Genomic DNA, 54,483 nt, shown 5'->3' with positions numbered 1-54,483 from the left:
CACTTTGGCTCCCCACTGCACCAGCTGTTCGGCGAAGCGCAGGCTCGCCGGTCCGGTGTAGATGCAGCCGTCGATGTGCGCCTGGGTGACATCCACCAGGCTGCGCGCGCCTTGCAGTTGCGCCATGCGCAAGACGATCTGCATGGCGACCTGGGCGGCCTTGCCATGCTGGCCGTCGAGCAGCGCCTGATCCTGTTCGCTGAGTTCGATCAAATCGCCTGTTTCGGCGGTTTGCAAGGGTTCGTCGACTGCCTGCCAGGCATCGTCCGGCAGAGCGTCGAAGCTTGTCACCAAAGGGCCTTCGACCCGAGCGAAGGCCTGGCCGCGCAAGGCGGCGAAGGCCTCCCGGCCGATGCACAACACCGGCAGGGAACGCTCGAAAATGGTCTGTGCTACGAGCACGCCCAGGGTCAGGATCTCATCGGGTTCCGCCAGTACCAGTGCGGCGGGCGCGTGACCGTTGCTGATCAGTTCCATCAGCACACTGCTGCCGGTACACGAACCGCGGCCACTGGGAATCGCCAGCACCCGGCCCGCCAGGTGTTCGCCGCTGAGCGGGTGGTGGCGGTCGATGACTTCTCCGCTGTACGGATCGACCCCGCCCCAGAAACTCAAGCCGACATCGGCAAACAGCAGGGCACCTTGGGCGGCCCCCGCGACCAGACTGCGACCGGTAAGAGAAGTGAGCCTAGGCATGCCCGACACCTCAGTAGTAGACCTTGGGTACGGTCAGGTCGGTGGGTGAAATCTCGGTGCCGACCCATTTGGTGAACAGCTCATTGTAGCGCCCGCTGCGCACCTGCTGATTGACGAACAGGTTGAGGTAATTGAGCAAGCCATACTCGTTACGCTTGGCACCCAGGGACACGTAGTCGATGGTGTACGGCGCGTTACCGGCGATTTTCAGGTTCTTGTATTTCCCCGACTTGATGGTGGCGGCGGCCACGGTATTGGTGACCACGGTGGCGTCGATGTGGCCTTGGGCGACCGCCAGCAGCGTGTCGTTCTGCGACTGGTAGGCGCGGAAGGTGCCGCTGCCCCAGTTCTTCACGTCTTTTTCCAGGGCGATGGCTTCATAGGTGCCGCTGGTGTTGCCCAGGGCTTTGCCCTTGATGTCGGCGAAGCTGTTGATGCCGGTGTTGTCGCGGGTCAGCACCACCATCTGGAAGGCAAAGTACGGCACGGTGAGGCCGACGGTCTTGGCCCGTTCGAGGGTGTCGGACGTGGAGGCGACGATCACGTCGGCACGCCCGGAGACCAGCGCCGGAATGCGGTCGGGGAACGGCGTTTCAACCACTTCGGCTTCAACCCCGAGGATTTTTGCCAGGTCGCGGCAGTAGTCCACGTCGAAACCGGCCGGGTTGTTACCTTCATCGCGGAAACCCATCGGCGGGAAGTCCAGGGTCACGGCACACCGCAGCTTGCCCGAACCGATGATGTCGTCGAGCTTGTCGGCCTGGGCGGTGGCGATAAAGGAGGTACTGAGAACAGCGCTGAGGGCTACGGCAAATGCGGGGTTTTTCATAGAGGCCTCGGGGTCGGTGAAGTGCTGTTAGATATCGTATCGTGGATTTCGTATACGATATTAATGGTAGCAATCAACGTGCCCATTTCCAGTCCCGGGTGTGAATTTGTTGTCCGATGTTGAAGTAGAGGTGTTGCAGCGGCGCGACCCTATCCAGGGTGGCACCGGCGGCAGTTTGCAGGTGTTACATAAGGGAGCAATGGTTGCGCTATCGCCCCTTTAAGGAACACGTTTCCTAACGCTGATTGTCGCGATACTGGCTGGGCGCCAGGCTGGTCAACGCACGGAACTGTCGGCTGAAGGCACTGTGGTCGGTGTAACCACAGCGCAGGGCGATCTCGGTGATGGGCAGGTCGGTGTCCAGCAGCAGGCGCGAGGATTCTTCCAGGCGGGCCTTGTGAATCATTTGTCGCGGGGTGAGCTGGAACACGCGTTTGCAGTGACGTTCCAGTTGCGCCACGGAATACCCGGCGATGTCCGTCAGCTCGGCGAGACTGATTGGACGGGCGAAATGCGTGCGGATATGCGCATCCACCGCCGCCAGTTTCTGGAAGGCCGGGTGGTTGGACTGTGGCAATTGCAGGTCGCGCGAGATGCCGGCCAGGCCGACGATTTGACCTTGCTCGTCATGCAGGGCGAGTTTGTGGGTCAGACACCAGATCGGCTGGTTGCCGTAATAGAGGTGCAGTTCGAGTTGGTCTGACAGCTCGCGACCGCTGGCCAGCACCCGCCGATCCTGCTCGGTGTACAGCGGGCCGTAACGCTCCGGAAAGACCCTGTCGGCGGTGAGCCCGAGCAGTTCGGCGCTGTGTTTGAAGCCACAGCGCCGGGCCAGGGTCTGGTTGACGAAGGCGTAGCGGGCCTCGCTGTCCTTGATGAAAAACACCACGTCCGACAGGGTGTCGAGCAGTGGCGCGATCGGCTGCAGACTGCTCAACAGCGTCGGCAGGTCGCACGGTTTGAAGGTAGTGAGCGAGGCATACATGGCGCTGGGCGTCTGGAGGCAATCTGCCGAATCATAAAGACTCGGCAACAGACCCGAAAGCCCCGGACCGGCATTCAGGCCGGCGGGGTGTCGTCCAGGCACAACAAGGTTTCGATTCGCGCCGGGCTGAACGGCGGTCGTGGCGCCGAGGGTTGCCAGCCGAACAGGTGCTGCAACGCGCCGCCACACACTCGGCCCTGACAGGCACCCATGCCGCAACGACTGGCCAGCTTGGCCTCGCGCCAGTTGGTGTGCCCGGCCAGAGCGGAGTAGGGCACGTCTTCGCAGCGACACACCAGGGTGTCGGCCTGCGCCAGCGACTTGAGTTGCGGGTCGAGGGTGAAGGCGTGATTCAGCGCCCTGGCAAAACCTTGCCAGCGCGCCCGTCGAGCAAACAGCGCTCGGGCGGCATGCGTGTTACCGACGGCCGCGTGACCGGCGATGGCGCCTTCGACCAGCGCCAGTTCACTGCCACCGAAACCCGTGCATTCACCTGCGGCGTAGTGATCGGCGCGGCTCGTGGTCTGCCAGGCATCGACGGCGAGCGCTTGATCCGCGAGTTCACAACCGAGGGCCTGGCCGAGCTGGGTGTTGGGAATCAGGCCGAAGCCACAGGCCAGGCGATCGCATTCCAGCTCGACGATTTTCCCCTGTTGTTTCAGGCGCACACCTTCCAGGCGCGTGCTGCCCAACGCAGCCAGTACGTGAGTGCCGGTGCGGTAATGACGGTCGAACAAAGTGAACGACTGCATCAACTTGTGCGGCCAACGCGGCAGTTGCGCGGCGAAACCGGCGACGGCAGTCGTCGAAGCCTGCTCGGCGATGCGCAGTACCTGGGCGCCGTTGTGTTTGGCGGTGGCGGCGCTGGCCAGCAACAACGGTCCGCTGCCGGCGATCACCAAGCGCTCGTCGTGCACCGGCAGGCCGCCCTTGATCAATGCTTGAAGGCCACCCGCGCCCGTCACACCGGGCAGCGTCCAGCCGGGGAACGGCAGCAGCAACTCGCGGGCACCCGTGCACAGAATCAGTAAGTCGTAACCGATCAGCCAGCCGCGATCGGCGTCTTCGACCAGCAGTTCTTTCGGGCCGGCGCAGGCGATTACCCGCGTGCCGGCGTGGCGGCGGATGTTGCTGCACGCCTGCAATTGCTCGCGCATCTGACGCGCCTGATTCGGCAGGCTGGCCTGGGGGCCGTCGCGCCAGATTTGCCCGCCCGGCAGCGGATTATCATCGAGTAATACAATGCGAGCGCCGCTGGGTGCAGCGGCAAGCGCGGCGGCCATCCCTGCGGGACCGGCACCGATGATCAGCAGGTCGGCATATTCACTCATGCTCGGGTCTCCACCTGCATGCCGTCACGGCACAGGGTTTGGCAGGCCAGGCGTCGTCGGCCGTCGATGGTCACCCGGCATTCCTGGCAAATGCCCATGCCGCACAGCGGCGCGCGTCGCTGGCCGCTGACCGACGTGCGGTTGCAACCATCGCCGCCCAGCGCCAGTGCCGCCGCGACGCTGGTGCCTTCGGCGACCCTCAGCGCACGGCCGTCCAGCATCAATTCAAGCATACACATGCTCCTTGAGAAAACGTTGCGGCAGGTAAGGTTGCGCGGCCAGGGGCGGCGTTTCATCGAACAACTGCGCGACCAGCAAATCAGCGGTGCCCGGCGCGGTGGTGACACCCAGGCCTTCGTGGCCGACCGCCAGCCATAGGCCTTTGCGGTGCGGGTGTTGACCCACCAGCGGCAGGCCGTCGGGGCTCGCCGCACGAAAACCGGTCCACGCGCGGATGCCGTTGAGCTGTGCCAAACCGGGCATGTAGTCGACCGCACGCCTGAGCATTTTCGCCAGCATCCAGCCTTCGACTTGTGGGTCGGTGGTGCCGAATTGCCGAGACGCGCCGATGAACAATTGCCCGGTCGGCCGCGGCTGGATGTTGCAGGCCGTCGAAGGGCCTGTGGCGTTGTGCGCGCTGGTGACGTAACCGAGTTCCACCAGGGTGTGGGTGATTTTGCCGGGATAGCGGTCGGTGATCAGCAAGTGGCCTTTCTTCGGCTCGATCGGCAACTCCGGGCAGAGTTCGTTGGCCTGGATGCCGTTGGCCAGCACCACCGCGTCGGCGCTGAGCCAGTGGCCGTCGTCGAGTCGCACGCGGTTGCCATCGACTTCGCTGACGCGTGCCCGACGCTGGCTGATGGTGGGGGCGTCGAGCATCCAGCGGGCGGTCGCCGGGGCGTAGAGGATGCCGTCGCCATTGATCAACAAACCGCCTTCGAGACTCGCGCGCAGTTCAGGTTCACGCTCATGCAAGGCATGGGCGCCCACCAATTCGCACGCCACGCCGTGTTCCTGCAAGGTCTGGTACTTGGTTTGCGCGACGGCCATTTCTTCGGCATTGGCCGCCAGCCACAGCGTGCCGTTGCTGCGATAGGCGCAGCCGTCGGGCAGGGCCGGTGCCCGTTCGCGCCAGCGTTGCAAGGAATATTGACTGAGGGCCAGTTCGGCGGGGTTGTCGTCGAGCACCAGCAAGTGGCCCATGCCCGCCGCCGTCGCGCCGGGCAGGCCGGCGTCCAGCACCAGCACGCGCAAACCGCGCTCGGCCAACGCCTGGGCGCACGCAGCACCGATGATGCCGGCGCCGATCACGATCACATCGGCCACTTGGCCCTCGTTCACGGGCGGATGCCCCAGGCGAACGGGTCGTCCTGTTCGATGATCAGGCTGGCTTCGGCGCTGATGTAGGCGCGTCCGCGAATGGTCGGCACGATGCGCTCGCCGTGGATTTCGTAGGAACCTTCGAACTCGCTACCGATCACGCTGGCCTGACGCCAGAGCTGTCCCGGTTGCAATTTGTCGTCCGCCGCCAGGCACGCCAGTTTGGCGCTGGTGCCGGTGCCGCAGGGCGAACGGTCGTAGGCCTTGCCGGGGCAGAGGACAAAGTTGCGGCTGTCGGCATGCTCGTCATCGGCGAACAGCTCGACATGGTCGATCAAGCCGCCGTCTTCACCGCGAATGCCTTGAGCCTCCAATGCTTGTTGTACGGCGAAGGTGTAGGCAGTCAGGGCGTCAAGGTTATCGCCGGCAATGTGCAGGCCATGCTCGGCGATCAAGAAGAACCAGTTGCCGCCCCAGGCCACATCGCCGGTCACTTGGCCGATCCCCGGCACCTGCAACGACAGCGCTTTTCGATAACGATAGGCCGGCACGTTGCGTACGCTGACGGAGCCGTCTTCGTGCAGGGTCGCCTGCACCGTGCCCACCGGCGTCTCGATGCTGTGGATGCCAGGGCCGATCTTGCCCAAATGCGCCAGCGACGCCACGAGGCCGATGGTGCCGTGGCCGCACATCCCGAGGTAACCGCTGTTGTTGAAGAAAATCACCCCGGCGCAGGCGCTCGGATCGACCGGCTCACAGAGCAGGGCGCCGACCAGCACGTCGCTGCCCCGAGGCTCCAGCACGCAAGCGGCGCGCCATTGATCATGCTGTGCGGCCAGCCGCTGTCGACGTTCGGCCATGCTGCCGGTGCCCAGGTCAGGAAAACCGGCGGTCACCAGGCGGGTCGGTTCGCCGCCGGTGTGGGAGTCGATCACGGTGATGCGTTTCATGGGAGGGCCACTTCCGTTCAGATGAGTGAACCAAAGAGTGGCCTGTAGGGAGGTGCGCCGGCTTGAGGGTTTTACCCTGTGCCGGTGACGAAATCAGCACAGTGTGGCGAGCGGTCAGTGGCTGTGGGGCAGGTGCTCGAACAGGGTCTTGCAGACCCCGGCAATGTGCTCGTCGAGCAGCTTCACCGCCAGGTCGACGTCACCGGCGCGACAGGCGGCCAGGATTTCCCGGTGTTCGTGATCGGCGCGATCCTTGCCGGCCGAGAGGCTCATCTGCATGCGCAGGTAGCGTTCCAGCTTGTCGTTGACCGAGCGAATCAGGCCAACCAGAAACGGCCGTTGCGCCGGTTCGTAGAGGCAAGCGTGCAATTCCCAATTGAGCTCGGCCCAGCGTCCGACGTCATCTTCGCCAATGAACTCCTGGCAGATGCGTTCGGCGCGGGCGAAGGTTTCTTCGGTCATGTTCGGAATCGCCAGGCGCAGCACCTTGTCTTCGAGCAGCATGCGCACTTCAAACATCTGCGCCAGTTCGGCATCCGACACCCGCGTGACCATCGCCCCGCGATTGCGCTGGAACATCACCAGGCCTTCGGCCTCCAGGCGCTTGAGGGCTTCGCGCACCGGAATCTTGCTGACGTTGAACTGACGGGCGATGTCGTCCTGGCGAATCGGCTCGTCCTCGGCAAAATGCCCGGCGACGATGGCATCACGCAGATGCCGGGTGATGATTTCCGACGTCGACGGCGCATTGCCAAGGTCTGGGGCATTGAATTTGGGTAGGGTCACGGCGGCGGTTCGTTCGAAATAAGTTGGAGATATGGTATACGAATTTTCTTCGGTGTTCCTTCGGCTATGGTTAGACAGGCGCTTAATCAAGGCGACGGACAATACCCAAGTGACTGGCGAGCAGAACCCTCATGAAGAAGGAAAAGACCGGGGCAACGGAAGAAGAGAACGCCAACTCGGCCTCTCGGTTGATCGACGCGAGAATCAAGGAACTCAGTGATTGGCGCGGTGAAACGCTGGCCCGCGTCCGAGCGCTGATCAAGCAGGCCGACCCGACGTGATCGAAGAATGGAAGTGGCGGGGCGTTCCGGTGTGGTCGCACGGCGGAATTATCTGCACCGGCGAAACTTACAAGAGCGTCGTGAAACTGACTTTCGCCAAGGGCGCTTCGCTGGATGGCCCTTCTGGCCTTTTCAACGCTAGTCTCGAAGGCAACACCCGACGTGCCATCGATATCCACGAGGGCGAGAAGATTGATGAAAAAGCCTTGCAGAGGCTGATTCGCGCCGCCGTGGATCTCAATACAACGGCCCGCATCAAACCCACCCGACATCGGTAGTGGCGAACAATTGGGCGTCGATATCTGACACGTGTGGATGATCCCAGGCGCCGAAACTCGCAGCATTGACCAATGGGAGGGCGGGACATGCTGCAACTGACCGAAGATGGCCGGCCACAACCGCCGGCGCTGCGTATTGGTTTCTGGCTGATGGACGCCTTCGATTTGTATGCCCTGGCCAATGCGCTGGAGCCGTTGCGCCTGGCCAATCAGCTGGCGGGGCGCACGGTTTGCCAGTGGCAAATGCTCAGTCTGGACGGCCAGCAATTGATCGCCAGCAATGGCATCGCGACCGCCACTGCGCGACTGGATCAGGCACAACCGCTCGATGTGTTGATCCTCTGTGGTGGTGACAACCTGCATCATCCAGACCTGGACCAGCAGCTGCGTCATTGGGCTGCGCAGCCGATCAGTCTGGGGGCATTGGGCAAGGCCGGTTGGCTGCTGGCGCAGATTGGCGCTTTGAATGGGTTCCGCTGCAGCCTGCCGGAACCGGCCCCGTCACTGGCGTTTGCGGCCTTCAGCGCGTTGGCGCCGGTGGCCGTGCCGTTCTGCGTCGACCGCCAACGCCTGACCTGCGTCGGCCCGCAAGCGGTTCAAGGGTTGATGCACGAACTGCTCGCCCGGACGCTCGGTCGTGGGCTGATCCTGCGGATGGAAAAACATGCCGCACGCCAGGCCAGGCCTCTGTTACCGATGCAACATGCCCCGAAAAAACTTCAGGCGACGCTGGCATTGATGAACCAGCACTTGAGCCGGACGCTGGGCATCGACGAATTGGCCGAAACCCTGGGCATTTCCCGCAGGCATCTGGAGCGGTTGTTCAAACGCAGCCTGGGGTGTTCGCCGTCCAGGCACTATCTGGATTTGCGGTTGCAACAGGCGCGACAGTTGTTGCGGACCGGTGAACAGCCTCTGCCTGCGGTCGCTCGCGAGTGTGGATTTGTCTCGTTGCAGCATTTCTTTCGCTGTTATCGCCAGTACTTCGGCGCGCACCCTCGCGAGCATGTGGGCGCACTCGCGATGACGGGGTGCCAGCCGACATCCATGCTGAAAGCACCGGCCTCTTCGCGAGCAAGCCCGCTCCCACATTGACCGCGTCACCTTTTGCCAATGCCCCCGCCCAGCGGGGGCATTTTGGTTTCTGTAGCCGTCTCGCAGTCGACAGCGGATATGACCAACTACAGGTCGGATTCGCGCAAAAAACCGTGCTTTGCATCTGTTCGAATGATCTTCAGCGGCCCGCCAGATTGGCGCCATCTGAAGCTCAACCCACGACAAGGATAAATGACATGCAAATGCCGAAAACCATCCAGATCAAGAACGGCGAAAAAACAAGCCCGACGTTCTCGGCTCAGGAATATGCCAACCGCCAGGCCAAGCTGCGGGCTTATCTGGCGCAGAACAATATCGATGCGGCAGTCTTCACTTCCTATCACAACATCAATTACTACAGCGATTTCCTGTACTGCTCATTCGGTCGCCAGTACGCGCTGGTCGTGACCCAGGATAGCGCCGTGACCATCAGCGCCAACATCGATGGCGGCCAGCCTTGGCGCCGGACCGTCGGCACTGAAAACATCGTCTATACCGACTGGCAGCGCGACAACTACTTCGTCGCCATCCAGCAAGCCTTGCCGAAGGCCGGACGTATCGGCATCGAGTTCGACCATCTGAACCTGCTCAACCGCGACAAGCTGGCCAGCCGCTACCCACAAGCCGAGCTGGTGGACATCGCCGCACCGTGCATGCGCATGCGCATGATCAAGTCCGCCGAAGAGCACGCGATCATCCGTCACGGCGCCCGCGTGGCGGACATCGGTGGTGCCGCCATCGTCGAAGCCTTGCGTGATCAGGTGCCGGAATACGAAGTGGCCCTGCACGCCACCCAGGCCATGGTGCGCGAGATTGCCCGCACGTTCCCGGACTCCGAACTGATGGACACCTGGACCTGGTTCCAGTCCGGCATCAACACCGATGGCGCGCATAACCCGGTGACGTCGCGCAAGGTCAACAAGGGCGACATCCTCAGCCTCAATTGCTTCCCGATGATCGCCGGTTACTACACCGCGCTGGAACGTACCTTGTTCCTCGACCACTGCTCCGACGAGCACCTGCGCTTGTGGGAAGTCAACGTCAAAGTGCACGAGGCCGGTCTGAAACTGATCAAGCCGGGCATGCGCTGCTGCGACATCGCCCTGCAATTGAACGAGATCTTCCTGGAACACGACCTGCTGCAATACCGCACCTTCGGCTACGGCCACTCCTTCGGTACGCTGAGCCATTACTACGGCCGCGAAGCCGGGTTGGAACTGCGCGAAGACATCGACACGGTACTGGAACCGGGGATGGTGGTGTCCATCGAGCCGATGATCATGCTGCCCGAAGGCCTGCCGGGCGCCGGCGGATATCGTGAACACGACATCCTGATCGTCAATGAACAGGGCGGGGAAAACATCACCAAATTCCCCTATGGCCCTGAACACAACATCATCAAAAAGTAAGGCCCGGCGCCGTACAGTGAACCTGTGCGGCGTTTCTTTTTGACCAGTGGCCGCGTTCTACCGAGAAAAACAACGCATGCACGCACCAAAGCGCGCAGCATTTACTGACCCTTGACCCTGCCAAGTAAAACAATAGAGGGGTTTTGTCATGCTCTACGTCCCGACGCTTTATCTCGATCACCGCACCTCTACCATCGGAGGTGCCCAATGAGCACCCGAAGCGCAAGCCTGACGCCGACCCTGGCGCAGAACATTGAACAGACCGCCGTGCGCAAGGCGTTGCGGCGCGCCGCCAGTGCCAGCTTCATGGGCAACTTCGTCGAGTGGTTCGACTATGCGGCCTACGGCTACCTGGCAACCGTCATCGCGCTGACGTTTTTTCCGCAGACCGACAAGGCCACCGCGCTGCTGGCGACATTCGCGGTGTTCGCGCTGTCGTTCATCGTTCGCCCGCTGGGCGGGCTGGTCTGGGGGCACTTCGGTGACAAATACGGGCGGCGCAGTGCGTTGTCCTGGTCGATTCTGATCATGTCGGTCTCGACCTTCTGCATCGGCATTCTGCCGACCTACAACCATATCGGCCTGTGGGCGCCGGCATTGCTGTTGCTGATTCGCTTGTTCCAGGGCTTCTCGGCTTCCGGCGAGTACGCCGGCGCATCGGCCTTTCTCGCCGAGTACGCGCCCGAGGGTAAACGCGGGTTGTACACCAGCATTGTCCCGGCGAGTACGGCGGCTGGTTTGCTGTTCGGCGCGGTGTTTGTCGCCGGGCTGCATGCGTGGATGAGTGTCGAGGACTTGCACAGTTGGGGCTGGCGCTTGCCGTTTCTGCTGGCGGCGCCGTTCGGTCTGGTGGGGCGCTACATCCGCATGAGTTTGCAGGACACGCCGAAATTCCTGGAGATGGAAAAACGCCTCGAAGCGAAGGAGTGCGCGAACCACGCTCCGGTTCGTGAACTGCTGACCGTACACCGGCGCAGCGTGATGATCGGCATTGGTGTGACCTGCTTGAATGCGGTGGCGTTTTACCTGTTGCTCAGCTACATGCCGACGTACCTGTCGACCGAAATGGGCATGAGCGAGAGTGATTCGTTCCTGGCGTCGACGGTGTCGTTGGCGACCTACATCGGGCTGATTTTTCTGATGGGCAAGCTGTCGGACCGGTTCGGGCGCAAGACCATGTTGCTGACGGCTTCGGTGTTGTTCCTGGCGCTGACCTTTCCGCTGTTCGGGATGTTGGAGAATCAGCCGCTGATGGTGATTCTGATGATCCAGATCGCCTTCGGCGCGATCCTGGCGATGAACGACGGCACCCTGCCGTGCTTCCTCGCCGAAATCTTTCCCACTCGCGTGCGCTTCAGTGGGTTTGCCTTCAGCTTCAACATCGCCAATGCGGTGTTCGGCGGCACCGCACCGTTTATCGCCACCTGGCTGATCCAACTGACCGGCAACAAAATGGCCCCGGCCTGGTACCTGCTGGCGGCAGCGGCGGTGGCATTGATTGCCATGCTGGCGAGCCGGGAAACGGCGCATAAAGCGTTGCAGGACTGAAGGGTTGGGGTGTCCTTATGGACGCCTTCGCGAGCAAGCCCGCTCCCACATTTGATCTCAGTCGTACACACAATCTGTGGTCACTGAACATCTAATGTGGGAGCGGGCTTGCTCGCGAAGGGGCCAGCCCGGCCAACATCAATACTGACAAGCAATCAATGCACCGCAGCCACTTGCTTACGCTCACCAATAGGCGATACGCCGAAGAAACGGCTGTAGCATTTGGAGAAGTGCGCCGGGGACACGAAGCCGCAGGCGAGGGCGATGTCGCGGACTTGCGACTCGCTGCGCAGCAGCAATTGCCGCGCCCGTGACAGGCGCAATTCCAGGTAATACTGACTCGGCGTGCGTTGCAGGTGTTTGTGAAACAGCCGCTCCAGTTGCCGCACCGACACCTCGTTCAACCGCGCGAGTTCCTCAAGGCCCACCGGCTCTTCCAAATTGGCTTCCATGATCGCCACCATCTGGCTGAGCTTGGGTTGCGAAGTGCCCAACTTCTGCCGCAAGGGCACACGCTGTTGCTCCCTCGCGCCCCGTACCCGATCACACAACAACAACTCGGCCGCATGCGCCGCAATGTCCCGTCCGCCGGGTTCGCGGGCAATCAACTGCAGGGTCATGTCCATGGACGCGACACCACCGGAGCAGGTGTAGCGATCACGATCGAGCTCAAACAGCTGGTTGGAAATGATGATCCCCGGGAAACGCTCCTTCAGTGCTTCGATGTCTTCCCAGTGAATCGTGCAGCGATAACCCTTGAGCAAATCGGCGCGTGCCAACAAGTGGCTGCCGGTGCAAATGCCGCCGAGTGGCACCTGATCATGCGCCAGCTTGCGCAGCCAATTGAGCAGCGGCCGGCTGCTGTGATTGGAGACGATCGGGTTGGAGCCGACGACAAACAGCATGTCGAGCTTGGGCGCATCGGTAATGGTGTGGTCGGGCAAGATGCGCATGCCGTTGCTGGCCGTGACCGGGTCCAGGCTGGCGGCGATGATGACCGTGCGGAACAGCGGTTTGCGCGCGGCCATGTTGGCCATTCGCAGGGTTTCCACGGCGGAAGCGAAGCCAATGGTGGTGAAGTTGGGAATGACCAGAAAGCCTACGGTTTTCACCGGCCCTTGTTCATTAGCCGAACGTCCTGCAGCGGGTTTCGCCGACTGGAGTTTCGCCATCATTACTGCTCCTCAACTGTAACAGTGACGCGCTCTGCGGCTAGCCGCCGGCAGTGGCAACGTCCTCTCGTTTTTAGGGTTATCAAGCCCGCTTTCGGGTTTCTGGATCTTACACCGAGTGCCCGATCAATAGGCATTTCGCGGCGGAAGCAGGGAAGGCGGGGCAAAAAAAACCGGCCCGCTCGTGGTGGAGAGCGGACCGGAAAGAGGTGACCGGTGAATCGTTGGCGCGAGTAGCTTTGGGGCTTTAAGGGTTCACGCCAGTCCTGCTTTCTGCACGGTGCTCTTCCTGGCGTTGAAAATCGCCCCCATGCAGACGATGGACAGTGTGAGTGCACCTGTCGCAATCACTTCCATGCGGTGCTCGGGCAATATCAGCATGACCACCAGAATGCTCAGGATGCAGAAAATAACCAGGTAGCTCAGCCAAGGGAAAAACCACATCTTGAAAGCGATCGGCTGCCGCGAAGCATTCATCTTTTTGCGAAGGACCAGCTGTGAAACCGCAATGGCCAGATAGACCAACAGCGCAACGGCGCCAGAGCTGGCCAGGAGGAACGAGAACACTTCGTTGGGCGCGAAATAATTCAATGCGGTGGTCAGGAAACCCACGGCGGTACTGGCCAGCACTGCAATGTAGGGCACGCCTGAAGACGATGTTTTCTGCAGCACTTGCGGGCCATCTCCGCGCTTGCTGAGCGAGTAGACCATGCGTGACGCCGTATAGATCGCTGAGTTAAGGCAACTGGCGACAGCAATCAACACGACGATATCGACAATCATTTTCGCGTGGGGAATGTTCATCAACTCAAGGGCTCGCTGATAAGAGCCGACTTGCATCAGCATCGGGTCGTTCCAGGGCACGATGGAGATGATCAGGAACACCGAGACAATGTAGAAAATCCCCATGCGCCAGACGACCGAGTTGGTCGCACGGGTGATTTGTTTGGAGGGGTTCTGCGACTCGGCTGCGGCGATGGTGACGATTTCCGTGCCCATGAAGCTGAACACGGTGGTGAGCATCGCACCGATCACGGCGGTCATGCCATTGGGCATGAAACCACCGAATTCTTTGCTCAATTGCACCACGCCACTCACTGTCGTCTCCGGCAATCCACCCGCCAGGGCCAGCGCGCCCAGGGCGATAAAGCCCACCACCGCAATGACTTTGAGCATGGCGAACCAGAACTCGAATTCTCCGTAACGAGCGACACTGAACAGGTTGGTCAACGTCAGCAATCCAGTGACGGCGATCGCAAACTCCCACGTTGCAATGGACGGAAACCAGGCGTGCAAAATCGCGGCGGCGGCGATGGCTTCAATCGGAATGACCAGCACCCAGAACCACCAGTAGAGCCAGCCAATGGTGAAACCGGCGCTGCGTCCCATCGCCCGCTCGGCGTAGGTCGAGAATGACCCGGTATCCGGCGAGGCAACGGCCATTTCGCCGAGCATGCGCATGACCAGCACCACCAGGGTGCCGGAAAAAATATACGCCAGGATCGCGGCGGGGCCCGCCGAAGCGATGGCGTGCCCTGAACCGATGAACAGGCCGGCGCCGATGGCGCCGGCAATCGAGAGCATGGTGACGTGACGCTGCTTGAGGCCTGGGGCCAGAGTTGAGCTGGACATGAGACTTACCCTTTTTATTATGTTTGGAGGGTTAACAACGGCTCTCTGTAGGAGCGAGCTCGCTCGCGATGGATTTGAGAACGACGCGTTTATCCAGCAAACACGCGTAATCGTTAACGTCCATCGCGAGCAAGCTCGCTCCTACAGGTTTAATTTTCTAACTCGAACGCCTCGCGCACAGCTGCGCTGATGCCCGAGACACACACTTCAAGAATCAGCTCGCCTTTTTCGCGACTCGAACCTTTAGGCGACGACAATGTTCCGCACGCCGGGGTGCGCTCCGGGATGATGGGGAACACGTCATACGGCGGGAAGGTTGCAGGAGGATGGTCAACCGCACGACTGAGATCGACCTTGTCGGGGTGCAGGGCCAGCATCAACGAGGTTTCGAAAATGCCGCCATGTTCGATGTCCCAACCGAGGAAGCCATCGGGATAAAGCTTTTCGATGACGCCCGGGTCGTTGACGAAGTCCCAATAGGACAGCACGACGACTTTGAAGTCATTGATGCCACCGTAGCGAAGTTCTCGCAGGGCCAGGTCGATGCCCTCGACAATGAACATCGAGTTTTCGTAGTGACCGTTCATCATCACCAGTTTGCGGGCGCCGTGGCGTGCCAGTTCGCGGATGATGTCCTGCACGGTATGGGTCAGCGTGGCGCCATCGAGGCTGGTCGTGCCGGGGAAGTGGTTGCCGCCGCCTGACTTCTGTTGGGACTTGTAGCCATAGGCCAACGCCGGCAACACCAGGCCGCTGACGTTTTGCGCGACCGCCTTGCAGATCGCGGTGGGCAGCAGAACGTCGACCTCCATGCACATGTGATGGCCGTGCTGTTCCAGTGCGCCGACGGGCAGAAAGATCGGGCAGCCCGTCGCCACCTTCTGCGCATAGTCGGGCCAGGTGAGTTCTCCAATAACGACGCTGTTGTTCATCGACGTGCCTTCTGCAAGTGATTGATCTGCCAGCCTTTGGATTGCAGGAATCGAAGGTGGCGCATAGAACGATTCGATCAGATCGAGAGGGCGCCGACTTGTCCAAATCCGACCCGTAATTGACAGAACACCCTCTGGTTTGGCTTTTATGGCACGAAGAGGGGCGATGGGTCGGATCTGACAAACTTAGAGTCGGGCGTGCACAAAAACGGGTGATGGCGACCTGCTGCAATGCATCCAGCCGGCTAATGATGCGTGGGGCTGGCCGCGGCAGCAGGAGGCAAGAGCACAGGGATGAAACGGACAGAGGCACTTTCCATCACCCGGGAGAGACAATAATGAACAATCGCATCGACCTTTCGCGCCGTACCTTCCTCAAGACCACCGGCATCCTGGCGGGCACCGCAGCGCTGTCCGGGTTACTGCCCATGAGAAGCTTTGCCGCAGCGGAAAAAGAACTGGTCATCCTCGCCTGGGCCGGGCACGCCGAGCCGGACATCGTCGCCGATTTCGAGCGCAAGTACGGGGTCAGGGTCCGCGCCAAGTACTACACCGGCGGCGACAACATGCTGGGGCTGATCTCACAATCGCCGCCCGGCACCTTCGATCTGATCTTGTCCGACGCCGAGTATGTCCAGCAGCTCAACGCCGCCGAATACATCGAGCAGCTCGACCCCGCTGACTACCCCTTCGATGATTTCTACCCGGAGTTCCAGCATTTTCCCGGTCACTGGCAGGGCGACAAGCTCTACTCCGTGCTGATTCGCTTCGGCTTTCTCGGCATCGCCTACAACACGCAACTCGTACCCGAAGCCAAGGTGCGCAGCTACGACGTGTTCTGGGACGAAAGCCTGAAGGGCAAGGTCGGGCACTTCGACTGGCACCTGCCGAACCTTGGGCAGATCAGCTTGCTCAATGGCAATGCGCGACCTTACGACATCGATGCCGCGCACTGGCAAACGGTCCAGCAAAAGATGATGAGCATGCGTCCGCAGATCGGTGGCTTCTTCGATTATGGCGGCACCTTTTCGTCGCTGAAGAACGGTCAGATTCATGCCATGTGCGGCATCGGCGACTGGATCACCGGTGTCTTGCAGCGTGCCGGCGCACCGGTGAAAACCGTGTTGCCGAAGGAGGGCGGTTTGCAATGGACCGAGTCCTACTGCATCGCCAGAAAGGCCCACAGCCCGGACCTGGCGAAGAAATTCATCCAATACATCACCTCGCCGGAAGGCCAGGTCAAGTCGGCGAAGATGGCCGCCTACCCGGCGCTCATCCCGAGCAAAAAAGGCTGGGAGCTGCTGAACCAGACCGATCCTGCCGAAGCCAGGCGCCAAGGCATGCTGCTCGGTCAGCGCAACGTCATGGATGACATCCGCGACGGTCGCATCAAGTACCGCGAACTGCCGATCCAGCAGAGCCTGGATGAGTGGAACGACTTCTGGTCGCAATACAAGGGTGCTTGACGAGACAGGTGGAGGTGGTCGCAATGATTTCAGACAAGTTAAAGACGTCGCCGGCGGTGCTCTCCGATAACACCGGTGCCGCGACGCCGCGCGGCACCAAAAGGGTGTGGCGCTTGCCCTGGTACGGCCTCGGCTTCTCGATGCCGATCCTGATCTGGCAACTGATCTTCTTCTTGTTCCCGCTGGTGTTTCTGCTGGCGATCAGTTTCTGGCGGGTGCGCAACTTCCGCATGGTGCCGACGTTCGAGGGGCTGAACTGGAGCTACATGCTCAGCCGCAGTTTTTTTTGGGATGCCTACGTGCATACCCTGGCCATGGCGGCGGGCGCGACCGTGCTGGTGAGCCTGGTGGCGTTCCCCTGTGCTTATACGATCGCCTTCAAGTTTCGCGAGTCGGCAAAGCAATTGCTGGTGTTGCTGCTGGTCACGCCGTTCTTCACCAGCTACCTGGTGCGTACGTATTCATGGCAGGTGTTCCTCAGCGATAACGGCATTGTCAACGCGGCGCTCGGCCTGCTTGGACTGGAGCCGTTGGCGATGCTCAACACAACGTTCGGCACCTACGTCGGCTACTTCACGTTGTGCCTGCCGCTGGTGATCCTGCTGCAACTGTTCAGCCTGATGTACATCGATCGTTCGTTGATCGAAGCGGCGCACAACCTTGGCTGCGGACGCCTGCGTACGGTGTTCCTGGTGGTGGTGCCGTCTGCGCGGATCGGCATTGTCGTCGCGGCGCTGTTCTGTTTCATCCTGACCTTCGGCGACTTCGTCAGTCCGCTCTACCTGGGCGGTGGCCAGCCGCCGACCTTGAGTACGCTGATCACCGACACCACCAAGTCCGGCCAGCAATGGCCACGCGCGGCGGTGATCGCAACGATGATGATTGTGACGCTACTGGTCGCGGCGTTTGGCGCGGTTCGATTCGCTTACCGGAGGCGCGCATGAATGAGCATCGGCTGATCAACTTCTTGCTGCGCGGCTTTGTCGTACTGGTGTTCGTTTTCATCTTTACGCCTATTGCCGGCAGCTTCGTGTTCTCGTTCAACATCGACCGTTTCCCATCCTTGCCGTTGGGCGGCTTCAGCGTGCACTGGTACCAGACGATTGCCGCCGACCCGGCGGTCTGGCAGGCCTTCAAGCACAGCCTCACGGTGGGCGTGGTGGTGTCGCTGGTATCGACGCTGCTCGGATTCACCGCGGCCTACACAGACTTCCGCTACCAGTTTTTCGGCAAGTCGATGTACATGGCGCTGGCGATGCTGCCACCGACCATTCCGGTGGTGATCATGGGGCTGGCGATGCTGGCGTTCCTGTCGCGGGTCGGGCTGTCCGGCGAACTCTACGCGGTGATGATCAGCCACATCGTAATGTGCGCACCGTTCGCGATGGCGGTCATCCGGATGCGCCTGGCGCAGATGGATCCGAACATCGAGGCGGCAGCGTGGAACCTCGGGGCCAATCAGTGGAAGGCGATGCGTTTTGTGATTCTGCCCTTCACCGCGCCGAGTATCTTCGCCGCGCTGTTTGTGACCATGGCCGTGTCCTTCGATGAGTTCGCCGTCGCCTGGTTCGTCTCGGGGCTCAACGAGACCGTCCCGGTGCGCATCCTCAACACCTTGCAAGGGCAAGTGAGCCCGACCATCAACGCGATCGGCACCATCGTTTTCATCACCACCATGACCCTGGTGATTCTCGCTCAACTGCTGTTGATGCGCCGGCGCAAGCCCGCGAGTGCCTGATACCACCCTGACAATCATCCGAACACGAAGGATTCAGCCATGACTCAACCGCTGGTGGTATTCGACAACGTGGTCAAGCATTTCGGCAGTTACCAGGCCGTCGAGCGCATGAACCTGGAAATTTACAAAGGCGAGTTCGTCGCGATCATGGGCTCGAGCGGCTGTGGCAAGACCACGACGCTGCGCATGCTCGCCGGCCTCGACAAGCCGAGTGAAGGCGAAATCCGCCTGAACGGTGAGCGCATCAACGACCTTTATTCCTGGGAACGGGAGACGCCGTTGGTCTGGCAAAACCTGGCGCTGTTCCCGTTTCTCAACGTCCTGGAGAACGTCGAATTCGGGCTGCGCATGCGCGGCATGGCCAAGGCTGAGCGACGCAAGAAGGCACTGGTGTGGCTTGAACGACTGGGACTGGAGGAGTTCGCCACGCGCGATATCAGCCTGCTCTCCGGTGGCCAGCGCCAACGCGTGGCGCTGGCACGTTCGCTGGTCACCGAGCCGCCGATCCTGCTGCTCGATGAGCCATTAAGCGCGCTCGATGCGCATCTGAGCGTGCGCATGCAAGGCGTGCTGACCGGGCTGCAAAAAGACTTGGGCATCACCTTCGTCTACGTCACCCACAGTCAATCCGAGGCCTTTGCAATGGCCGATCGAGTGGTGATCATGAGTCGCGGGCGGGTGGAACAGATCGGCTCGCCACGGGAGGTTTTCCTTGAGCCTCACAACCGTTTCGTTGCCGAGTTCGTGGGCGGCAAAAACATTCTTTGCGGCACGGTCGTGGGCTTTGATGACAGCGGGTTGATTCGCATCGATTCGGAACACGGCGGGTTCCTCGCGCGACTACCGGAAGGCAAATCGGTGGTCCCCGCAGAGCGAGTGACTGTCTGCGTCAGCGCCGAGCATATCGACCTGACCACACAGCCTGTGCAACGTAACCGCCTGGCCTGCACGGTGGTCGGTGAAGAGTTCATCGGTTCGATGGTGAACATCTATCTCGAAGCCAGCGGTGGGCTCGAATTGCAGGTGCAAAAACCGCACGCCGATTACAACCTGCTGGGCGTGCACTGCGGGCAAGACATCTTCGCCGAGTGGGACGGTGCGCACGCATTGATCCTGCGTGGCGACTGAAGAGCCGATTGCCTGCCATCAGGAACGCCTGGAGACCCCGCAAGGAGGTCTCCCGGCTGGTATGACCCGAGAGCTAACGTCGCAATCGGAATGTTTGCCAGCTCCGACCGCTTGTGAAAACGCCCGTGTCACCGCGAAGGGAAAAAAGACTTGCCCGGTAGAAAGCCGTCATGGGTGAGCATCCAAAGCTCCTTACCTTTTTATACGCCCATCCCCATCCCCGGGATTTGGCGTTTTTGGCTTTTTCAGTGAGTGTCACTTCGCAGCCCCCTATTTCAAATGTTGGCGGCGCACGATAGCAAGTTGCCCAAATCAGGAATGCGTCAAATAATAACCTTTTACATGTCATGGTTAATACAAGGTTGACACCTTGCGCTACACAGGCGCCGTGGCCCTTTATTCATGCGAAAACCAGCAACAGTGTTTGTCCAGCGGGTCGCTGTTTGGGGGAAGGAGAAACACTTAGCATCGTGTCTACCGAGTGAGCAAATGAACGAAGTGGCAACCAGCTCACACGGTAAAAAAACTCGAAAGAGCTAACCCCAGAACGATACGGTGAACATAATGAAAATTCTTAAAATTGCGCTGATTCTTGCGCTTGGCGGCATAGGTTCGCAGGCACTTGCAGATGACAGTCATTCAACTGCCGCGACCAGTAACCCACCGGTTGAAAACTACGCATACGGAACCAAACTCGACATCAAGAAAGTGATTGCCGTATCAGATATTCCCGACCAGTGCGGACCGGTTCCAGCCCAAATGACCTATGAGGATTCTAATGGCCAACGCCATATCCTTCAGTATCAAGTGATGGGCACCGGGTGTTCAAACGGTTGAGTACGGTAGGCACCGTGGAGGGTCGACACTCCATGCCTGCAGCACTACGGATTCAGAAGCGATGAGCTTTTTTTGAGGCACGGACGATTTTTTCATCGGATGCCAACGAGACGGGAATGGTGCTTTTGAGGAACTCCACCCAGGTCTTTATCTTTGCATCGACGAATTTTCGTGACGGGTAGATGGCAAACAGATTCAACTCTTCAAAATGATACTCAGGCAGTACGCGCACTAACGTACCCGCCTTGAGGCCTTCGACTGCCGAACCAATAGGTTGAATGCCGATACCCATCCCGCTTTTTATCGCGACGGTCATCGCATCGGCGGTATTGACGTGAAACGGCGACAGCGCAATGTTTACAGTCTCCGCACCTTCCGGCCCTTCAAATGCCCAGTTTTCAACCGGCATTACCGTATTCACTATTCTCAAACAATCATGTAACCCCAGCGCGCCCGGCGAATCGGGGACTCCGCGTTTCTTCACGTAGGCCGGCGAAGCGCAGAGAATGCTGTAGGTCACGCCGAGCCGCTGAGCGACAAAACCTGAATCGGGAAGATCGCGCGCCAGGACAATCGACATGTCATAGCCTTCCTCCAGCAAGTCAGGCAGCCGGTTGGTCAGGGTCAGATCAAACATCACCGACGGATGCGTCTCTCTGTATTTGGCCATGGCATCGATCACGTAATGATTGCCAATGGCCGACATCGCGTGAATTTTCAGCCTGCCGACGGGCCTGACCTGCGCGGTGCCCGCTTCCTCTTCAGCTTCACGTAGCTCTTCAAGAATCTTCTCGCAGCGCTGCAAATAACGCAGACCGGCTTCCGTCAATGCCAGGCGTCGGGTCGTGCGGTTGATCAGACGCGTCTGCAGCCGGGCCTCCAGGCTGGACACCGCTTTGGAAACGCTCGTGGTGGTGGAGTCCAGTAACTGGGCGGCCGCGGTAAAACTGCCACTCTGGGCGACAGCCGTGAAAAAACGCATGGTTTGGAAAACGTCCATCGTTTTCACCTCAGGTGGGAAGGCAAAAATTATAGGGGCTGGCCAGAAGAAAGATTCTTATGACCCAAAAAAAGAGCGGCTCTGTTAAAGCCGCTCCTTTGTTGTGCCTTACTTTTTCCTGGGGATGAAACCCGGTACACCGGTTTCCACCACCGAGTTGAAGCGTATCCGAGTGGTGATTTCCTCGCGGATTTCATGCATGGCCCGATGCGGCAGGGTCGCAATATCGAAGTTTTCGCGGATATGGCTCAGCGTTGCAGAAGTGGTCAAAAACGCGACGCCGCGTTGGACGGCCCAGGCCAATGCCACTTGTGCTGGCGTCTTCTGTACACGGCGGGCGATCCCGGTCAGCACTTCGTTTTCCAGCACATTCGGCTCCATGCCATGGCCCAGTGGTGCAAAGGCCAGGACGACGATGCCCTGTTGCTGACAGAACTCAAGCAGCTCCCATTCCGGCAAGTAAGGGTGGGATTCAACCTGCACCACGGCAGGTTTGATTCGGGCCACTGCGACAATTTCCTTTAACGCTTCCAGGGTGATATCCGACAAGCCGATGGACCTGCAGCGGCCTTCATCCACCAGGCGTTCAAGCGCTCTCCAGGTTTCGATCAGCGTGACGCCCGAGTCGTAAATGACATGGCCGAACGCATCTCGTGGGTCCTGGTTATCGCCGGGCTCAAAGGCGAACGGCGTATGGATGAGGTAGCAATCGATGTAATCAACCTGCAGGCGTCGGCAACTGGCCTCGAACGCTGGCAGAACCCGCTCTGGACGATGGTTGGTGTTCCACAGCTTGGTGGTAATGAACAGGTCCTCGCGCCGGGCCTTGCCCGTTTCCAGGAACGCTTTGAACGCTACGCCGACCATTTCTTCATTGCGATAGCGCTCTGCACAATCGAAATGGCGAAAGCCGGTTTCCAGTGCATGTTTGATCGCTTGAGTGGTCACGCTCAGGTCTTTGAACAGTGTGCCGAAGCCGACCGCCGGCATCTCACCGGAGCCATGCGCAAGGGTGAATCTGGTTTCGCGAAGTGCATCGAAAATCGGTTCGTAAGACATCTCTTTACTCCATTGCCTGGGGCCGCCACCGCAACGGCGGAGGTGGCTGCTCGTAAAAGTGTGGATGACCGCGCGGGTGCGCTATTGATAGGTAGGTGCGTGCGTTTCGCGACTGGCCACTTTTTGCTCAAACACACCGACGGAGTTCCCGCCGAGTGCCACGAACAGACGCACCGTGTCGAGGTACTGCGCAGTCTTCACTCGGATTTGACCGAGCAGTGCCTGCTCATAAGCGCGTTCCGCCTCCAGCACCTGGAGAATGCTGTTTGCCCCTTGGGCAAAGGCTTGCTGGTTCAAGCGAAAGCTGGTTTCGGCGGCCCGCAACGCGTCTTCCTGGGCGAGGTTTTCCTCGGCGTCATGATTGATCGCCTGCAACGTGTCGGCGACCTGACCGAACGAACTGATCACGGTCTGCTGGTAGCCGGCGAGCGTTGCGTTGTAGCCCTCGACGGCGGCCTGGCGTTCAGCCTTGAGCGTTCCACCATTGAAGATCGGACCCGCCACTCCAGCGGCGAAGCCCCAGAGTGCGGCGCCGCCATTGCCGGAAGCGGCCTGTGCAAGCGATGCGGACAGCGTTACGCGGGGATAGAGATTTGCTGTCGCGACACCCACGGCGGCGCTGGCCATGTGCAGTTCGGCTTCCGCTTGCAACACGTCCGGCCGACCGTGGGCCATTTCCGAGGGCAGGCTGACGGGCACGTTGGACGGCAAGGCAAACTCGGCAAGCTCGAAGTCCGGCGCGATCCAGTCACCAGGGCCTTTGCCGGTCAGGATCGACAGCGCATGCCGTGCCGAATCACGTTGCTGGGCGAGGGGCGGCAACAACGTGCGGTCCTGAGCGAGCCGTGTCTCGGCCAGCGAAACATCGATCTGCGTGGTGGTGCCGCTGGCGTGTGCCATGCGCACCAGTTCGAGGTTCTTCGCATCATTGGCCAACAGCTTTTCGACGGCCTGCATCTGCGCGGTGGCGGAAGCCAGCAACAATGCCTGGCTCGCAACATCGCCGGTCAGGGTCAGGTAGGCCGCCTCGTATCGATGTTTCTGCAGATCAGTAAAGGCTTCCTGTTGTTCGACCTGCCGCTTGTTACCGCCAAACACATCAAGGTCGAAGCCGACCCGTGGCCCAATCGCATAGAAATTGGAGATGGAAGGCTCTTTCGCAGTGTGTACCCGCTGGCGGCCAGCCGTCGCGCCAAAATCGACCTGCGGATACAGCGCACCTTCAGCGGCGGCGACGGAAGAGGCCGCTTGCCGGATGGTTGCGTCGGCAGCCACCAGCTCGAGATTGCCGTCTATTGCCCGACGCACCAGTTTGTCGAGCTTCGGTGAGCGGAACGCAGTCCACCAGTCACCGTTGACCTTTTTACCAAGGTTGATGCGTTGCTCACCGGGCGTGTTGCGGCCCTGGCCAAGACGCTGTTCAGCCTGTTGATCATAGTGTTGCGACATACTTGCCGCGGGGGTTTCAAAGTCCGGGCCGACGGTACAGGCGGACAGGAACACAAGCGTCGACAACACACCGACCTTCATTTGGAGCAAGTATCTGTTGATGACCAGCGCTAAAGATTTCATTGGGCAGACTCCACGATAACTAGTTGGTCGGAGCGGGTTTGCGAAGAAAGACCACCAGCGGACTCACCACCAGCATCGCCACCATCAGAATCTTGAACTGGTCGACAACGGCGATAAACGCGGCCTGGTGGGTGATCAGGTGGTTAAGCCCTTCAAGTGCTGGCAAGGACATCGAAGCCGTCGCCGAATGAGCGGCGACGCTATAGGGCGTCACATGGCTGGCCAGTGCCATGTGCATCGCTTGCGTGTTGTTGAAGAAGTAAATCTGCACAATCGCAACGCCAATGGTGCTGCCGTAGACGCGTGACAGGTTGAACAGGCCGGTGCCTTCCGGGCGCAGCGTGGGGTCGAGGGTGCTGAACGCCACCTTGGTCAGCGACGGCATCAACATGCCGATGCCGATCCCCTGGATGGCGCCTGCCAGCGCGACGGGCCACCAGTCCATCAATGGCGAGTAGCCGAGCATCAACCAGTTGGCGTAAATCACCACCGCAACGCCTGCCGCAACGAACAGCCGACGGTCGAAGCGTTCCGGAACACGGTTCATCAACAGGAACGCACCGACCAGCCCAATACCGCGCGGGATCGTCAGGGAACCGGTGGTGTCAGGCGGGTAGCCGAGAATCTCATCGAGCATCGGCGACGTCAGGGCCATGGTCGACAACAGCACGAAACCGACGGCGAAGAAGATGATCGTTGACAACACGAAGTTGCGATCCTTGAACAGGCGCTTGTTGACGAAGTGCACGTTGCGGGTCGCCATGTGCACCGCGAACAGGTAGAGCCCCAACGCACAGCCGATGGCTTCCAGGCAGATCTCGGTCGAGGCAAACCAGTCCATGCGTTCGCCGCGGTCGAGCAACATTTGCAGGCTGATCAACCCCAGCGTGAAGGTGCCGAAGCCGAAGAAGTCAAACGTCGGCGGTTTCTCGGCCTTTTTCTCGCCCAGCAACAGCGCCACGACCAGGAAGATGTACGCCGACAGCGGCAGGCTGATATAGAAGATCGGACGCCAGTCGAAATGCTCGCCGACCCAGCCACCGATACTCGGGCCGCTGACGATGCCGAACAGCACGATGGCGGTCCAGGTCGCGCCAAATTTCATCTTCTTTTCAGCGGGCAGTGTCTCCATGGCAATCGCCATCGAAAGCGGCGCCAATACGCCACTGGCGAGGCCTTGAATGATGCGTGCGCCGATGAACTCCAGCGAGGTGGTTGACACTGTCGCGAGCAGCAAACCGAGGACGAAACAGGCCAGCGCGGTTTGATACACCCGCTTCACGCCATAGCGCCCGGCGAGCCACTGGGCAATGGGCATGGTGATGGCGCTTGCCGCGAGGTAGGCCGTGAAAATCCAGCCAGCCTCGTCGTCAGTCATCGACAGGGTGCCCTGGATCAACCGGAGCACGGCGTTCGGAAGTGGCAGGTTCGCTGACTGCATATAGGTCGCCAGTAAAACGGCGAACCTGAGCGAGCCCGCAGCACCTGCACCTGGGGTCCCTCCAGCGTTGGCGTTCATCAGAAGTTACCTGCGGTCAGCAACGCCTTGAGCGGGTGCCACCAAGGTGAGCGAAAACCGGTATCGACCTTGACTGTGGCGCTGGTGCCCGAGAACAGCGGCAGGGCAGGATCGGTCTCATCGAGTTCGAGACGAACCGGTACCCGCTGGACCACCTTGACCCAGTTGCCGGTGGCATTTTCCGGTGGCAGCAGGGAGAAGTCCGACCCGGCACCCGGGCTCATGCTGGTGACGTGGGCTTTGAACACGCGATCAGGGTAGGTATCGATACTGACGGTCGCTTCCTGGCCCGGGCGCATGTGGGTCACTTCCGTTTCGCGGAAGTTGGCTTCTACCCAGATCTCGCGATCGGAGAGCAGCGCGAAGGCGGGCGCACCGTTGTTGACGAAGTTGCCAACCTGCAAATCGTCGACCTTGGCCACGATGCCGTCGTCCGGCGCATAGACCGTCGCGTACGAGAGGTACAGTTGGGTTTCGTCGAGCTGCGCCTTGGCCTCACGAACGCTCGGGTGGTTGTCCGATTCGATGCTCGGATTGCCGTTCAAGGCAACCACCGTGCTGGCGATCTGTTGTTCGATCGAGACGATGCGTTGCCGTGAAATTTTAAGGTCCGTGTCGGCGCGTTCGTAAATGGCGCGCGAGACGAACTCGGTAGCCACCAGCGCTTTCTTCCGGGCAAATTCCCGTTGGTCGAAATCGACGGACTCTTTGGCCGATTGCAACTCAGCTTGCTGCTGGCGGTAGTTGGCCTTGAGGCCGTCGATGCGCAACCGCGCCACGCTCAGTTGTGCTTCTGCACGGTTGACCGCGATCTGGAAGGGCTTCGGGTCGATCCGGAACAGCACCTGGCCTTTGTGAACCAGCTGGTTGTCCTCGACGGCGATTTCGACGACTTGCCCGGAAATCCGCGCGTTGATCGAAGCCTTGGCCACCCGGGCGTAGGCATTGTTGGTCGTCACGAAGGGCTCGCCTGCCACGTAGTGGGCGTAACAAATGGCGGCGAAGAGGGCAGGGACGCCCACCATCAGGAAGGGCCGTAACTTCTCTTTGAGCGGCTTTTTGACCGGCACTGGATGCTCGAAAGTCTGCGAAGCCGGGATGTCGAACTGTTTAGTCATGATCGAATACACCTTTAACCGGGAAATCGGGCTAACAGCTGCGGCCCTGACGTTAATAATTGCTGTGAGAAAGCAAACCCGTGGGCGGTTGGGAGGGTTGCTCCGCCGCATCTGTTTCGTCGCCGCAATACCCAGTTCGAGCTTCGCTTCAACAAACCTGACATTCAGGAACTTCTGGTTCCCTAATTTTGTGCGATGGTGTAAGAATATCCCTGCACTCACCTTCATTCAAGGATTTTGTACGACATGGCACAAAAAAAGATTTCAGAGGGCAAAGGCCGCGGCCGCCCTCGTGCGTATGACCCGCAGACAGCGCTGCAGCAAGCGCTTGGTGTGTTCTGGAGCACCGGCTATTCCGGCGCTTCGCTGGACAGCATCGCCACCGCAGCCGGCATGAATCGCCCCAGCCTCTATGCGGCATTCGGTGACAAGCACGCGCTGTATCTCAAGGCACTTGAGCAGTATTGGGAGTTCGCCGCCGCAGCCATGGACGAGGCGCTGACCGACGATGCGCTGACATTGCGCGAGGCGCTGACGCGGTTTTATGAGGGGCAGTTGTCGATTTACTTCTCGGGTGACAGCCAACCCCGTGGCTGTTTTGCAATCGGTACGGCGACCACCGAAGCGGTCGAGGACGCTGAAATACGCGACGTTCTTGCGGATCGGCTGAGCAGGCTCGATGCCGAGCTGGAAACCCGGCTGCGCAAGGCCATCGAATCCGGCGAGTTGAAAAGCGACGTCGACGCGGCGGCCCTTGCCGTGCTGGCATCATCGCTGCTGCACAGCATTTCGATACGTGCCCGGGCGGGCAAATCCCGCACAGAGTTGACGGAGCTTGCACGCAATGCGGTCAGCGTGATCTGTGGCGGATGAGGTGATCGTGGGCGAACGACTCGAAGATATTCTCGCTGAACATCTCGCCGTGATTTTCTGTGGGATCAACCCGGGCGTGATGGCCGCGGCCCAAGGGCATCATTTTGCGGGCCGGGGCAATCGCTTCTGGCGCACGCTGCATCTCGCCGGTTTCACACCGGAGGAGGTGCGCCCGGAAAACGATCGGACAATCTTGCAGTATCAGTGTGGATTGACCGCCGTGGTTGAACGGCCGACGGCGCGCGCGGATCAGTTGTCGTTGCACGAATTCACCGCCGCCGCCGCGGATTTCGAACAAAAGATCGAGCGCTATGCGCCACGTTTCGTGGCGTTTCTCGGTAAAGCCGCCTATTGCGCGCTGTCCGGCCAGCGAGACATTGCGTGGGGGCTTCAACCGAAAACCTTCGGCAATGCCGCGGTGTGGATCCTGCCCAATCCCAGCGGGCGAAATCGCGCGTTTACGCTTGATCAATTGGTGGGTGCGTACCGGCAACTCTATTTGGCTGCGGACGAGCGTCGAATTTAGATAAAAGGCTTTATTGATCTGTAGACGCTAACTACCTATAGTTGTGTCTGTAGAGTCAAAAAGAGGTATCGGGACATGACAGCAGCCCTGCAAACCCAAGGCTTTTCCAAACAGCAGTGCGTGACGGGCCTGCGAGCAGCCGTCGGCATTCTCGAAAAATGGGGGGCGTCCAGCGAGCAGGCCTGCCGGATCCTGCGTATTTCCCGCAGCACCTACACACGCGCCAAGCCGCGCGATCCCGACTGGTCGGTGAGCCTGGATTCAGACCAGATGCAGCGCATCAGTTTTGTGCTCAATATCCACGCCGCGCTGCGCCTCATCTTTGATAACCCGGAGAACGTCTACGGTTTCCCGGCGATGGCCAACGACAACGAGTTTTTCAACGGGCGTTCCCCGCTGGAGATCATGGCTCAGGGCGACATGATTTCTCTGTACGAGACGTTTCGGCGGATCGACGTGCTGCGAGGCGCGCAATGGTGAAGGTGAGTCAGCTGGCAGCGCTGGCTGGCGAGCCATTGCAGGCCTACCGACTGGTTAATTCGAAGTTTCCGCCCATTGCGCTGTTTGATGATGTGGCGGACGCCGACGAATTTGAAGACCTGTACCAGATTCAGGCACTGACCAACCCCAGGCTGAAAAACGAAGTGGGCCACCTGGAGCTGATTCCACGAAGCGAGATCCCGTTCGGTATTCCAGGCTGTTCCTACGCGATCGCGCCGTTTACCCACGTCAACCCGGCGGGTTCACGATTCAGCGATGGTCGCTACGGTGTGTTGTACCTGGCGGGTAGCATGGAAACGGCATTGGCCGAGGTGCAGCATCACCAGAATCTGTATTGGTCGAATGTCCGGCAACTGAATTACGAGCGATTTGTTTTCCGCGGGCTGACGTGCACCTTCACGGAAACAGGGATGAAGGATGCCACGTCGATTCCGATGACTGATCCTGTCTACGATCCCGACGATTACACGCATTCCCGGCGCCTGGGCAAAGCCATCAGAGCGGCAGGAAGCGCGGGGCTTCGTTACCACTCGGTGCGCAAGCAGGGCAGCTACTGCTGGGCACTGATGACGCCGAGGCCTGTCTCCTCAATTATTCAAGCGGCCCACTACGAGATGATCTGGAACGGACAGATCACCAGCGTCAATACAATCAGCGAAGCCTGATGCGTTTCCGGGAAAGCGTTTGAAAGTTGCAGCAATCACGCACCCTTTGTAGCTGGCGAAGCCTGCGTTCGGCTCTGTAGCAGCTGCCGAGCTTGCGAGGCTGCGTTCGGCTGCGAAGCAGTCGTAAACCCTGAACCCACGGTTTCTCTGATACACCGCACTGCCTGATTTCACGACTGCTTCGCAGCCGAACGCAGGCTTCGCCAGCTGCTACAGGTTGTTTGTTTCGCCTAGGGCTAGTTACCGTCCGCGACCTTGCGTTCTATCTCCGCTATTTTTCGTCCGAGCTCCTCAGCCTCCTGCTCTTTGGTGCGAGGTGAAGAGGGCGGAACGGTCTGATCCTCCGGTGTTGACGTGGTATCCGATTCGACGTCGTTAACGCTGTCATCGTTGTTCATATCGCTTACCTCCATTGACCTGTTCATTGGATACGGCGATAGCGCTGGAGTTCTGTAAACTGGCGGCCCAAAAAGGCGTCGCCCATTACCCACTCAAGCGAGAGACTTCCATGGCAAACCACGACATCACCTTCGTTCCCGATCCCGACTCGGAATCCATCTCCTCGGACGTCGCCGGTTTCGGCGGCCTGCTGGTCTCCACGCAAATTCCGACCCACGCCGACGGCAGCCTGGAGCTGGGCGATATCACCCTGCAGAGCGAGTGCACATTGCAAGCGCTTAAAGTCGCGCTGGAACGCGCCGGCAGTTCCATGGACCGGGTCTTGCACCTGACCATCTACCTCACCGACATGGCTGATCGCGCCGCCTTCAATCAGGTCTACCAACGCTTCTTCGCCAAGCCCTGGCCGGTTCGCGCCGCAGTGGGCGTGGCCGCGCTGGCGGTCGAAGGCATGCGCGTGGAAGTCACCGCGATGGCCGCCAAAGGCTGAGTCCGTCGATCCAATCAATAGAGTTGTATGAATCTTGTGAAGAACATCAGGCTCGTCGAACGATTGAGCTAATGTCTAGATGTTCACCTCGCTGCCGCAGCCCAATCAGCCCGTCCCTGATGTGGCCGGCGAGGTGAACGCTCCTCACGTCGCTATCCGCGACAATCAGTCTTGTTCAAAGCCCCAGGTAGCCGAAGTAAACGAATGCCACCGCCGCTGCAATGACAAACGCCAGCAGCGCCTTTGTCGTTGCCGTGTGCAGCGGTACGGATTCGGTCACTCGCTGCAAGCGGGTCTCTGAAAACGCCGTGCGGTTGTTGTAACGGTGCCTGATTGCCCGGTAGGTGTATCGGGCTCCGATCAGCAGAAGCAGGGCTATCAGCCCGATGGCAGGCCAGTTGGTTTTTGCCGGCTTGACCAACGGCGCGAGATTGTCTTGCTGGCAGGCAGCGCTATTGACCTCCAGAACGGAAATTCGCTTGTCGTCCGTCGAGGGCAGCTTCTTGCCGCCCTGGATCGTCGCCAGTTGTTCCAGATCAAACGCCTTGTATTGCCAAAGCGTGGGCTGTCCTTCTCGGCAATAGGTGAACGCTGTGGGGTTTGAAGCGGCGATAATGCAGGCGTCGTCGATACCGAGTTTTTTCAACGTTTCAGTCGCTGCCCGTGTGAAGTCAAGGTCGATGACAGGGATGACCCCGGTTGCACAAGCGGCGACAGAAAACAGCAGGCTTCCCAGGAAGCAGATGATTGATTTTTTCACAGTAGGCGCTTCCTGGTTTTTTGTTGATTTCCCAGTTTTAGTGCACCCAACGTTGAGTTCGTCGACGCAAGCCTTCGCCCTCAAAGAGTGCGCGTCATGATCGTCCTCCTTACGATCACGACGCTCAGAAAAGATTAGACAATCCTGGAGGATTTCACACAGCCAGGAATCAGATATTGAGATCTATTACCAATGAATCATCGAAATCCGGATTTTCATTGATGCCATTTTTTGCATAACCTCGGGCGTTGCACAGGACGCGGGTGTTGCCCACAAGGTAATCAAAGCTCCCATGGGTATGGCCATGCAGCCAAAGAGCCGGTTGCCAGTCCTGGATCCGGTCTTCGAGGTTTGAAACAAAACTCGAGTTGATCGGCGAACGCGCAAACAGCGGGCTGATGCTCAACCGTGTCGGTGCGAAATGGGACACCACCACCGTGGGAATGCTGCTGTTGCGGGAGAAGCAGTCGTCCAGCCAGGCGACAGTCTGTAAAAAAATGAGCTGTGAAATGGCTGGCGTGAACAGGTCTTGAAAATCCGGCGAGATTTTTATGTGGGTAAAGTCCCGCATCAACTGCGTTGCCAGATCAATCCCGTGTGTCCGCTCCTCGGCAGAATCGAAAAGACGATAATCCGTCCACAAGGTGCACCCCAAAAACCGCACACCGTTGTGGACGTACTCCGAACGTTCCAATACGTGGATCTGCGTGCCTTCAGTCAACCTGTTCAACTGCTCGTAGGTCGAGACCAGGTCACTGCCATAAAACTCGTGATTGCCTGCCACGTACACGACCGGAGCGGGGCTCGATCTGGCCCACTCAATGGCCTTGGCCGGTCGGCAGATGTCTCCGGCGAGCACCACGACATCGGCATCCACTTGGGGAAAAGGGATCGCATTGACGGACAAGTGGACGTCGGACAGTAAAGCGATGCGCATTGATCAATTCCTACCTGTTTTGGAAGGGCAGCGAATTCAACTTACGCGTTATTCACCGCCTGCGACAACTGGATATCACACACGGTCTCGACGGCGCGCGCGGCGTTAACCGCCGCGCCAGTCATTGACCCGACTCATGGGGAAGCGCTTGACCTGCGGCGGAGTCTGATGACGTGCGCAGAACGGTCGCCTCTGTCACTGCCATCGCCATCCGCGATGGCAGGCTCGTGAATGCCTGATATACGACGGGTTTTACCCCTCCTAACATCGGTCGCACATGAGCATTCGTTTGCCGACGACCCTCTTCGGCACACGAGTTTCCAACAATAATAAGTTGAGTCCCACGAGGTTTAACCATGAAAACTCTAGCGGCCGGATCTGCGGCCAGTGCCCCAGCGGTGGATGGCGCCGGTCAACTCACCGCCAACCAGCGATACATTACGTTGGGGGGCTCCTGGGCCGCCTGGTTGTTTGATGCACTGGACGCGACGATTTTCGGTTTTGTCCTGCTGGCGATCGCCAAGACTTTCGCCGTTGGCCTGGGCGATGTGGTGTCCACGGTGGCCTGGTTTCTGCTGGCGACCGGGATTGGTGGTTTCTTCCTCGGCAATCTTTCCGACAAGATCGGCCGCAAGAAAACCATGATGCTGTCGGTGTTCGTCTACGGCACCGGCACCTTGCTCTGTGCGTTTGCCGACAGCCTGTGGCAGCTCAATCTGTTCCGCTTCTGCGTCGGTATCGCCGTGGGTGGCTTGTGGTCCGCCGCGGCGGCGCTGGTGTCGGAGATCTGGCCTGCGCAAGGTCGTGCCAAAGCCTTTGCCGTGATGCAGACCGGATGGTCGGGCGGCGGTTTGCTGGCGGCGATTTTCGCCTGGACGTTCCTCGACGGCGGCAACCCTGAGTCCTGGCGACACCTGTTCATCTACGCCTCGATCCCGGCCTATTTCACCCTGGTGTTCATCTGGCTGTTCGTCAAGGAGTCGCCGGTCTGGTTGGCCAACCGCGAGTTCATGCGCACTAACGCCAGCAAAGGACAGTTGATGGAGATCTTCCGTCCGCAGTACCTGAAACTGACGCTGCTGGGCCTGAGCATTTCGGTGCTGGGCATGTACGGCTACTGGATCATCACCACCTTCATGCCGGCGTACCTGCAGAACATTCTGAACGTGCGCATCGATCAGGCTCCGGTGTTTGTCATCTGGATCGGCATCGGCGCCACCATTGGTTATCTGGCCTACGGCTACCTGGCCGAAAGCCTCGGTCGTCGCTTGTCGTTCGCGATCTTTTTTGGCGGCATGGCGATCATGGTGCCGGTGTTTGCCTACTCGGCGACGTTGATGCCATTGACCGACGGCAAGCTGCTGTTCACCACCCAGAACGTCATCACCCTCGGTTCGCTGGCCGCGCTGTTGGGCTTCTTCACCGGTTATTTCAGCGGCTTCGGCGCCTGGTACTCGGAGTTGTTCCCGACCAGCATCCGTTCGACCGCGTCAGGTTTCTGCTTCAACTTCGGCCGGGTCGGCGCCATTGCGGGCATCAAGCTGGTACCGGTGCTGATCCCGCTCATCGGCTTCACCGCGACCATTTCTCTTGCCTCCGTTTCCTACGTCATCGCCGCCGTCATGGTGTTCACGTTGCAGGAAACCAAAGGCGTCCAACTCACCAGCGGCAACTGATCTGCACTGCTCAAAGGAAAAACCCCATGAAAAACTTTCGCATCGGCCAAATCGTACCCAGCTCCAACACCACGATGGAAACCGAAATCCCGGCCATGCTGACCTCGCGCTACGGGCTGTTTCCAGAAGAACATTTCACCTTCCACTCCTCGCGCATGCGCATGATGCACGTCAGCCCCGAGGAGCTGAAAAAGATGGACATTGACAGTGACCGCTGCGCGCTGGAACTGAGCGATGCCCGGGTGGATGTCATGGCTTACGCGTGCCTGGTGGCGATCATGTGCCAGGGCCCGGGCTATCACACCCTCTCGCAAGAGCGCCTAGGCAAGACCGTGGCCTCTAACCGGTCGAACGCGCCGGTACTCAGCTCCGCCGGGGCGCTGATCGACAGCCTGCACATGCTCGACTACAAGAAAATCTCGATCATTACGCCGTACATGAAACCGCTGACCCAGCAGGTTATCGACTACATCGAGGCGGCGGGCATCGAAGTGGTCGATTCCATCAGCCTGGAAGTGGCTGACAACCTTGAAGTCGGTCGCCTGGACCCGATGAACCTGGTGGCCCACGCCGAGAAGTTGAATATCGGTCAGGCTGACGGTGTGGTGCTGTCGTGCTGTGTGCAGATGCCTTCGTTGCCAGCGATTCAGCTGGTACAGGATCGCCTCGACAAACCGGTGCTGTCGGCGTCGGTCGCCACCGTTTACCAGATGCTGAAAACCCTCGGCCTCGAGGCCAGGGTCCCGAATGCCGGCCACCTGTTGTCCGGGGCGTTCTGAGCCAGTGACCAAGGAGGTACTATGCTGGCCATTCAGATCAGCACACCGGTACCTCACATGAAACTCGACCCGGTCTCGTTGCGACTCTTCGTCAGCGTCGTCGAAGAGGGCACCATTGCGGCCGCCGCCAAGCGCGAACACATCGCCGCGGCGGCGGTCAGCAAGCGGCTCAGCGAGCTGGAAGAGCTGCTCGACTCGAAACTGCTCAACCGCACCAACAAGGGCATCTCGCCCACCGACGCCGGTCTTTCGCTGTTGTTCATGGCCCGCAGTGCCCTGAACAACCTCAACGAAATAGTCGTGCAGATGCGCGAGTATTCCTATGGTCGGCGTGGCTCGGTGCAGGTCCTGGCCAACATCTCCGCCATCACCCAATTCCTGCCCGGCTTGATCAAATCGTTCATGCAGCTGTACCCGTTGATCAACATCAGCCTGGAAGAAAAGCAAAGCCTGGCGATCACCAAGGCAGTGGCGGAAAACCGCGCCGAGATCGGCATCTTCACGCGGCTGCCGCATGGCGCCGACATTGAAGTTTTTCCGTTTCGCACTGATCGGCTGGTGTTGCTGGTGCCCAACGGCGATCCGCTGGCCGACCGCCCATCGGTCACATTCAGCGAAACCCTGGAGCACGAATACATCGCTTTGCGCAGCGGCACTCACCTTAACTTTCAGTTGATCAAGGCCGCCAACGACCTCGGGCGCTCGCTGAAAATACGGATGGAGGTGTCCAGTTACGACGCACTCTGCCTGATGGTTCAGGCCGGATTGGGCATTGGCATCATGCCCGAAGGGAGTGCGGCGATTTACAAAATGGACGGGGCGACGGTGGTCCGGCTGGATGAACCGTGGGCGTCCCGAGAACTCAGCGTGTGCATACGGTCGCGAGAATCGTTGTCGGCCGCTGCGGGATTGTTTCTGGACCATCTGCTTGAAGGGTAGGTTTGCCTGCGTTCACGCCAGGGACTCATCCTCGAAGCATGAGATCCAGCACGACGTGGATTTCGGCTTCGAGTCCCAGAAGCAGGCCTCGACCGTGTCGGTCAATCGTGCTCGCATTGATTTGACGAGCCGGCGGCAAATATAAAAGCAGAACCCCGACAGGACGAGCAAGCCTGCGAAAGAGTGGAGGGCGGCAATAGGCGACAGTTGACGCGTCGAAAGCAACCACCCTCAGGAGAAATGACATGACTGATTTTATCCCTACCCCCAACGAAATCGCTGGCAAAGTCGTGATTGTGACGGGGGCCGCCAGTGGTATTGGCCGTGCCATCGCCGAGCTGTTCCATGCCCGTGGCGCCAAGGTCATAGCCGAAGATATCAACCCTGAAGTCAGCACCCTTGAGCGTCCGGGACTGGTGCCTTACGTGGCTGATATCACCGTCGATGGTTCAGCTGAAGCAGCGGTTGCATTGGCCGTCGAGCATTTCGGCAAGCTCGACGTGTTGGTCAACAATGCCGGTCGGATTATCTACAAACCCCTGGTTGAAATGACCCGTGAGGAGTGGAGTTGGCAGATGGAAACCAACGTCACGGGGGCGTTCCTGCATTCGCGTGAAGCCGCCAAGGAAATGATGAAGCAAAAGTCGGGCGCTATCGTCAACATCGCCTCCTATGCGGCTTACTTCGCGTTTCCGGGCATCGCGGCCTACACCGCATCGAAAGGGGCACTGGCCCAGTTGACCCGGACTCAGGCCCTGGAAGCGATTCCCCATGGTATCCGCGTCAACGCGATCGGCGTGGGTGACGTAGTGACCAATCTGCTCAATCACTTCATGGAAGACGGTCCAGGCTTCCTCGCAGATCATGGCAAGTCGGCACCGATCGGACGCGCGGCTTCACCCAACGAAATCGCCGAGATCGTGGCGTTTCTAGCCTCCGAACGGGCCAGTTTTATGGTGGGTTCGGTGGTCATGGCCGATGGCGGCATGAGCATTCCTGTCGGCAGTTGAACGCGCGTTCACGCAAGCGACACGGCGCAGGTCGTGTCGCTTCATTTACGGTAATGGCTGGGCGGGACGCCCACTTGGTGCTTGAACACTTGCGAAAAATGACTGGCGCTGCTGTACCCGACCTCCAGGGCGATATCAATAATGCTCCGGTCGGTTTCGATCAGTTGCTGTTTGGCTTTGGTCATTCTCAGCTTGATGAAGTATTGAGACGGTGAGTGACCTGTTGCGCGTTTGAACAGTCGGCTGAAATGGTACTCACTCATGCCGGCTGCGTGAGCCAGGTCGGCCAAACGAAACGCCTCATCCAGATGCGCTTCCATCGTCAGCACAACACGTTTGAGTTTGTAGGCGGGCAGGGCATTGCGCTCGGCTATGTTTTCCGCCTCGGCATCCAGGTACCGGCGAGCCAGATGCACGGCGATGCACTGCGCGATGCCTTGCATCAAGAGTGCGCTGGTTTTTTCACGGGCGGTCAGCTCGACCCTGAACTGTTCGAGCAGCGTCGACAGCGTCTCGTCTCGTCCGCCGGAGACTTCGCGCAAACGAATTGAACCGCTGGCGCCTTCGTGGGTTTCGCGGATCGCGCGTTCGAGTAGCTGCAAGCCGAGATAAATGTGCATGACCACGAACGGTTCCGGGCTGGTCACGCGCCAGCGCATTTCGTAAGGGACGGCGGAGGTGGTCAGGAAAAAGTCGCCTGTCGATACCTTGCTCGCCAACCAGTCTTCACCGGCTGCCCGCTCTTCAATGGTTGCGTCGCCAGAGAGCACCCAAACGATCAGCGGTTCCGCCACGGCTGGAACGGTGACGCTTTCCTCGATCCGCTCGCGGGTAAAAATCTGCACCAATACATCGCTCACGGAAATCTCGTCGGACGCGGCCAGGCGCTCACCACGAATGTGCGCTTGCAGGCCTGTCGCTGAAGTTCGCTCAGCGCTCGTCACCGTTTATCTCCTCGACGTTCATGCGCGGTTACATCAAGGCCAGAGCTTAGCAGGCCGGCTTTTCTATTTTTTCGCACCTAATGATCTAAATTAGTCAGCTATTCAGATGAGAACGCGAGGCGCACCATTTCTTTCACCAGGGCGATTCATGCCGAATCGCACCACCCGAAGGAAATACCTATGGCTAATTCTGCACACATCGCACATCCAACCACCACTGAACAGAACCGCTCAGACGTTACCCAGGCCTCGGCATCGCTGATTGGCCGCGTACTGCTCAGCGCGATTTTTATCCTGTCCGGTTTCTCGAAACTGGCCGCCCCGGCGATGATGATCGGATACATCGGCTCCGTTGGGCTGCCGTTTCCGCAGTTGGCTTTGGCGCTGGCAGTCATTGTTGAAATTGCCGGTGGTCTTGCGTTGATCCTGGGTTACCGCGCGCGGGCCGTTGCCTCGGTGCTGGCGTTGTTCAGTGTGTTTACCGCGCTGGCTTTCCATAACGCACTGGCGGACCAGAACCAATTCATCCACTTCTTCAAGAACATCGCCATGGCCGGCGGCCTGTTGCAAGTCGTGGCATTCGGTGCCGGTCGTTTCAGTCTTGATGCTCGTCGTCGCTGAACGCGCAGATCACCGTCACGATAAAGGCTTCAACCCTTGTAGCGCAGTAAGTCGACCAGCAGCGTAAAAGCCAGCAGTGGCTGACGGCGGCTCGGATAGTAAAGGTGGTAACCGGTGACCGGGGGGCACCAGTCTGAAAGCACGCGAATGAGCCGTCCCTCGGCAACCTGCTGCTGCACCAGGTCCTCCGGCAGATACGCCAGGCCCACTCCGGCCAGCGCCATGTCGCGCATCAGCGAAACGGTGTTGAACACAAGGTGCCCCTCGGCTCGCACATTCAGTTCATGTCCGTCTTTTGCGAACGGCCACGACCAGAGGCCACCGGAAGTCGGCAGGCGCAAGTTGATGCCCAAATGGGCCGTCAAATCGTGTGGCGTCTGGGGCGGTGGCCGACGCGCGAAGTAGGACGGGGCGCCGACCACCGCCATGCGGAAGTCCGGTCCGATCCGCACGCTGATCATGTCCTTTGCAACCTGCTCGCCCAATCGCACCCCGGCGTCGTAGCGCTCGGCAACGATATCGATCAGGCCGTAGTCATTGGTGACTTCGAACTTGACGTCAGGGTAGTCCAGCAAGAATTTGGCCAACGCTGGGGCGAGGAGGGTGTCCGAGGCGTGCTCGACTGAAGTGATGCGCAGGCTGCCGGCGGGTTTGTCCCGCAAGCTGGACAAGGCGGTCAGGCTGGCTTCGATCCCTTCCAGGTGCGGACTTGCCATCTGCAACAGGCTTTCGCCGGCTTCGGTGGGCGCCACACTGCGGGTATTACGGGTCAACAGCCGAACCCCCAGGCGCGCTTCAAGTGCACGGATCGTCCGGCTCAATGCCGGCTGCGACACCCCCAGTTGGGCGGCGGCCCGGGTGAAGCTGCGCTCGCGTGCGACCGCGACAAACGCTGTCAGGTCGTTGACGTTATCCCGTGCCATTGATGTGTCCTTGGTATGAGTCCATTCCGACTATACCGTCTTATCGCCTTATCCATGCCTTGGTAGGTTAGCCCGACACTCAATCGTGCGGCTCCATTGCACGCTGATTCCATCCAGCGCCGAGGCTATTCATGGAAAACCACAACCCAACATCAGAAGCGAATACGCCACCGAGCCTGTCTTGCACCCGTCGAGACTTTCTGGGCAAGACCGCTGTGGTTGGGGCCGCGTTGACGCTGGGGCAATCCGCGTGGGCCGCACAGTCCGCCACCGCTGGTGCCGCGCAGCAAGGCAACAGCGCACTCACCCAAGGAAAAAGCCAAATGAAATCACGCCAACTCGGTACGTTGAACGTCTCGGAACTGGGTGCCGGCTGCATGAGCATCAGCGCCAATTACGGTCCTCCCGCGGATATCAAACAGGGCATCGAGACCCTTCGTGCGGCCTTCGACAACGGCGTGCGCTTTTTCGACACGGCCGAAGTCTATGGCCCGTACACCAATGAAAAACTGGTCGGGGAAGCGCTCGCACCGTTCCGGGATCAAGTGGTCATCGCCAGCAAATTCGGCTTTGCCATCGATGGCACGATTGGCCTCGACAGTCGGCCAGAGCACATCAAAAAGGTCATCGAAGCGTCACTCAAACGGCTGAAAACCGACCGGATCGACCTCTATTATCAGCATCGCGTAGATCCGAATGTGCCGATTGAAGAAGTGGCTGGTGCCATCAAGGAACTGATCCGGGAAGGGAAGGTGTTGCACTTCGGTTTGTCCGAAGCGAGTGCCCGGACTATCCGTCGCGCACACGCGGTTCAGCCTGTGACGGCGGTGCAGAGCGAGTATTCCTTTTGGACGCGTGACCCCGAGAACAATGGTGTGCTGGGGGCGTGTGAAGCATTGGGCATCGGTTTTGTCCCGTGGGCGCCGATTGGCGAGGGATACTTGACCGGTAAAATGGACGGGACGACCCGGTTTGATCCCAGTACCGATTTTCGCTCGACGTTTCCACGGTTTTCGGCGCAAAACCTGGCAGCCAACCGGCCGGTGGTCGAGTTGCTGACACGAGTCGCCAACAAGCATAACGCCACCCCCGGGCAAATTGCGCTGGCCTGGCTGTTGTCGCAAAAGCCGTGGATCGTGCCCATTCCCGGTACACGCAGTCTCGCGCATCTGCATGAGAATACCGGCGCCATCAACGTTCAACTGACGGTCGAGGACCTGCAAGAAATGGACGCTGAATTCTCCAGGCTGACCGTGCACGGCGAGCGGATGTCGGACATGCACATGCAGCAGATTGACCGCAGCGTTTGATCGCCTGACGCCCAGTCCTCCCGATGCCCTGTCCGGGCCGGTGGAGGTTTCGTTCGGTCTGTCCTGAACATTCACGGGGATTCAAACGATGAAGAAGCTCGTCACCGGTGCCGTTGCCGCGATCATCCTGGGGTTTGCCACCAGCAGCCAGGCACAGGATGCCCAACCGCACGGTTACTCGCGGGTCTCTAGGCCTTGACCCACCGCTGACGGCTCCAGCTGCTCAGCGTATCCACGGCAAACACCAACAACAGCATGGCCAGAATCACGGTGCTGGCTTGAGCTTCCTGGAACAGGCTGAGGCTGACGTAGAGCATCTGCCCCAAACCGCCAGCGCCGACGAAGCCGAGCACGCTGGCCATGCGGATGTTGTTTTCCCAGCGGTACAGGATGTAGGCCAGTAACTGCGGCAACAGGTTGGGCAGGGTGCCGTAGCAGAACGCCCACACGGCATTGCCGCCCTGGAGGCGGATTGCATTGGCCGGTTCCGGTGGGGTGTTTTCCAGCGCTTCGGCGAACAGCCGGCCGAGCACACCGGTGGTGTGCAGGGCCAATGCCAGGGTGCCGGCATTCGGGCCGAGCCCGGCGGCCAGGACCATCAGCGCGGCCCACACCAGTTCCGGCACCGCGCGCAGGGCGTTGAGCAGGAGGCGCGATGCACTCTGCAGCGGCCAGCCGTAACGCCCGGCCGCTGGTAACGCCAATAGCAGGCCAAATACCGCCGCGAGCAGGGTGCCGAGGGCGGACATGGCGATGGTTTCCAGGGCGCCATGGCCGATGGCTTGCAGGTGGGCGGGGCTCAGGTCCGGGCTGAGAAAACGCTGCGCATAGGCGCCCATTTGCTTCAGGTTACCGCTGCCGCCCAACTCGCCGAGGTCGATGCCCAAGTAGATGAACGAGGCGACGACGGCCGCGCCGATGCAAACGAGCAGCGCCAGATTGATCAGGCGATTCATGTCAGCCTCCAGCGCAGCAGGCGGCTGAGTTGGTCGGCGAGCAGCACCAGCACGAGAAAGGTCAGCAACATACTGGCCACTTCACCGCCGGCGAACATGCGCAGCGACAGGTCCATTTGCTGACCCAACCCACCCGCGCCGACGAAGCCCATCACCACCGAAGCGCGGATCGCGCATTCCCAGCGGTACACCGTGTACGACAGCAGCTCCGCCGCGACATTGGGCAGAATCCCGTAGCAGAACGCCGCCAGCCGACCGCTGCCGGCTTGTAGCAGCGCGTGGGCCGGGCGCTGATCGACCGACTCGAAAATTTCCGCGTAGACCTTGCCCAGCATGCCGCTGTAGGTAATCGCGATCGCCAGCACCCCGGCCGTCGGGCCGAGGCCGACAGCGCGCACGAACAGCAGGGCCCAGACGATTTCCGGCACGCTGCGCAGGAAGATCAGTAAACCGCGTACCGGCCAGCGCAGCAGTTGACCCCAGTAACCCGGATGGCCGGCGCGGGAGGCCGCAGACAGCGACAGGGCACGGCTGGCCAGCAGGCTGGCGGGCACCGCCAATAGAAGCGCCAGGGCCATGCCCGCCGTGGCGATGGCCAGGGTTTGCAGGGTGGCCTGTAACAGCAGCTCAATAAACGCTGCGTCATGGGCCGGTGGCCAGAAGGCCGATACAAAACGGCCGATCTCGCTCTGGCTATCACTTGCCACCAGCACGCCCAGGTCCAGCTCGCTGAAGCGGATGCCTGGCCACAGCAGGGCAATCGCCAGCAACGTGAGTAGCAGGCGGGGGCGGGTGGCCGGGTCTCGGGTATCGCGCGTCAGCATCGGGGAATCTGCACACTCAAGGGCGCCGGAGCAACCGGCGGTGAATGCAACTGCTCGTTGGCGTAGAGCTTGTCGAGCAACTCGCGGTCGACGTCGCCGGCCGGCAGGTCGAACAGGATCTGCCCGTCACGCAAACCGATGATGCGCGAAAAGTGCGCCAGCGCCAGTTCCACCGCATGCAGGCTGGCGACCAGAGTGACGTTGTGTTGTCGGGCATGGCGGCACAAAACCGAAAGCGTGTGCGCGGCCAGCACCGGGTCCATGGCCGATACCGGCTCATCGGCCAGCAGCACTTCGGGCGCTTGATACAGCACGCGGGCAATGCCCACGCGCTGAAGTTGGCCGCCGGACAGTTGCTGGCACTGTGCGAACAACTTATCGCCCAGGTCGAGCCTGGCCAATGCCGCGCGCGCGCCGGGAATGTCCAGCGGATGCAGCAGGTTCAGCAGGCTTTTGCCCAGTCCCCACTGGCCAATCTTTCCGGCCAGCACCGCGGTCACCACGCGCTGACGCGGAGGCAGCGGCGGCGACTGATGCACCAGGCCGATACGTGCGCGCAAGCGCTGACGCTGCCGGGCAGACAGCTGCCACGCGCGCTCGCCGAGCACCTGCAACTCTCCGCTGCTCGGTCGCAGGGCGGTGGCCAGCACATTGAGCAGGCTCGACTTTCCCGCCCCGGAAGGGCCGATAATGGCGACCTGTTCGTTGGCGCCAATGTGCACGTCCACGCTCCGTAGCGCCTCGACGCCATTGACGTGAACGAGGCTGACGCCGGTCAAATGCAAGGTCATTTCAGCAGTTCGGCGGCGCGTGCGGCTTCCTCGATGCCCTTGTAGTTGTCAGGGCTGGTTTCGATGAAGCGACTGGCGGCCTGCAGATCGAGAATTTCCTTGTCCTTCGGGTTCGCCGGATCGAGCGCCAGGAAGGCGGCCTTGATCTTGGCTGCCAGCGCCGGGTCAAGGGTCCCGCGCACGGTCCAGTTGTAGTCGAAGTAGGCCGGTGTGGTGGCAAATACCTTGACCTTGTTGGTGTCGACTTTGCCGGCGGCGACCAGTTTTTCCCACACGCTGGCGTTCAGTACCCCGGCGTCGACCTTGCCGGCCTGCACCCAGGCGACAGTGGCGTCATGGGCACCGGAATAGCCGACGCGGCTGAAGTAGGTTTCCGGTTTGATGCCGTCCTTGAGCATGAAATAACGCGGCATCAGGCTGCCCGACGTGGAGGACACCGAGCCGAAGGCAAAGGTCTTGCCCTTGAGGTCGGCGAGGGACTTGACCGCCGGGTCGGCGGTGATGAATTTGCTGGTGAACTGCGCGTCCTGTTCACGCTGTACCAGAGGAATCGCATTGCCGGTTTTCAGGCGTGCCTGCACGAACGTGAAACCACCCAGCCAGGCCATGTCGATGCGATCAGTGGCCAGCGCCTCGACCACGGCCGGGTAGTCGCTGACGGGCACGAACTCGACCTTCATGCCGATTTTCTCTTCCAGATAGGCGCCCAGCGGCTTGAATTTGCGCAGCAGTTCGGTGGGGGCTTCATCAGGAATGGCGCTGACTTTCAGGGTGTCGGCGGCCTGTGCAAGCAAGGTGCAAACAGACAGGGACAAGCCGACGGCCAACGCCAGGGTTCGTTTGAGCATGGAGGTTCTCCGGTTCGTTAGCGCAAGAGTCAAGGCGCCTGGCACAGCTGATTACTGGCCCGGCTCTTTATGAGGGTAGACGAAACGCAGCGATTATAAGCACTCCTGCGCCGTTGGCCTGCTTTGTTCGAATCCGTAGGACGACAAGGAACTTTGCACGACACATCAGCTCGACAAGAAATACGCCATGGCGTGTCGATTTCGCGGAGTCTCGTTCGACTAGCCGTTGAGGAATGCATCTGGCGTTCGCACTGTCCGCAGGTGTTCCTTGTACAAGCACCTCCACGAGGACGAATCAGGAGACCAACATGCGCAAGCTCACCGTAGCCGCATTCATCAGCCTGGATGGCGTTATTCAAGCGCCCGGCGGGCCGGAAGAAGACACCAGCGACGGGTTCCGCTTCGGCGGCTGGATCGTGCCCTACACCGATGAAACGTCCAGCCAGGCGATACACGCGCTGTTCTCTCAGCCGTTCGAATTACTGCTGGGACGTCGCACCTACGACATCTTCGCCGCGTATTGGCCGCAGATACCGCCCAGTTCGCACAACCGCATCGCCGACCTGTTCAACAGCGTGCCCAAGCATGTGGCCACGCATCGATCCGCTACGCTGGAATGGCACAACAGCCACGCGTTGCAGGGAGACCTTACCGAGGCGATACGCGCGCTCAAACACCAGGACGGTGCCGACCTGTTGACCCAGGGCAGCGCCGATATGGTGCGCCAGCTACTGGCGACCGAGTTAGTGGACGAGCTTCGGCTCATGATCTTTCCCATCCTCCTCGGGCGCGGCAAGCGCTTGTTCGACGACAACGCACAAGCGTCGGCCTTCACGTTGGCGCACTCGAACTGCACGCCAGGCGGTGTGCTGATCACCCGTTACGTACGCAGTGGCGAGGTGCGTACAGGAACCTTCGAAGAACATTGAGCAGGTAAAACCAGTCTGTCCCAACCTTGGAGAAGCAAAATGGTCAGCAAAAATACAATTTGTCTCTGGTACGACGGCAGCGCGTTGGACGCTGCAACTTTCTACGCCCAAACGTTTCCGGACAGCGCAGTGGGCGCTGTCCTTCGCGCGCCTGGCGATTATCCGGCGGGCAAGGAGGGCGATGTCTTGACGGTCGAGTTCACGGTCATGGGCATCCCATGCCTGGGGCTGAACGGAGGCTCGGGGGTCCAGCACAACGAAGCCTTTTCATTTCAGGTGGCGACCGACGACCAGGCTGAAACAGACCGATTGTGGAACGCTATTGTCGGAAACGGTGGCCGGGAGAACGTATGCGGCTGGTGCCAGGACAAGTGGGGCTTGTCGTGGCAGATCACGCCACGTGTCTTGACGGACGCCATAGCCAACCCCGATCGAGCGGCGGCCAAGCGCGCGTTCGATGCCATGATGCAGATGGGAAAAATCGACATCGCCGCCATCGAAGCGGCAGTGGGGCGTTAACCCGCGTGCCTGGGTGAGAGGAGACGCAGCATGGAACGATTCACCGGTGGTTGCCTGTGCGGCAACGTGCGAATAGAGGCGTCGGGACTTCCCTACCGGGTGGGCCTGTGTCACTGCCTCGACTGTCGCAAGCATCACGGGGCTCTTTTTCACGCCTCCGCGATCTTCCCCCAGGAGGCGGTAACGATCGAGGGCGAAACGCGCGACTATGCCGGACGGTTTTTCTGTCCCCGCTGCGGCTCGTCGGTTTTCGCACGCAGCGGTGACGAAATCGAAGTGAACCTCGGTTCTCTGGATGCCCCTGATCAACTGAAGCCAACTTATGAAAGCTGGATCGTCCGTCGTGAGTCCTGGTTACCGCCGTTTCCGCTCACCAGACGCTACGAGCGCGATCGTGAGACAGCGGGACGCTATGAGGAGTAGGTCGCTATTAATTCCGGCACTCCGACAACACCACTTGGCAGGTGTCCGGCGTGCCACCGGAGCGGCCGGAATAGCGTATGCAATTATCCAGGGATTTTTTACGAGCCATGCTCAAGGTGGAGCCCCACGCCAGGCCGCCCTCGCCGACAGTGGGGAGCGCTTTTGCGTAGCAACTCGAGCCCAGGTTTGAGGCCGCATAGCGAGTGGTGGCCGTTTTGCCTGTGCATCCCGCGGTCAGCGCCAGGTTGATGGCGAACAAGGAAAGCAGGATCCATGACGAGCATTGGCGCGCGGTGTGCCCGTTCATCCCGTTTCCCCTGTATCAAGAGGCTGGAGGCATTGTGGTGGTGCTCTACTCAGCGTAGACGCTGTTACGCCGCCGGTGTTCTCGGGCACAACATATCGAGGGCAATTACCCGCGCGGCTCGGCGACTAACAGCAACGACTGCGGCACAGGACTTTGCGGGTGCTGCGGCTCTTGCAGGCTGGCGAGCCGGAAGCCGGCCATGTCCAACGCATTAGTCCAACTGGCCAACGTGCGGAAATACCAGGGCATGGGGTGCCACTGTCCCTTGAACCCCGCGAAGGTTTCGTTGCGCCAGCCATCCTGATAGTCGCCCGCCGCCACAGTCCACGGGTGCAGCGTCTGGATCACCAGCGCGCCACCGGGGGCGAGCAGAGCATTCATGGCGGCGAGCAGAGGAATGATGTCCTGATGCAGCAGGGCGAAATTGGCGCAGATCAGATCGTAGTTGTTGCCGATGTCCACCTTCGCCTCCACCAGCGCGTCATAGCTCGCCAAATGCACCCGCGCAGAGCCCGCCAACCGCGCCGCCTCGACCAGCGTCGCATCACCATCCACACCGACCGCTTCGATGGCCCGCTCAGTCAGTGTACGCAACAACCAGCCCTCGCCGCAGCCCAGGTCGAGCACCCGCTCGGGCTGGCGACCCAGCACCGCCAGCAGGATCGCCTGGTCGGTGACCTGTTGCCGGCTTTCGATCGCGCCGCTGCGGACCGCTTCGATCCAGGAGGGGGCGTTGTGGTGCCAGCTTTGGAGGAGGGCGGATTCAGGGGCAGGCATGTCGATATCCGGGCTGGGTGGTTGTAGGGAAGGATAGGACAAGTTTTACAGGTGGCTGCGCCATGTGCTTGAACGGTTGCCGCACGCGCTGGTCTGTGGTCTGGTTGGAGACGCCGCGGAAGGATGGGCAGGAGGGAAGCCGGAAAATGGGGCGGTGAGCAATTGGGCAGGTTTCTTTATGGAGAGGTGACAAAATGACAAGTGTCCCCATAGGCTTGATTGCCGGATTAATACTAGCGCCGATGATACTGACGTGTTTCGTTGTGGCCTTCATCGCACACAAGTACGTTGAACCTATTGAAGAACGTTTACCCAACTGCGCTTTTGTGAAAACCACTAGGGACGCATTTTCAGCGGGCGGCCTACTGGGCAAGATTATGCGCGGCGGCGTTATTGCCATGGTGTTGATGATGCCCACACTCAGCGCCCGAAGAGGTGTTATTGACGCCAAAGAAGTACAAAATCTTCCGAGCCACTACAAAAAACTTTTGATAGTTCCGGTGGTTATATTGTTCGTTTTGTTTTCTTCGTTGATCGCACTCAGGCTTTTTTCAGTCTGATTTATAGAGGGGCATTGAGCCGATGCGGGGCAGATCACCCCGCACCGATACGCTGCCCCAGCGCTGCTGCTGGTTTACTGCGTTATGACAGGCGCGATTCGCCGGTAGCGCGGCTCGTAAACTCGGCCGTGACACCGATGCGCGAGAACACTTGCCAGGCAAAAAGCAGCACGCTGCAGCCAATCAGGATGGAGGCGACGGCGATCAATGGCTCGACTGACGGGAAGCCCTTGAGGCGCAACGTCAGTGCGCCGAGCATCACCGGGACGCCAACATTGAACGTCCAGAATTGTGCCGCCGCAACGCGCCCTTCGGTGATTGACGGGTGCACTGTGCCGATGAGGCCGAACAGTGCCATCGACACCCATCCCAACAAATTGATATGGGCATGTACCGCGAAGAGCGAGTGGTCGCCGGAAGCGCCCATCGCCACACCCAGCACCACGCCGATGGCAAAGTAGACAGCTGCAAGCCGAAACCAGGTCCGCGAACGGTGATTGAGATTCATGGCATTCACCTCATGCGCCCTGAGGCGCGCTCAGTTGCTTAAAAGTCGATGTGAAGCGTTATGAAATGCAAGCGACGGTCCCGATCGACCTGCCGTTGCTTTGGGATGCTCATAATGGGCGACCTCTTGTGGGTGGGTGGCCTGGTGTCTATTATGAGACTCATGTCTCATAAGAAGACGGGGTATCATTTATTCCATGTCGATTCAGAAGTCAAGCCCGTCCATCCGCGACGGCGATTCGCAAGGTCGCGTCAACCAGAAGTTGCGAACGCGCCAGGCGCTTATCGATGCCGCCGTCGCATTGCGCGACGAGGGTCATAACCCTACGGTCGCGCAAGTGGCCGAGCGCGCGATGGTCTCGCGTGCCACGGCGTATCGCTATTTTCCCTCGACCGAGGCGTTGATCAGCGAGACGGCGGCCGATCGCGAGATGACACCGCTGGAGCGCATCTGGCGGCCGGGAGATGATCCGGTAAAGGGTATTGGTCTGGCGGCGAACGCGTTGAACAAGCTTCTGATCGACGACGAGATCGGCCTGCACGTGATGGAACGTTCGTTCATGACGGTGTGGCTCGACAGTGACGCCCATGAGCCCCTGCGCCCGGGTCGTCGCTTGAGCTACATTGAGCCGATTGTCGACTCGCTGAAGGACGTGCTTTCACCGCGAGCGCGCAAACGCTTGAAGCAGGCGCTGTCGATTGTCATGGGCACGGAGGCGTTGATTGCTGTGCGCGATATCGGGGGTGCGAGTATCGAAGAATCACTCAACACCGCCGCCTGGGCAGCGCGGGCGCTCGTTCGTCAGGCATTGGTGGAGGATGAACAAGCGCGACGCAAGCGCAATGAAGGCTGAGTACGGGTGCTAGAGCATAAGATGTTCACTGCCCAAATGTGGGAGCGGCGGTGCGACGAATCGACTTGCTCGCGAAGACGGCCTGATAACCGGCCTATTCTTTGTGGGCTGAGTACATATCCGTTGCTGCGGTAACGGCTGATTGTGGTTTCGCTTTTACAGCGAGTGACTTGGAAAAGCCCCAAGTAACCAAGGGCTTTTGCCCCTCCATTCGGTGCCTCGCTTAGGCTCGGCATGCCCTCACTCCGGCATTGCTCCGGGGACCCGCCGCCATCGGCCATCCCTGGCCGTGGGCGGCTACCGCGGCATCCTTGCCGCGGTACCCCCTACGCAACGCCTGCGTTCGGCCTCTGGGAAAGGGGCGGCAGATCTGAAGCCACAGCAAAGCAACGGCAAGATCAACAGCGAACGCAACATCTGAAAAACTATCGCCCTGTAGGAGCGAGCTTGCTCGCGATGAATCCATAGGCACCGCGCTCATCCTGCTGAAACGCGTCATCGTTGACGATTTTCGCGAGCAAGCTCGCTCCTACAGGGTTGGAAAAACCGATATCAACTCACTTGCAGTGATTCATAGCCAGGAAAGTCGGTATATCCAACTGCACCATTTCTAGTGTAATAACTCGACGGATCAGCCTCTATAACGGGCCAGTTGTTCTGGAAACGTTCCACCAGATCCGGATTGCCAACAAAAGGCCGTCCAAATGCAATCAGGTCGACATTCCAGGTATCCAAAGCGGCTTTCCCGGAGACTTTATCAAAACCACCACACCAGATAATCGTACCCTTATAGAGAGAACGAATGTTCTGAACCAGAGCATCACTTAAATGATGCTGATTAAAATCGCTGGAATTCATATTGCCTGACGGCATTAACTGATAGACCAAATGCACATAGGCAATATTTCTCCTGTCCAACTGTGCGCAAAGATAAAGCAAGGTTTCTTCTACTTTGGGATCTTCGGGCATGCTGTTAAATCGCCCGAATGGCGACAATCGAACGCCTACCCGATCCGGTCCCAATACAGCTGCAGCGGCGTCCACCACCTCAAGCAGAAAACGTGTTCTCGATTCCAGTGTCTGCCCACCGTAGCTATCCGTACGTGTATTGAGGGCCGAGTTAGTGAATTGATCGACAAGGTATCCATTGGCCCCATGAATTTCCACGCCATCGAATCCGGCGGCATCCGCGTTTTTAGCGGCTTGAGCGAACTCATTCACCACATGCGACACGTCTTCGAGGGTCATTTGTCGTGGCTGGCTTGCCCGGACAAATGTGGCCTTACCTTCAGCATCGTAAGCAAAAACATCGGATTCGCTCGCCGCCTCATCAGTTACGCCCCAAGGCGCTTCGCCATTGGGCATCAGCGATGTATGCGCCATCCGGCCTACGTGCCACAGCTGGGCGAAGATCCGGCCGGCATCGCGGTGCACTTCATCGGTGACCCTGCGCCAACCTTGAATCTGGGCCTGCGAATACAGGCCAGGCGTCCGAGCGTAGCCCTTGCTGTATGGGGAAACGTCGACCGCTTCAGTTATGATCAACCCGGCACTGGCACGCTGGCCATAGTACTGGGCCATCAGTGCCGTCGGAACATCACCTTCGGATGTCCTCGCGCGGGTCATCGGTGCCATCACGACACGATTTTTCAGACTGATTTTGCCGCCAAGTGTATGAGGAGAGAGTAAGTTAACCATGTGATTATCCCGTTACTGAAAGAAGTCCAGGCAGGGTAGCCGTTGATTAAAACTCCGTTCCACAGACAAATAGGTGTGTAAGTATGCACGTCACAAAACATCTGCCCGGTTTACCGATCGAAAGAGCATTGAGCGTTGTCTCAGGGCGATGGAAGGCGGTCATTATCTACGTGCTGTTAGAAGGGCCGCAGCGTATATGCTTTCTCGAAAATAATATCCAGGGTATTTCGCAAAAAGTTCTGATTGGTCAACTTAGAGCACTTGAAAATCACGGTCTGGTGTATCGGTTGTTCTTTGCGCAAGAGCCGCAAAGAATTGATTATGCTCTAACCCCTCTGGGCCTGAGTCTCGAACCGTTACTTAACAGTCTGTACGACTGGGGGGTAACTCACGCGACGGAAATGGGCGAGGTTCATCGGCTTCTTCCTTGCGAGGCTGTCGTAAAACTATCGGCTGGGGACGCTGGAGAATAAGCAAAAATGAGCGGCGCCCACGCCGGATCCCACAACTATAAAAAGCCAGCGGAGACACGAATGGGCGAGCAAGAATCGTTCGAAGACCTACCGCTGACCCGCTTCCCTATCAGGACGGTGTTCAACCGTCAGGATGGCCGCGGGCCCGCTGGGGAATTACGCGCTATTCCGCCGCTTTAAGCGTGTTGACCTGGACCAGGAGCATGGAGGTATCGGCGGTTTCCACGAACAGGTCATAGGCCTCCAGGTAGAGGTAGACGTTTTTTGTCTTCAGCCCGTTGTCTGCGGCGCAAGTTACATTGCGCGCCATCCCTCGCAGCGAGGCGACTTTTTGTGCGGCAGGAAAGGATTCACCCGCCGAGCATTCAAAATCTTGCTCGAACGGTTTGCCAGTCGTTGTCGTATAGCTTTTGCTGTAGGCGATGTCGCTCCCAGGCTTGAGGGTTTGCCAATCGCCCTCCAATTTGATGTGTGTGAGCGTGCTTGGCTGGCTGGTTTTGTCCGAGCGCTGAGTGCTGCTCGTGGCGGCAAGTTCGATCAACCCGCGCCAGCGGATGCTCACACGCTGGCTGCTGCCCAAGGCGCCCGTCGCCTGCTGACGCCATAGGCCGCGGGCCGGGCCTGGTTGCAGATACAGGTCCAGCGGGCTGTCGTTGATCAAGGCGAGAGGCACCATTGGGGAGGAGGCGTTGTAAGTGAATTGCAAATGGCTGAGCGTGTGGGTCGGTTGCCCCTGAGGCAGCGCGCTGACCTCTGCCAGCAGTGGTGCCGGAACCTCTGGCGTCAGCATGTTCGGTGGTGATTTTTTCCGGGATACGGGCGTGGCGAGTTGCGCCAGGTTAGCGGGTTCGGCGCACACGGCACCCATCAGCCGGGCGCGTTGTTCTTTGTCCAATGCACTGTCAAGCGACTGAACGGACGGCGGGAGCAGAGTCTGGCCATTTAAACGATAAACCAAGCGGGTGCTGGCCTGGTGGGTAGTGCAGTCGATCTCGACACGTTCCAGCTGTCGGTCGTAAGGCTTCCCTTCGTTTTCATCCAGGCGGATGCGGCCGTAGTCGATGCCCGCCCATATAGCACGTCGAGCGTTCGTCGTGGCCAGGGTGCCCGGGTCTAGTAACAAAACGTCTTCGCTGTCGCCGGGAAGCTGCCTCCAACTGCTGTCCCGGACCGCTTGGCACAACTGTTGGTTCATGTTTCGCGCTGGGTCTGCCGGCAGGACATAGGCACTGCTCCAGTCCTTTGCGCGTCGATACTCCATGGCTAATTGCGCCGAATCGCAGCCTGCGAAAAGACGAGCCTGGGTGGCGGGCTCGGAGCCTTCTGCCGGGACATTCACCGTCACCAGGGCAGTTTGGCCAAGTTTGATAGTGGTATCCAACGGCAACGGCTGGGTTTGTATACGGGACGCCATCGCCTGATTTTGTACCTGGCGTTCGGCAGCCACCTGCTTATAGTAATCGGCCATCCCGTTGCTTTGCAGGGCACAACCCGTCAGGGTCACAGCGAAAACGGCGCCCGCGAGGCGAAATAGTAAACTCACAGCAAACTGCTCCTTGGCGCGCACGGAATTCATCACGATCGCGGGCGCGTACTTTATTGGGTTATCGAAGTGTTGAAGTTATTGCGATGTGGCCGAGACAGTGATCCGTTGTACTCGGCGGCTAAGAACTATCGAGGAAACTGAATTGTCGAGTTCAAGAGGGGCGTTCATGGACGGTCCTTCGTCGGTTTCTGAGTATCAAGCCCATTTGAATCGGCTTAACCCGTAAAACCTTTAGCGAAGGGAGTGACAGCAGCGGGCAGGCGCGCGAGCCTCTATCCTTCCCGGTGTCAGTTTTTCTCGCTCAACCCAGTGTTCGATCAGGGCGAATGGCTTCGCAAAGGTCGTTTGCACTTCTTAATACGAGGAACCCAACGTGGCGAACTACACCCTGGAATACCTGTTCAACGGCGAACCTCGCGCGCACATGTTCGAACTCGAGCAGCCTCGGCTGCCTGTCCATGAGGCGGCGATGCACCTGCTACAGCTGCATTATGGGGATGCCGAAAACAGCCTGATCATGCCCACTGCGGACGCGACGCCGGAGGAAATTTTAGAGCAGGCTGAGCGAGTAGGGCTGACGCGGATAAAGGTCGTCGATTAACCCGGTTGAATCGACAGCGAGAGGACCCTTGAGGAAGGTCGCGGGCAAATGGGCAGCTGCGTAAATATCGGGACGGACAGCGTGGTGGACGGCATTAAGCAATTGTCCCAACGCACACATACTCAATGCGTCTTCTACCGTTGCAGTTCGGTAGCTAATGGCTTCATCCATGCTGAGCTACTCTCCTTGACTGTGCATAATGCCGTCATCGCGCTTTCACCGATCTGACAGGCCCTCATGACGCTGACATTTTTCGTCTTTACCTTGCAGTCCATAGCCGGATGCGTAGGCATTTGTATCGTGCTACCCCGTCCTGGCGTTATCCCGCCCTCTACCAGGAACATCGACCACCCCTCCAGGCCCTGGCGGATTTTTTACCGGGTCATGGCCTTCTGTATTTGCAACCTGTGGGCGTGTCTGCTGATCTGGATTCCACTGGCCCACCACATTACCGGCAGCCCATCGGACGTCACTCGCGCATTGCTGCTGCTGGCTCTACCCATTCCCTTGGCCATCGTTTTCTATTGGTGGCTGGCTAAAGCAGTGCGCAAGCGGGCCAGGGATTCATGATAAGTCGGTCTTCACACTCAGACCTGATCCATCGCCTCGGTCAGCCCCTGGTCCTCACCCAGGAACCCGCCACTCTGATGGTGCCAAAGCCGCGCATAGATCCCGTTCCTGGCGAGCAATTCGGTGTGCGTGCCCTGTTCGACGATGCGTCCATCATCCATGACAATCAGTCGATCCATCGCCGCAATCGTGGACAGCCGATGGGCGATGGCGATGACGGTTTTGCCTTGCATCATTTCATCGAGGCTTTCCTGAATGGCCACTTCGACTTCCGAATCCAGTGCGCTGGTCGCCTCGTCCAGTAGCAGGATCGGGGCGTTCTTGAGCATCACCCGGGCAATCGCGACGCGCTGGCGCTGGCCGCCCGACAACTTGATGCCGCGCTCGCCCACCAAAGTGTCGTAGCCGGTGTGGCCTTGCCGGTCGCTCAATTGGCTGATGAACTCATCGGCCTGGGCACTGGCCGCGGCACTGCGGATTTGTGCGTCGCTGGCATCGGGTCGGCCGTAGGCGATGTTGTCGCGAATGGAACGGTGCAGCAGGGACGTATCCTGGGTGACCATGCCGATGGCGCTGCGCAGGCTGTCTTGTGTCACGTGCGCAATGTCTTGCCCGTCAATGCGAATCTGCCCGCTGTCGACATCATAGAAGCGCAGCAGCAAGTTGATGAGCGTGGATTTGCCCGCACCGGAGCGGCCCACCAGGCCGATTTTTTCGCCCGGGCGAATGTTCAGGCTCAGGCCATCGAGCACTTGGCGTTCGCCACTGTAGTTGAAGCTCACCTTGTCGAAGGTGACCGCGCCGCCGGAGGTCACCAGCACGCCCGCGTCCGGCGCATCCTGGACCTTGGGGCCTCGGGTAAGGGTGGCCATGCCATCCTGCACGGTGCCGATGCTCTCGAACAGCGAGGTCATTTGCCACATGATCCAGTGCGACATGCCGTTGATGCGCAACGCCATGGCGGTAATCGCCGCCACGGCACCCGTGCCGACTTCGCCCAGGTGCCACAGCCACAGTGCATAACCGCCTGCTGCCATGATCAACGCCACCACCAACGCTTGGTTGACGATCTCGAATTGGCTGACCAGGCGCATCTGGCGAAAGCCGGTCTGCTTGAAATCTTCCATGGCTGCGCGCGCGAAGTGCGCTTCACGATTGGAATGGGAGAACAGTTTCACTGTCGTGATGTTGGTGTAGGCGTCCGAGATACGTCCGGTCATCGAGGAGCGCGCATGGGCCTGTTCCTGCCCGACTTTGCCCAAACGG

General features: G+C 59.7%; 58 protein-coding genes and 2 pseudogenes (2 of these 60 cut by a window edge). 28 read left to right on the top strand and 32 right to left on the bottom strand.

The window, feature by feature from the left end; genetic code table 11:
• From ACIPL2_RS10055 to ACIPL2_RS10020, 8 genes are all read right to left on the bottom strand, one after another.
• Positions 1-696, bottom strand: partial view of an aconitase X gene (locus tag ACIPL2_RS10055; RefSeq protein ID WP_401355595.1) — the start only. It extends 1,083 nt beyond the left edge of the window; the window shows 696 of its 1,779 coding nt (coding positions 1-696); its start codon is at positions 694-696; its stop codon lies beyond the left edge, outside the window.
• 10 nt (positions 697-706) lie between these two features.
• Complete coding sequence (locus ACIPL2_RS10050; protein ID WP_401355592.1) at positions 707-1,525, bottom strand: transporter substrate-binding domain-containing protein; 819 nt, start codon at positions 1,523-1,525, stop codon at positions 707-709.
• Between the two features lie 235 nt (positions 1,526-1,760).
• On the bottom strand, positions 1,761-2,510 hold the full coding sequence (locus ACIPL2_RS10045; RefSeq protein ID WP_401355744.1) for a helix-turn-helix domain-containing protein: 750 nt from the start codon (positions 2,508-2,510) through the stop codon (positions 1,761-1,763).
• Positions 2,511-2,584: 74 nt separating this feature from the next.
• Positions 2,585-3,841, bottom strand: a complete 1,257-nt coding sequence (locus tag ACIPL2_RS10040) for an FAD-dependent oxidoreductase (RefSeq protein WP_401355591.1) — start codon at positions 3,839-3,841, stop codon at positions 2,585-2,587.
• Entirely contained in the window at positions 3,838-4,074 is a 237-nt protein-coding gene (locus tag ACIPL2_RS10035; RefSeq protein ID WP_401355588.1) for a (2Fe-2S)-binding protein, read from the bottom strand. The genes ACIPL2_RS10040 and ACIPL2_RS10035 overlap by 4 nt, the downstream gene beginning before the upstream one ends.
• Positions 4,067-5,182 (bottom strand): NAD(P)/FAD-dependent oxidoreductase, encoded by a 1,116-nt coding sequence (locus ACIPL2_RS10030; RefSeq protein ID WP_401355586.1) that lies wholly within the window; start codon positions 5,180-5,182, stop codon positions 4,067-4,069. The genes ACIPL2_RS10035 and ACIPL2_RS10030 overlap by 8 nt, the downstream gene beginning before the upstream one ends.
• The gene (locus ACIPL2_RS10025) at positions 5,179-6,111 is read right to left on the bottom strand and encodes a 4-hydroxyproline epimerase (protein WP_401355583.1); all 933 of its coding nucleotides are present in this window, start codon (positions 6,109-6,111) and stop codon (positions 5,179-5,181) included. Before ACIPL2_RS10025 ends, ACIPL2_RS10030 begins: the two co-directional genes overlap by 4 nt.
• A 114-nt stretch (positions 6,112-6,225) precedes the next feature.
• The gene (locus tag ACIPL2_RS10020) at positions 6,226-6,897 is read right to left on the bottom strand and encodes a GntR family transcriptional regulator (protein WP_401355581.1); all 672 of its coding nucleotides are present in this window, start codon (positions 6,895-6,897) and stop codon (positions 6,226-6,228) included.
• A 131-nt stretch (positions 6,898-7,028) separates the two neighbouring features.
• Here ACIPL2_RS10020 and ACIPL2_RS10015 point away from each other — a divergent pair.
• The 4 genes and pseudogenes from ACIPL2_RS10015 to ACIPL2_RS10000 all read left to right on the top strand — a co-directional run bounded on the left by ACIPL2_RS10015 (position 7,029) and on the right by ACIPL2_RS10000 (position 11,508).
• Positions 7,029-7,456: pseudogene (locus ACIPL2_RS10015) on the top strand (DUF1801 domain-containing protein).
• An 87-nt stretch (positions 7,457-7,543) separates the two neighbouring features.
• On the top strand, positions 7,544-8,551 hold the full coding sequence (locus tag ACIPL2_RS10010) for a GlxA family transcriptional regulator (RefSeq protein ID WP_401355578.1): 1,008 nt from the start codon (positions 7,544-7,546) through the stop codon (positions 8,549-8,551).
• A gap of 197 nt (positions 8,552-8,748) precedes the next feature.
• On the top strand, positions 8,749-9,960 hold the full coding sequence (locus ACIPL2_RS10005; protein WP_401355576.1) for a M24 family metallopeptidase: 1,212 nt from the start codon (positions 8,749-8,751) through the stop codon (positions 9,958-9,960).
• A 207-nt stretch (positions 9,961-10,167) separates the two neighbouring features.
• On the top strand, positions 10,168-11,508 hold the full coding sequence (locus tag ACIPL2_RS10000) for an MFS transporter (protein ID WP_401355574.1): 1,341 nt from the start codon (positions 10,168-10,170) through the stop codon (positions 11,506-11,508).
• 155 nt (positions 11,509-11,663) lie between these two features.
• Here the strand turns inward: ACIPL2_RS10000 and ACIPL2_RS09995 are convergent, their stop codons facing one another.
• The 3 genes from ACIPL2_RS09995 to ACIPL2_RS09985 all read right to left on the bottom strand — a co-directional run bounded on the left by ACIPL2_RS09995 (position 11,664) and on the right by ACIPL2_RS09985 (position 15,244).
• Positions 11,664-12,680 carry a GlxA family transcriptional regulator gene (locus tag ACIPL2_RS09995; RefSeq protein WP_401355742.1) on the bottom strand — a complete coding sequence of 339 codons (1,017 nt, stop codon included), beginning with the start codon at positions 12,678-12,680 and terminating at the stop codon, positions 11,664-11,666.
• Positions 12,681-12,935: 255 nt separating this feature from the next.
• Entirely contained in the window at positions 12,936-14,312 is a 1,377-nt protein-coding gene (gene gabP, locus ACIPL2_RS09990) for a GABA permease (RefSeq protein ID WP_401355572.1), read from the bottom strand.
• Positions 14,313-14,461: 149 nt separating this feature from the next.
• Entirely contained in the window at positions 14,462-15,244 is a 783-nt protein-coding gene (locus ACIPL2_RS09985; RefSeq protein ID WP_401355569.1) for a creatininase, read from the bottom strand.
• 338 nt (positions 15,245-15,582) lie between these two features.
• Between ACIPL2_RS09985 and ACIPL2_RS09980 the strand changes: the two genes are divergently transcribed.
• The 5 genes from ACIPL2_RS09980 (at position 15,583) to ACIPL2_RS09960 (ending at position 20,413) form a co-directional block, all read left to right on the top strand.
• Positions 15,583-16,710: an extracellular solute-binding protein gene (locus tag ACIPL2_RS09980; protein ID WP_401355566.1), complete on the top strand. Its 1,128-nt coding sequence runs from the start codon at positions 15,583-15,585 to the stop codon at positions 16,708-16,710.
• A gap of 23 nt (positions 16,711-16,733) precedes the next feature.
• Positions 16,734-17,654 (top strand): ABC transporter permease, encoded by a 921-nt coding sequence (locus ACIPL2_RS09975; protein ID WP_401355563.1) that lies wholly within the window; start codon positions 16,734-16,736, stop codon positions 17,652-17,654.
• Positions 17,651-18,448, top strand: a complete 798-nt coding sequence (locus ACIPL2_RS09970; RefSeq protein WP_401355560.1) for an ABC transporter permease — start codon at positions 17,651-17,653, stop codon at positions 18,446-18,448. The genes ACIPL2_RS09975 and ACIPL2_RS09970 overlap by 4 nt, the downstream gene beginning before the upstream one ends.
• Positions 18,449-18,487: 39 nt before the next feature.
• Complete coding sequence (locus tag ACIPL2_RS09965) at positions 18,488-19,576, top strand: ABC transporter ATP-binding protein (RefSeq protein ID WP_401355557.1); 1,089 nt, start codon at positions 18,488-18,490, stop codon at positions 19,574-19,576.
• 564 nt (positions 19,577-20,140) lie between these two features.
• Positions 20,141-20,413, top strand: coding sequence for a DUF2790 domain-containing protein (locus ACIPL2_RS09960; RefSeq protein WP_401355555.1), 273 nt, complete (start codon positions 20,141-20,143; stop codon positions 20,411-20,413).
• Between the two features lie 52 nt (positions 20,414-20,465).
• On the opposite strand, the gene ACIPL2_RS09955 is transcribed toward ACIPL2_RS09960, so the two are convergent.
• The 5 genes from ACIPL2_RS09955 to ACIPL2_RS09935 form a co-directional block, all read right to left on the bottom strand.
• Entirely contained in the window at positions 20,466-21,413 is a 948-nt protein-coding gene (locus ACIPL2_RS09955) for a LysR family transcriptional regulator (protein WP_401355554.1), read from the bottom strand.
• A 108-nt stretch (positions 21,414-21,521) separates the two neighbouring features.
• Positions 21,522-22,472, bottom strand: coding sequence for an aldo/keto reductase (locus tag ACIPL2_RS09950; RefSeq protein ID WP_401355552.1), 951 nt, complete (start codon positions 22,470-22,472; stop codon positions 21,522-21,524).
• Positions 22,473-22,553: 81 nt separating this feature from the next.
• A complete protein-coding gene (locus tag ACIPL2_RS09945) occupies positions 22,554-24,044 on the bottom strand; it encodes an efflux transporter outer membrane subunit (RefSeq protein ID WP_401355550.1) in 1,491 nt (496 codons plus the stop codon).
• Positions 24,045-24,063: 19 nt separating this feature from the next.
• A complete protein-coding gene (locus ACIPL2_RS09940) occupies positions 24,064-25,563 on the bottom strand; it encodes an MDR family MFS transporter (RefSeq protein ID WP_401355548.1) in 1,500 nt (499 codons plus the stop codon).
• Complete coding sequence (locus ACIPL2_RS09935; RefSeq protein WP_401355545.1) at positions 25,563-26,681, bottom strand: HlyD family secretion protein; 1,119 nt, start codon at positions 26,679-26,681, stop codon at positions 25,563-25,565. Before ACIPL2_RS09935 ends, ACIPL2_RS09940 begins: the two co-directional genes overlap by 1 nt.
• Before the next feature lie 246 nt (positions 26,682-26,927).
• On the opposite strand from ACIPL2_RS09935, the gene ACIPL2_RS09930 reads away from it, so the two are divergent.
• From ACIPL2_RS09930 to ACIPL2_RS09915, 4 genes are all read left to right on the top strand, one after another.
• A complete protein-coding gene (locus ACIPL2_RS09930) occupies positions 26,928-27,554 on the top strand; it encodes a TetR/AcrR family transcriptional regulator (RefSeq protein ID WP_401355739.1) in 627 nt (208 codons plus the stop codon).
• 7 nt (positions 27,555-27,561) lie between these two features.
• Complete coding sequence (gene mug, locus ACIPL2_RS09925) at positions 27,562-28,080, top strand: G/U mismatch-specific DNA glycosylase (protein WP_401355542.1); 519 nt, start codon at positions 27,562-27,564, stop codon at positions 28,078-28,080.
• A 75-nt stretch (positions 28,081-28,155) separates the two neighbouring features.
• Entirely contained in the window at positions 28,156-28,560 is a 405-nt protein-coding gene (locus ACIPL2_RS09920) for an antitoxin Xre-like helix-turn-helix domain-containing protein (protein ID WP_401355540.1), read from the top strand.
• On the top strand, positions 28,554-29,246 hold the full coding sequence (locus ACIPL2_RS09915) for an RES family NAD+ phosphorylase (RefSeq protein ID WP_401355537.1): 693 nt from the start codon (positions 28,554-28,556) through the stop codon (positions 29,244-29,246). The genes ACIPL2_RS09920 and ACIPL2_RS09915 overlap by 7 nt, the downstream gene beginning before the upstream one ends.
• 236 nt (positions 29,247-29,482) lie before the next feature.
• Here ACIPL2_RS09915 and ACIPL2_RS09910 read toward each other — a convergent pair whose 3' ends face one another.
• Positions 29,483-29,644 carry a hypothetical protein gene (locus ACIPL2_RS09910; protein ID WP_401355535.1) on the bottom strand — a complete coding sequence of 54 codons (162 nt, stop codon included), beginning with the start codon at positions 29,642-29,644 and terminating at the stop codon, positions 29,483-29,485.
• Positions 29,645-29,754: 110 nt separating this feature from the next.
• Between ACIPL2_RS09910 and ACIPL2_RS09905 the strand changes: the two genes are divergently transcribed.
• On the top strand, positions 29,755-30,135 hold the full coding sequence (locus tag ACIPL2_RS09905; protein ID WP_401355532.1) for a RidA family protein: 381 nt from the start codon (positions 29,755-29,757) through the stop codon (positions 30,133-30,135).
• A 175-nt stretch (positions 30,136-30,310) separates the two neighbouring features.
• Here the strand turns inward: ACIPL2_RS09905 and ACIPL2_RS09900 are convergent, their stop codons facing one another.
• Positions 30,311-30,895, bottom strand: coding sequence for a hypothetical protein (locus ACIPL2_RS09900; RefSeq protein ID WP_401355530.1), 585 nt, complete (start codon positions 30,893-30,895; stop codon positions 30,311-30,313).
• Positions 30,896-31,064: 169 nt separating this feature from the next.
• Positions 31,065-31,832 (bottom strand): metallophosphoesterase, encoded by a 768-nt coding sequence (locus tag ACIPL2_RS09895; RefSeq protein WP_401355529.1) that lies wholly within the window; start codon positions 31,830-31,832, stop codon positions 31,065-31,067.
• Between the two features lie 356 nt (positions 31,833-32,188).
• Between ACIPL2_RS09895 and ACIPL2_RS09890 the strand changes: the two genes are divergently transcribed.
• The 4 genes from ACIPL2_RS09890 (at position 32,189) to ACIPL2_RS09875 (ending at position 36,236) form a co-directional block, all read left to right on the top strand.
• Complete coding sequence (locus ACIPL2_RS09890) at positions 32,189-33,508, top strand: MFS transporter (protein WP_401355527.1); 1,320 nt, start codon at positions 32,189-32,191, stop codon at positions 33,506-33,508.
• Between the two features lie 26 nt (positions 33,509-33,534).
• Complete coding sequence (locus ACIPL2_RS09885; protein ID WP_401355524.1) at positions 33,535-34,287, top strand: Asp/Glu racemase; 753 nt, start codon at positions 33,535-33,537, stop codon at positions 34,285-34,287.
• Between the two features lie 21 nt (positions 34,288-34,308).
• Positions 34,309-35,226 carry a LysR family transcriptional regulator gene (locus tag ACIPL2_RS09880; protein WP_401355522.1) on the top strand — a complete coding sequence of 306 codons (918 nt, stop codon included), beginning with the start codon at positions 34,309-34,311 and terminating at the stop codon, positions 35,224-35,226.
• A 245-nt stretch (positions 35,227-35,471) separates the two neighbouring features.
• The gene (locus ACIPL2_RS09875) at positions 35,472-36,236 is read left to right on the top strand and encodes an SDR family NAD(P)-dependent oxidoreductase (RefSeq protein WP_401355519.1); all 765 of its coding nucleotides are present in this window, start codon (positions 35,472-35,474) and stop codon (positions 36,234-36,236) included.
• Between the two features lie 41 nt (positions 36,237-36,277).
• On the opposite strand, the gene ACIPL2_RS09870 is transcribed toward ACIPL2_RS09875, so the two are convergent.
• Complete coding sequence (locus ACIPL2_RS09870; RefSeq protein WP_401355516.1) at positions 36,278-37,180, bottom strand: helix-turn-helix domain-containing protein; 903 nt, start codon at positions 37,178-37,180, stop codon at positions 36,278-36,280.
• A 180-nt stretch (positions 37,181-37,360) separates the two neighbouring features.
• Between ACIPL2_RS09870 and ACIPL2_RS09865 the strand changes: the two genes are divergently transcribed.
• The gene (locus tag ACIPL2_RS09865) at positions 37,361-37,801 is read left to right on the top strand and encodes a DoxX family protein (RefSeq protein ID WP_401355513.1); all 441 of its coding nucleotides are present in this window, start codon (positions 37,361-37,363) and stop codon (positions 37,799-37,801) included.
• A 29-nt stretch (positions 37,802-37,830) separates the two neighbouring features.
• On the opposite strand, the gene ACIPL2_RS09860 is transcribed toward ACIPL2_RS09865, so the two are convergent.
• Entirely contained in the window at positions 37,831-38,724 is an 894-nt protein-coding gene (locus tag ACIPL2_RS09860; RefSeq protein WP_401355511.1) for a LysR substrate-binding domain-containing protein, read from the bottom strand.
• A 131-nt stretch (positions 38,725-38,855) separates the two neighbouring features.
• On the opposite strand from ACIPL2_RS09860, the gene ACIPL2_RS09855 reads away from it, so the two are divergent.
• Entirely contained in the window at positions 38,856-40,034 is a 1,179-nt protein-coding gene (locus tag ACIPL2_RS09855) for an aldo/keto reductase (protein WP_401355509.1), read from the top strand.
• Between the two features lie 188 nt (positions 40,035-40,222).
• On the opposite strand, the gene phnE is transcribed toward ACIPL2_RS09855, so the two are convergent.
• From phnE to ACIPL2_RS09835, 4 genes are read right to left on the bottom strand one after another with little or no spacing between them, the layout of a single operon-like run.
• On the bottom strand, positions 40,223-40,990 hold the full coding sequence (phnE, locus tag ACIPL2_RS09850; RefSeq protein WP_401355506.1) for a phosphonate ABC transporter, permease protein PhnE: 768 nt from the start codon (positions 40,988-40,990) through the stop codon (positions 40,223-40,225).
• Positions 40,987-41,814 carry a PhnE/PtxC family ABC transporter permease gene (locus ACIPL2_RS09845; RefSeq protein WP_401355503.1) on the bottom strand — a complete coding sequence of 276 codons (828 nt, stop codon included), beginning with the start codon at positions 41,812-41,814 and terminating at the stop codon, positions 40,987-40,989. Before ACIPL2_RS09845 ends, phnE begins: the two co-directional genes overlap by 4 nt.
• Complete coding sequence (locus ACIPL2_RS09840; RefSeq protein WP_401355500.1) at positions 41,808-42,605, bottom strand: phosphonate ABC transporter ATP-binding protein; 798 nt, start codon at positions 42,603-42,605, stop codon at positions 41,808-41,810. The genes ACIPL2_RS09845 and ACIPL2_RS09840 overlap by 7 nt, the downstream gene beginning before the upstream one ends.
• Positions 42,602-43,453, bottom strand: coding sequence for a putative selenate ABC transporter substrate-binding protein (locus tag ACIPL2_RS09835; protein WP_401355498.1), 852 nt, complete (start codon positions 43,451-43,453; stop codon positions 42,602-42,604). Before ACIPL2_RS09835 ends, ACIPL2_RS09840 begins: the two co-directional genes overlap by 4 nt.
• Positions 43,454-43,761: 308 nt before the next feature.
• On the opposite strand from ACIPL2_RS09835, the gene ACIPL2_RS09830 reads away from it, so the two are divergent.
• The 3 genes from ACIPL2_RS09830 to ACIPL2_RS09820 are packed head-to-tail and all read left to right on the top strand — an operon-like array spanning position 43,762 to position 45,324.
• A complete protein-coding gene (locus tag ACIPL2_RS09830; RefSeq protein ID WP_401355495.1) occupies positions 43,762-44,382 on the top strand; it encodes a dihydrofolate reductase family protein in 621 nt (206 codons plus the stop codon).
• A gap of 39 nt (positions 44,383-44,421) precedes the next feature.
• A complete protein-coding gene (locus ACIPL2_RS09825; protein ID WP_401355493.1) occupies positions 44,422-44,901 on the top strand; it encodes a VOC family protein in 480 nt (159 codons plus the stop codon).
• 30 nt (positions 44,902-44,931) lie between these two features.
• Positions 44,932-45,324 carry a GFA family protein gene (locus ACIPL2_RS09820; RefSeq protein WP_401355490.1) on the top strand — a complete coding sequence of 131 codons (393 nt, stop codon included), beginning with the start codon at positions 44,932-44,934 and terminating at the stop codon, positions 45,322-45,324.
• 7 nt (positions 45,325-45,331) lie between these two features.
• Here ACIPL2_RS09820 and ACIPL2_RS09815 read toward each other — a convergent pair whose 3' ends face one another.
• Together ACIPL2_RS09815 and ACIPL2_RS09810 are read right to left on the bottom strand one after the other, a co-directional pair.
• The gene (locus ACIPL2_RS09815; protein WP_401355488.1) at positions 45,332-45,631 is read right to left on the bottom strand and encodes a hypothetical protein; all 300 of its coding nucleotides are present in this window, start codon (positions 45,629-45,631) and stop codon (positions 45,332-45,334) included.
• Positions 45,632-45,736: 105 nt separating this feature from the next.
• Positions 45,737-46,408: a class I SAM-dependent methyltransferase gene (locus tag ACIPL2_RS09810; protein ID WP_401355486.1), complete on the bottom strand. Its 672-nt coding sequence runs from the start codon at positions 46,406-46,408 to the stop codon at positions 45,737-45,739.
• 194 nt (positions 46,409-46,602) lie between these two features.
• Between ACIPL2_RS09810 and ACIPL2_RS09805 the strand changes: the two genes are divergently transcribed.
• On the top strand, positions 46,603-46,968 hold the full coding sequence (locus tag ACIPL2_RS09805) for a hypothetical protein (protein WP_401355483.1): 366 nt from the start codon (positions 46,603-46,605) through the stop codon (positions 46,966-46,968).
• An 82-nt stretch (positions 46,969-47,050) separates the two neighbouring features.
• Here the strand turns inward: ACIPL2_RS09805 and ACIPL2_RS09800 are convergent, their stop codons facing one another.
• The gene (locus tag ACIPL2_RS09800; protein ID WP_401355480.1) at positions 47,051-47,476 is read right to left on the bottom strand and encodes a hypothetical protein; all 426 of its coding nucleotides are present in this window, start codon (positions 47,474-47,476) and stop codon (positions 47,051-47,053) included.
• 196 nt (positions 47,477-47,672) lie between these two features.
• Here ACIPL2_RS09800 and ACIPL2_RS09795 point away from each other — a divergent pair, with 196 nt between their 5' ends.
• The gene (locus tag ACIPL2_RS09795; RefSeq protein ID WP_401355477.1) at positions 47,673-48,329 is read left to right on the top strand and encodes a TetR/AcrR family transcriptional regulator; all 657 of its coding nucleotides are present in this window, start codon (positions 47,673-47,675) and stop codon (positions 48,327-48,329) included.
• A 552-nt stretch (positions 48,330-48,881) separates the two neighbouring features.
• Here the strand turns inward: ACIPL2_RS09795 and ACIPL2_RS09790 are convergent.
• Positions 48,882-50,027, bottom strand: a complete 1,146-nt coding sequence (locus ACIPL2_RS09790; protein WP_401355474.1) for an alkene reductase — start codon at positions 50,025-50,027, stop codon at positions 48,882-48,884.
• A gap of 83 nt (positions 50,028-50,110) precedes the next feature.
• Here ACIPL2_RS09790 and ACIPL2_RS09785 point away from each other — a divergent pair, with 83 nt between their 5' ends.
• Entirely contained in the window at positions 50,111-50,500 is a 390-nt protein-coding gene (locus tag ACIPL2_RS09785; protein WP_401355471.1) for a winged helix-turn-helix transcriptional regulator, read from the top strand.
• Between the two features lie 163 nt (positions 50,501-50,663).
• Here ACIPL2_RS09785 and ACIPL2_RS09780 read toward each other — a convergent pair whose 3' ends face one another.
• On the bottom strand, positions 50,664-52,076 hold the full coding sequence (locus ACIPL2_RS09780) for a hypothetical protein (RefSeq protein ID WP_401355470.1): 1,413 nt from the start codon (positions 52,074-52,076) through the stop codon (positions 50,664-50,666).
• Between the two features lie 343 nt (positions 52,077-52,419).
• On the opposite strand from ACIPL2_RS09780, the gene ACIPL2_RS09775 reads away from it, so the two are divergent.
• Positions 52,420-52,647 carry a hypothetical protein gene (locus ACIPL2_RS09775; RefSeq protein WP_401355752.1) on the top strand — a complete coding sequence of 76 codons (228 nt, stop codon included), beginning with the start codon at positions 52,420-52,422 and terminating at the stop codon, positions 52,645-52,647.
• A gap of 51 nt (positions 52,648-52,698) precedes the next feature.
• Here the strand turns inward: ACIPL2_RS09775 and ACIPL2_RS09770 are convergent.
• A pseudogene (locus tag ACIPL2_RS09770) lies at positions 52,699-52,818 on the bottom strand (GNAT family N-acetyltransferase); the annotation flags it as partial.
• A 213-nt stretch (positions 52,819-53,031) separates the two neighbouring features.
• On the opposite strand from ACIPL2_RS09770, the gene ACIPL2_RS09765 reads away from it, so the two are divergent.
• Positions 53,032-53,217 (top strand): hypothetical protein, encoded by a 186-nt coding sequence (locus tag ACIPL2_RS09765; RefSeq protein WP_401355467.1) that lies wholly within the window; start codon positions 53,032-53,034, stop codon positions 53,215-53,217.
• A gap of 17 nt (positions 53,218-53,234) precedes the next feature.
• On the opposite strand, the gene ACIPL2_RS09760 is transcribed toward ACIPL2_RS09765, so the two are convergent.
• Positions 53,235-54,483, bottom strand: the 3' portion of a protein-coding gene (locus ACIPL2_RS09760; protein ID WP_401355464.1) for an ABC transporter ATP-binding protein. 611 nt of this gene lie beyond the right edge of the window; the window shows 1,249 of its 1,860 coding nt (coding positions 612-1,860); its start codon lies off the right edge, out of view — the gene reads right to left on this strand; it ends in the stop codon at positions 53,235-53,237.

Source organism: Pseudomonas sp. NPDC086251 (assembly GCF_044746405.1).
Taxonomy (GTDB): Bacteria; Pseudomonadota; Gammaproteobacteria; order Pseudomonadales; family Pseudomonadaceae; genus Aquipseudomonas.
This window is presented reverse-complemented; position numbering and strand designations above follow the sequence as displayed.

Bases quoted from the DNA above. Each gene is read 5' to 3' on its own strand.
- ACIPL2_RS10050 (WP_401355592.1), bottom strand. From the start codon at position 1,525: ATGAAAAACCCCGCATTTGCCGTAGCCCTCAGCGCTGTTCTCAGTACC.
- ACIPL2_RS10045 (WP_401355744.1), bottom strand. From the start codon at position 2,510: ATGTATGCCTCGCTCACTACCTTCAAACCGTGCGACCTGCCGACGCTG.
- ACIPL2_RS10040 (WP_401355591.1), bottom strand. From the start codon at position 3,841: ATGAGTGAATATGCCGACCTGCTGATCATCGGTGCCGGTCCCGCAGGG.
- ACIPL2_RS10035 (WP_401355588.1), bottom strand. From the start codon at position 4,074: ATGCTTGAATTGATGCTGGACGGCCGTGCGCTGAGGGTCGCCGAAGGC.
- ACIPL2_RS10025 (WP_401355583.1), bottom strand. From the start codon at position 6,111: ATGAAACGCATCACCGTGATCGACTCCCACACCGGCGGCGAACCGACC.
- ACIPL2_RS10010 (WP_401355578.1), top strand. From the start codon at position 7,544: ATGCTGCAACTGACCGAAGATGGCCGGCCACAACCGCCGGCGCTGCGT.
- ACIPL2_RS10005 (WP_401355576.1), top strand. From the start codon at position 8,749: ATGCAAATGCCGAAAACCATCCAGATCAAGAACGGCGAAAAAACAAGC.
- ACIPL2_RS10000 (WP_401355574.1), top strand. From the start codon at position 10,168: ATGAGCACCCGAAGCGCAAGCCTGACGCCGACCCTGGCGCAGAACATT.
- ACIPL2_RS09995 (WP_401355742.1), bottom strand. From the start codon at position 12,680: ATGGCGAAACTCCAGTCGGCGAAACCCGCTGCAGGACGTTCGGCTAAT.
- gabP (WP_401355572.1), bottom strand. From the start codon at position 14,312: ATGTCCAGCTCAACTCTGGCCCCAGGCCTCAAGCAGCGTCACGTCACC.
- ACIPL2_RS09985 (WP_401355569.1), bottom strand. From the start codon at position 15,244: ATGAACAACAGCGTCGTTATTGGAGAACTCACCTGGCCCGACTATGCG.
- ACIPL2_RS09980 (WP_401355566.1), top strand. From the start codon at position 15,583: ATGAACAATCGCATCGACCTTTCGCGCCGTACCTTCCTCAAGACCACC.
- ACIPL2_RS09975 (WP_401355563.1), top strand. From the start codon at position 16,734: ATGATTTCAGACAAGTTAAAGACGTCGCCGGCGGTGCTCTCCGATAAC.
- ACIPL2_RS09970 (WP_401355560.1), top strand. From the start codon at position 17,651: ATGAATGAGCATCGGCTGATCAACTTCTTGCTGCGCGGCTTTGTCGTA.
- ACIPL2_RS09965 (WP_401355557.1), top strand. From the start codon at position 18,488: ATGACTCAACCGCTGGTGGTATTCGACAACGTGGTCAAGCATTTCGGC.
- ACIPL2_RS09960 (WP_401355555.1), top strand. From the start codon at position 20,141: ATGAAAATTCTTAAAATTGCGCTGATTCTTGCGCTTGGCGGCATAGGT.
- ACIPL2_RS09955 (WP_401355554.1), bottom strand. From the start codon at position 21,413: ATGGACGTTTTCCAAACCATGCGTTTTTTCACGGCTGTCGCCCAGAGT.
- ACIPL2_RS09950 (WP_401355552.1), bottom strand. From the start codon at position 22,472: ATGTCTTACGAACCGATTTTCGATGCACTTCGCGAAACCAGATTCACC.
- ACIPL2_RS09945 (WP_401355550.1), bottom strand. From the start codon at position 24,044: ATGAAATCTTTAGCGCTGGTCATCAACAGATACTTGCTCCAAATGAAG.
- ACIPL2_RS09940 (WP_401355548.1), bottom strand. From the start codon at position 25,563: ATGAACGCCAACGCTGGAGGGACCCCAGGTGCAGGTGCTGCGGGCTCG.
- ACIPL2_RS09935 (WP_401355545.1), bottom strand. From the start codon at position 26,681: ATGACTAAACAGTTCGACATCCCGGCTTCGCAGACTTTCGAGCATCCA.
- ACIPL2_RS09930 (WP_401355739.1), top strand. From the start codon at position 26,928: ATGGCACAAAAAAAGATTTCAGAGGGCAAAGGCCGCGGCCGCCCTCGT.
- ACIPL2_RS09920 (WP_401355540.1), top strand. From the start codon at position 28,156: ATGACAGCAGCCCTGCAAACCCAAGGCTTTTCCAAACAGCAGTGCGTG.
- ACIPL2_RS09915 (WP_401355537.1), top strand. From the start codon at position 28,554: ATGGTGAAGGTGAGTCAGCTGGCAGCGCTGGCTGGCGAGCCATTGCAG.
- ACIPL2_RS09910 (WP_401355535.1), bottom strand. From the start codon at position 29,644: ATGAACAACGATGACAGCGTTAACGACGTCGAATCGGATACCACGTCA.
- ACIPL2_RS09905 (WP_401355532.1), top strand. From the start codon at position 29,755: ATGGCAAACCACGACATCACCTTCGTTCCCGATCCCGACTCGGAATCC.
- ACIPL2_RS09895 (WP_401355529.1), bottom strand. From the start codon at position 31,832: ATGCGCATCGCTTTACTGTCCGACGTCCACTTGTCCGTCAATGCGATC.
- ACIPL2_RS09890 (WP_401355527.1), top strand. From the start codon at position 32,189: ATGAAAACTCTAGCGGCCGGATCTGCGGCCAGTGCCCCAGCGGTGGAT.
- ACIPL2_RS09885 (WP_401355524.1), top strand. From the start codon at position 33,535: ATGAAAAACTTTCGCATCGGCCAAATCGTACCCAGCTCCAACACCACG.
- ACIPL2_RS09880 (WP_401355522.1), top strand. From the start codon at position 34,309: ATGCTGGCCATTCAGATCAGCACACCGGTACCTCACATGAAACTCGAC.
- ACIPL2_RS09875 (WP_401355519.1), top strand. From the start codon at position 35,472: ATGACTGATTTTATCCCTACCCCCAACGAAATCGCTGGCAAAGTCGTG.
- ACIPL2_RS09865 (WP_401355513.1), top strand. From the start codon at position 37,361: ATGGCTAATTCTGCACACATCGCACATCCAACCACCACTGAACAGAAC.
- ACIPL2_RS09860 (WP_401355511.1), bottom strand. From the start codon at position 38,724: ATGGCACGGGATAACGTCAACGACCTGACAGCGTTTGTCGCGGTCGCA.
- ACIPL2_RS09855 (WP_401355509.1), top strand. From the start codon at position 38,856: ATGGAAAACCACAACCCAACATCAGAAGCGAATACGCCACCGAGCCTG.
- phnE (WP_401355506.1), bottom strand. From the start codon at position 40,990: ATGAATCGCCTGATCAATCTGGCGCTGCTCGTTTGCATCGGCGCGGCC.
- ACIPL2_RS09845 (WP_401355503.1), bottom strand. From the start codon at position 41,814: ATGCTGACGCGCGATACCCGAGACCCGGCCACCCGCCCCCGCCTGCTA.
- ACIPL2_RS09840 (WP_401355500.1), bottom strand. From the start codon at position 42,605: ATGACCTTGCATTTGACCGGCGTCAGCCTCGTTCACGTCAATGGCGTC.
- ACIPL2_RS09835 (WP_401355498.1), bottom strand. From the start codon at position 43,453: ATGCTCAAACGAACCCTGGCGTTGGCCGTCGGCTTGTCCCTGTCTGTT.
- ACIPL2_RS09830 (WP_401355495.1), top strand. From the start codon at position 43,762: ATGCGCAAGCTCACCGTAGCCGCATTCATCAGCCTGGATGGCGTTATT.
- ACIPL2_RS09825 (WP_401355493.1), top strand. From the start codon at position 44,422: ATGGTCAGCAAAAATACAATTTGTCTCTGGTACGACGGCAGCGCGTTG.
- ACIPL2_RS09820 (WP_401355490.1), top strand. From the start codon at position 44,932: ATGGAACGATTCACCGGTGGTTGCCTGTGCGGCAACGTGCGAATAGAG.
- ACIPL2_RS09815 (WP_401355488.1), bottom strand. From the start codon at position 45,631: ATGAACGGGCACACCGCGCGCCAATGCTCGTCATGGATCCTGCTTTCC.
- ACIPL2_RS09810 (WP_401355486.1), bottom strand. From the start codon at position 46,408: ATGCCTGCCCCTGAATCCGCCCTCCTCCAAAGCTGGCACCACAACGCC.
- ACIPL2_RS09805 (WP_401355483.1), top strand. From the start codon at position 46,603: ATGACAAGTGTCCCCATAGGCTTGATTGCCGGATTAATACTAGCGCCG.
- ACIPL2_RS09800 (WP_401355480.1), bottom strand. From the start codon at position 47,476: ATGAATCTCAATCACCGTTCGCGGACCTGGTTTCGGCTTGCAGCTGTC.
- ACIPL2_RS09795 (WP_401355477.1), top strand. From the start codon at position 47,673: ATGTCGATTCAGAAGTCAAGCCCGTCCATCCGCGACGGCGATTCGCAA.
- ACIPL2_RS09790 (WP_401355474.1), bottom strand. From the start codon at position 50,027: ATGGTTAACTTACTCTCTCCTCATACACTTGGCGGCAAAATCAGTCTG.
- ACIPL2_RS09785 (WP_401355471.1), top strand. From the start codon at position 50,111: ATGCACGTCACAAAACATCTGCCCGGTTTACCGATCGAAAGAGCATTG.
- ACIPL2_RS09780 (WP_401355470.1), bottom strand. From the start codon at position 52,076: ATGAATTCCGTGCGCGCCAAGGAGCAGTTTGCTGTGAGTTTACTATTT.
- ACIPL2_RS09765 (WP_401355467.1), top strand. From the start codon at position 53,032: ATGGCCTTCTGTATTTGCAACCTGTGGGCGTGTCTGCTGATCTGGATT.